Below are 57671 nucleotides of genomic sequence, written 5' to 3'. Positions count from 1 at the left end.
AAACCCTTACTGCGTCAACTATTTCTACTTGCCGATCGCCCGTTAAATCTTGGAATAGAGCTTTTTCGGAAAAATAATATTAACAAATTTTTAGGGAAAGCAGACCCAGAAATAGAATTATTAGTCCCAACATTTTTAGATAACGACCACCGCGCCTTCTGTAGACGCAGGGCTGTTTCATTCTCTTGTAGGGACGGCCCCCCGTGGCTGCCCCAATCCATGAAACGCCTAACAAATCGTGGATGGGTCGGGTCGGCCTTCTTGGCACGACCCGTACAAAAGGCTCGTTTTCCTGAGAATGAAACAGCCCTGACGGTAGAGGCGTTCCGAAAACTATGTCCCAGAAAGTCGAGTCGTCCCTTTAGTCGGTCAAAGTTCCGGCATCACAGATAATAACGAGCACCGAAACCATTCCTCTCCAAACTGAAGTGTTGCACCATCATCAATAAGCCTGTTTTGGGCGCCCTCTCCTGCCCGACCCCGACTCCCCACAAGAAAACTCATTCTTTGTGGAACGGGCCCTGGAGCCGGTTCTTGGTAATGGTGCAACATATAAGTCTAAATGGCGCTGATTGCTGAATCCGAAAGCGAGAATCGACGCACCGAATATGCTGCAAGATTGTCTCCTGAGTTATAGCCCACATTCCGCAGCTTCAAATGTCACCATCGGTTTTTACCTATTTTTACCCAGCAATCAAGCTATCACTTAAACTTTTATACCGTACATTAACGGATCAAAATCTTTTCAAGGGCATAAATTAGAGCTTTGAAACACTTTTATCAGTAATTATGCTGTGTGAAAACCCTGGTAAGGAAGCTGGGTTATAGCTTTTTGAAATAGAGAAAAGTCAGGAATAAAATCCGGGTGGAATCACCCCTATTTTTTGATGCACGCCATAGGAAATAGCTAGCTAGAACTCATCAATTTAGGCGTTTTGCCTCAATCCCATCAGCCTATCCTGAATCTTCATCCAATCTTTATCAAAACTACTTGCATTAACTTGTGTTTCCGTTTAGATTGAATATGTGAAAGAAAAAAACCAGCTTCCACCCTACTTAAAAATAAAGGTATCAACCATGAAATTCCAATTAAACTTAGTCAAATCTATTTTAGCTGTCGCCGGTGTCGCCGCTGTTAGTGCAGTATCTGCAGCACCTGCCTCTGCCTTCAGCTTTGGTAATATCGCTGGTGGCGATACGGTTGGAGATAACTATCTAAGTAGCTTTTCCTTTGACGTAATTGACCAAGGAGCATCAGTTCTTTTTAACATTTCTAACTCGGGAAATGCTGTCGCCTCTAATATGTTTATCGGTAAAGTTCTTTTTGATGATAATGGCTATCTTTCTAATGCCGTGGCTAACGTTGGTAACATTGGTACCGTAGCCTTTAGTGGTGGTGCTAGTAACGATCAGTTGCCTCAAGGTGGTAATGGTTTCACTACAGACTATGCCTTCACCAGGGATAATGGTGGTGGTAATAAATGGGGTGTCCAAGGTGCCGAAACTTTCGGAGTGAGCTTTACTGGAAATTATGCTAACGTAGTTTCCGCTTTGAATACCGGTGCCTTAAAACTAGGTTTGCACGTTCAAGCCTTACCCAATGGTGCAAGCGATTCTTACATCAGCAGCACTAGCAACACTGAAGCTACTCCTGAACCTTTAACAATGCTTGCTGCTGGAGCCGCTGTTGGGTTTGGTACTATGTTCAAAAAGCAACGCGCTCAGGCTCAAAAAGCTGAATAAGCTATCATTTGAACTCGTTTTCGATTCTGGCTTGATGCCACACTGATTATTTTATGTTCGAGCTAAAAACCTGGTTTCACCAAGAAACCAGGTTTCTTATTTTTTTAGTTAAATCAGTAGAAGAGGGCTGTTAGAAGTCTCAGCTTGCTGAAAGCTTTCATCTTAGTCTCGAAAATGTTTTCCCAATCTTCATCCAATCTTTATCAAAACTACTTGCATTAACTTGTGTTTCCGTTTAGATTGAATATGTGAAAGAAAAAAACCAGCTTCCACCCTACTTAAAAATAAAGGTATCAACCATGAAATTCCAATTAAACTTAGTCAAATCTATTTTAGCTGTCGCCGGTGTCGCCGCTGTTAGTGCAGTATCTGCAGCACCTGCCTCTGCCTTCAGCTTTGGTAATATCGCTGGTGGCGATACGGTTGGAGATAACTATCTAAGTAGCTTTTCCTTTGACGTAATTGACCAAGGAGCATCAGTTCTTTTTAACATTTCTAACTCGGGAAATGCTGTCGCCTCTAATATGTTTATCGGTAAAGTTCTTTTTGATGATAATGGCTATCTTTCTAATGCCGTGGCTAACGTTGGTAACATTGGTACCGTAGCCTTTAGTGGTGGTGCTAGTAACGATCAGTTGCCTCAAGGTGGTAATGGTTTCACTACAGACTATGCCTTCACCAGGGATAATGGTGGTGGTAATAAATGGGGTGTCCAAGGTGCCGAAACTTTCGGAGTGAGCTTTACTGGAAATTATGCTAACGTAGTTTCCGCTTTGAATACCGGTGCCTTAAAACTAGGTTTGCACGTTCAAGCCTTACCCAATGGTGCAAGCGATTCTTACATCAGCAGCACTAGCAACACTGAAGCTACTCCTGAACCTTTAACAATGCTTGCTGCTGGAGCCGCTGTTGGGTTTGGTACTATGTTCAAAAAGCAACGCGCTCAGGCTCAAAAAGCTGAATAAGCTATCATTTGAACTCGTTTTCGATTCTGGCTTGATGCCACACTGATTATTTTATGTTCGAGCTAAAAACCTGGTTTCACCAAGAAACCAGGTTTCTTAGTATCTGATACCACGCCACCGTGCAAACCTCCGACTTGACAGCCTATCTCAAGGGAGCATCTCATATTTGTAAAAACACTTCTTCCGGCTCCTTCCTTCTTCCTCTTTCCACTGGCCTTCCAACTCCAATTTCTAGCTTGTCTGCTTTCATTGAGATGCTCCCGTCAAATCGCCCCTAGACCGCACATTTAAGAACTACCGTAAGACCGTTTCTGAAGCATTTCCCATATATAGCAACCCTTGCAGGAGTCGTAAATTTTTTACCCCACCCCAACCCTCCCCGAACCCGCTTGCTCGGAAGTAAGAAATTTACAAATGATGCAAGGATTGCTATAAAGACACTGAGATTCTTTAAAAGGAGATAATCACCATGGAGCATTGCTCAATATCTAACTCGCTCAGCCTTATTTACTCAAACCTCAGTGTCACACCATGCGCTGTGCCAATTGCGTCTACTCTCAAGAAACCCAAGCCTTATTAAGACTACGTATTTTTAATTATTGTTGATTCACTTCCTTGTTAGTCTTTGCTTACAGCGCCTGAATAAGCCAGTGCTAGGTATTCAACCAATCATTTCGAGTAGCCGTCTTTTCCATAAGTGTCCTAATGCTGAGCTATGGGTTGCATCTGAGTTTCACTACCCATCAAATTCCTGAATGTCTACTAACCTCATCTCAAAGATTTACAGCCCTTAAAATCCTCCGAGTCCTTTCCGTAGGAGGGGTTCAAGCTAATGAGTTGTTTACATCCCCTACTATTTTTATGATATGATCTAACAAACAATAGTCTGGACTGTTTTTAGTTCCGAGTCGGAAACCCTGGATTTTTCGTTGGTACTTCGACTGCCGCATCGACTGGAAACCTTTATTCTAGGGTTGACAATCACAAACTGTCCGAAGTATGGCTCTCATCAATCAACTAATAACTAATATCTAAAATGTTCAAGAGAAAACTTTTTTGGCTCATCATTATTGCCACAGCTTTAGTAACTCTGAATATGACACTCCTGTGGAAACTGGACGATATTGCTCATTTTTGGATGAGTATAGTTTTTTGGTGCGCTGTGGGTTCCCTGCTTTGGGACAACCAGGATGTTCTCAAACAGAGTGAGATAAAAAGTGACCTATGGTCGAGAGTAGCAGGGACGCTCTTAATAGCTATTATTTTATTTAAAAGTGCTGTGGTTTCCAGTAAATTCGATCCTTTTTTAAGACTTGCACCTTTTTTGTCTGGTTTAGGTTTGAGCCTACTTGCGGTAGGTTTTCATAACTTAAAACTATATTGGCGTGAATTGGTAATACTATTTTTTCATGGCGTCCCCAGTGTCATTACGTTACCTTTAGTGGATTTTATTACCTCGCTTACTGCTAAATTTGCTTATTATTCTTTGTGGTATATCGGTTTTAATGTAACACGTGATGGTAATTATGTTGCTTTACCTACAGGAAGGGTGTTGGTAAATGGGGGTTGTTCGGGTATAGAGGCCATGAATTATTTATTAGGTTTAGCTGTAGTTTGTTTGGTGATGTTTCCTACTAAACAAAATAAGGCTTTGGTAATAGGTGCCGCTGTTATTTTTGGTTTTATTATTAATGTTTTTAGAGTGGCGGGAATGGCATTGTTAGTTGCATCTAATCGCCTAGATTTGTTTAAATATTGGCATGAGGGTGAAGGTTCTTTAGTTGTGGGAATGATAGCAGTGGTTTTGTTTGGGATATTTTATCAATTTATGTTGAAACGAGATAGTAAACTTAGTCAAAGTTCGGGAAATTAATTAGTTTCAATTTGATGTAGGATATTGGTTTTTATATTTCCACTACCATAGTGAGGAGTCTCGCTCACTCAAATGTCCGGGTGTTGAAATCCCCCAATGTCACTACCTGTCGTTTAAGTGCGCCTATATCTATCATAGAAAGGATGTCAGGAATTATAGGAAACTTGTTATGGCAACTCATGAAAATCAAATAAGTCAAGTTTACGGTTCAGAGGATGCTCAGGGTATTTTACAGCTTGCGATCGCACGCCGCCAAGATGAAGGGGAACTATCCAGAGTCCAGCTTTTCGAGATTGCAGCGGAATTGGGCATTTCCGAACAGGATATTGTAGCGGCGGAACAGCAATGGTTAGCAAATAGAGGAGAAGTTCAAGAAAAACTGGCTTTTAATCGTTACCGTCGCGGCAAATGGCAGAAAAATGTGACCAAGTACGCAATTATCAATACTTTTCTAGTTTTGTTTAATCTAGCTGGCTCGCACGAGCTTTCTTGGTCGCTGTTCATTTTACTAACGTGGGGACTGGGATTGTCGCTAAATGCTTGGAATGTGTATCAAACTGAAGGGGAAGAGTACGAAAAAGCGTTTGGGCGGTGGCGGTTGAAGAAACAAGTCGGAGAGTCTATTGGTACTGCGACGAATAAGTTTATGAAGTGGTTGCAGTCGTGATGTGCTATGGTAAAAAACTCTAAACTGCTACGTATTTAAATTGAATCCAGAGACGGGCAGGATGCCCGTTCCACAATAATTGTAGAAAAATTGACTGTCAAATTGATGCACAACAGCTTCTCGCCCTTTCTTTTACTTCACACTTGTGAAGTAATTCGGCTTTTAACTCGTTACTGGAAAGAGTAATTGTTAAGGTTTTTTCTTGAACCTATCCCCAAGAGTGATCGCCCTTTATTGAGTTACACAATGAAGGACACTGCAACGCCGTGTCCCTACAAATATCCCTCTTTTAGTCCCTCCAGGCAGTCGATCGCATTCTCTCCTCCCGAAAAACCTAACTTTCCTGGGGCAACTTTTCCTTAGCAGCATCTTCAACCACAGGATGAATTAAAGCAGATCGAAAACCTTGCCGAATTTCCGAACTCAAATACCTGCGCTGCAAAATCTGCCATTTTTGCCACGATGCGTAGCGATTTTCAGCCAACAAACCAGCCAACTTCGGCAACTCTTTTTTCAGATCGCGATCGACAAAATCTGTCAGAAACTCGCCTAAAACTTCACTGTCTTGAATATCGCCCAAACATTCCTGAATAGCTTTCACATCTTCGACATAAACTTCGTAAGTCTCGCTGTAAAAATCTCCAAACAGATTCATCAAATAGCGAACTCGCTTAGCTTGCTTCCGCAAATCGTGCAGAATAGTTCCCTCGGCTGCTAACTTCTCTTCGACAGCCTCAGCATTCAAATCATCAACAACTTTAACTTTGCCATCTTCATATTCCGTGCCCAACAGCCAAGCCGGATGCAGGAAAAATTCACTGACTTGAGGTAACAGTAAATCTGGCAAAACCTCAGCAATTGGCAAATGTTCGATCGCCTGAAACTGCGGTTCTTCCAACCAATTCTCGATTGACTGCTTCAGCGATTCGTAGCTTTTGTGCTCTAAAATCGCCCTCACCCCTTTCAAAGCGCGGTGTCGCTGTTTGAGCAAATTCAACAAAGCTTTATCTAAAACTTCCTGTTCTTCAGCCGGCAAATTCTGGTAATAGCGGTTTTGGTGACTTTCGAGCATCACATCCAAATCCCTAAGAGTTCCCAGAATCCGCCCCACCTTACCAATTTTACGTTCCGAAGCCTCTTTTGGCCAATCTAAAACCGGAGCAAAACCAGTCACAGCCGATCGCAAACGTCTCAATCCCACGCGCATTTGATGAAGTTCTTCCGCGTCTTTGTCTTTGATAACTTCAGCCTCGTGCGCTACACTTTTGCGGAAATATTTCTCAATCGCCCCAGATGCAGCGTCTCCGAGAGTTTTAACTTGAGTTTTAACTTTTGCTGATGTTTTTACGTTCATGGCAGGTGTAGATTCCACTTTGCAGATCGACTTTAATCTCGATTTCAAAGTTTTGCTAATAAGGGGTTATATCCTAGCACACACTTTTAATTTAGGAAGCGCAGCCCGAATAAATCTTAATATAAATTGCTTGACAATTTCTACAAAATCAGCTTTTAGCAATCTTCCATCTTCCATCTTCAATCTAAAATCTAAAATAGAATTACCCTCCCTCGCCCTTGAGCTAATAAAAATCGAATTTCTGGCGCGCTTTCCCAAATAGGTTAAGATCGCTTCAAACCGATGTTTATTCGCCAAAGGGTGAGAGAGGGTGCGATCGGGAGGACAAGTTTTAAATTAAATCAAACCCGCCCAGGCTGCCCGACTTCAAAGAGGCAGTTTAGCCTTTCCAGTCTTTCTCAGATTGGGAGAGCACGTAGGTTGCTACATCCTCAATTTGTTCGGGCTTCAACTTGGCGCCGAAAGCAGGCATAGCATTTTTGCCCTTAGTTACCTGAGTGGTAATAGCTTCGAGAGAATTCATACCGTACTTCTCAAGAGCTTCCTTTTTCAAGGTTTTCATGGCCATAACCACGTTGCCGCCACCGATGTGACAAGCAGCACAGTTCGAGCTAAAGATTTTAGCTCCGTTAGCGGCATCTCCTGCCAAAGCAGGGCGGCCAAAGCCGACGGTAAAAATTGCGATCGCTAACAGGGCGATCGATAAGAGTCTTTTCAACACAGTTCTCCTCTAATGGGCACGCAAAGGGTGATTCTTTAGATATTTTACCTGTTAAAACAGGCGCGATCGCGCAGTCGTATCGCCTTCTTCCGAGTAATTTACCACTTTTTGGCAGTGGCAGTTCAACTCTCAAAATTCTCCACGCCCCAGCCCGGAGCTTTCTGAGCAGCCCGGATCACAAAAGCCGCTAAATTTTCAATCTCAGCCTGTGGCATCCAGCTTTCCGGCACTTGGCGGCACCAAAAAGTCTCCTCAGTACCGTCATAAGTCATCGGTTCTCTCAGATATGCCACCAGACTATTGATGTTGTCGCGGGGAGGCGTTGCCCCTTTGAGGTCAGCCAAAGACAGAGATATCGTCGGATCGGGCAAATTAGCTCCTCCGACGTGACAATTCAGGCAATTTTGCTCGAACAATACCTTGCCCGCAGACAAATCCTGAGCCGAAAACAAGCGAGTATGTCCCTCAGAGTCCAACTCCAGAGCCACAGGTTCGCTGGCTTGTAAATACCTATTCACGTAAGAATCGGCAGCAGCCAAAACAGGTTGAGGAGCCAACAGCACGAGCGGCAAAATAATTAACATCCCCAACAGAAAGCAGACAAAAGCACCACGACGCAGCATGAGGGACTACAACCTTTTGCGATAATCAATGAGCCGGAGGTAAATTTTAGATTTCAGATGTTAGAGCGAAAAACGACCAGCCAGCAATTCTTGCCAAACTTCAGCCCTCTCCCAATCCAACATCCAAAATCTAAAATCTAAAATCTAAAATCGATTAGCGAGCGCCTTTGCCACCAGCCCACTGCTTGGAGACAATTTTCGGCTGCAACAGAATGTGACCGGCAATCGCGTACAAATCGTCATCCGAGAGATTTCTCATCTCAGCGAAAATATCCGCACTCTTCATGCTCGGATGCAGTTCCGAAATTTCCTCAAACCCGTCATAAGTGGTGGGATTTTTCATAAAGTCCACCAGCGACTCAATATTATTCCGGGGCGGGTTGGCCAAAGCCAGAGTTTCCGGGCTCAAATTCACGTTCGGGTCAGTTTTTGTCATGCCGGCAGCGTGACATTGAGCGCAAGCCGAATTAAACAGGCGTTTGCCTTGCTGAACTTGTTTGAGGCTCAGCACTACCGGAGCACCCTTGTCATTCAAAGTCACAGTGCGAAGTTCAGGACTCAGTTCGACAGCCATCGCACTGCTGACAAATAACTGAAAGCTCAAGAATACAGCGGTCAGAGCAATGAAATATCTTTTAAGCATGGTTCTCCTTAAAAAAATCCGGCAAATTATTGAACGCTAAGAGATCGTACCTGGCAAACAGATGTGTGTTCAAAATTCCCTGATTCTGCAACAACTGGCGAAAGTTTGTGCAGCTATACCTTTAAAGGTAGAGGAATTTTGCGAGCTAATCTGCAATAAGTTTTGAGTCGCGCCTTTTTTCGAGAGTGGACATAATTGCCTTAACATCCTCCAAAGCCAAACGGGTTTGAGGGTGCTTGTAGGCAATTTCCAACTCATCGCACAAGCGGATCACGTCTTCAACAGGGACGTTGAAGTCCTCTGCTATTTCTGCGATGGACAGGTCTGCAAAACCCATAATTTTTAGGTCGCTGACAGGTCAAAATTGAGTTGACGGCTATTAACTGAAAGCCGGACAATTTTAGAAAGCGCTGTTAGCTTGTTCTGTTAGTTTGTTCTGAGATGTTGTTCGATCTATCGCAAGCTAACTAACCGCTAACTGCGACTAGGTATTTTTGCCCAGCCAAACTTCAGGGCCAATCAACTTCCGATCAATATCATCCCACTGCTGGGTCGTTATTACCAATAGGAAATGCGGGCGCGAGGTTTAAAACCCGGTGTCTGCGTGAACGTCTCGTTACCAAACTAAATATTTTTGGTAGAAGCCTGGTTTTGAGCAATTCCTCAGCAATTTCCCTCAGTGTCCCGCACTCACCAATAGACAATCATCCGGCGCGACAGCTTAGGGAGAAAGTTTGAAAGCGTGAGTTTGCGGGGGCAAAGCGTGGTTGTCGCTGCCATTGAGGGTGGGAAATTCCGAGTCGGCCAAGAAAGGCTGTTGCTGGTGGAGGCTGATGAGCTGACCGAGAGTTTTCTTTAATTGAGTCCGGGGTACAATCAAGTCTACAAAACCGTGGGCGAAGGAGTATTCGGAAGTTTGATAATTTTCCGGCAGCTTTTCGCGCAGAGTTTGCTCGATTACCCGGCCGCCCGTAAATGCCACAGTAGCTTTTGGCTCTGCAATTATAATGTCTCCCAGCATGGCAAAACTGGCGGTCACGCCGCCGGTGGTCGGGTGGGTCAAAATCGGGATGTAAAGCAGTCTCGCTTCCCGGTGGCGTTCCAGAGCCCCGGAAATTTTAGCCATTTGCATCAAGCTGAGCATTCCTTCTTGCATTCTTGCACCACCGGAAGCGCAGACCACGATTACGGGCAAGCGTTCCCGCGTGGCGTGTTCGATGAGGCGAGTTAGCTTTTCTCCCACAACGGATCCCATGCTGCCGCCGATGAACTGAAATTCCATGACTCCGAGGGCGACTGGCAAATTTTCGAGTTTGCCGATGCCTGTTTCTACGGCGTCTAGGTGGCCTGTTTTTTCTTGAAATTCTCGGAGTCGATCGCTATATTTTTTCCGATCGCGAAATTTCAGGGGATCGGTGGCGTGCAGTCCTTCGTTAAGGGGCACCCACGTATTGGGATCGATCAACTGCTCGATGCGATCGTCACTGTAAACTCTGATATGATGCCCGCATTCCAAGCAAACCATTTGATTTGCTCGCAGGTCTTTGGTATAACTCAGGGCACCGCAAGCTTCGCATTTATTCCAAAGTCCGTCCGCAATTTCTCGTTCCGGCCGTTCTTGGGAGTTCGGTACTGATTTTCTTCGATTTGCAAACCAATCAAATAGAGACATTAAAACTTGGTAATTGGTAATTGGTAATTGGTAATTGGGAATTGGTAATTGGTAATTAGTAATTGTTAGTTGTTAGTTGCTAGTTGTCAATTGCTAGTTGTTCAGTGACTAAGGACTAATGACTAATGACTAATCACCAGATTCTGGCTCATCTTCAACTGGACTGATCAGGAGCGATGCTGTTCGCTGGTGTTCTGGAAGAACTTGCAAGGCTGTAGCACTTCCAGCCCCCAAATAAGATGCTATGCCCAAGTCTACGATCCGGGCCGGGATTTGATGAGCAGCCAGGAGCTGCTGCATTAATTCCGCTTCCCAACGAAAGCTAGTAGTTGTAAGTGTAATCCAAGACACGGAACAATTTTACCAATTTTTGAGACAATATTATGTTAGATCGCACCTGACCACCTGCCGATCAGAAACTAAAATTAGGGAAAAACAACTGCAAGTAAGTAGATAAAATGGCTTCCCCCCACAGAGCAGTAATTGCTGCACCGAGAGCCAGAAAGGGACCGAAAGGCATGGGTTGACGCCGATCGAGCAAGCCGAGGGCGATCGCCCCGCCACCGGCAAAAGCCCCGGCTAAACAAGCGATGAATCCCGCTAGCAGCAAGTATTTCCAGCCCAGCCAAGCTCCCATCAAGGCGGCCAATTTGGTATCTCCGGCCCCCATAGCATTCTGCCCTAGTCCGATCGTCCCGGCGAGTCCAATCGCATCAAACAGCCACAACCCGACAACTGCTCCCGCAATCCCATCGAGTACCAGATAGTGTACCGAGTCCATCAAACTAAATGTCGGCCACCAACCTTTCGCGATTTGGAAAACCAATCCGACCACCAAACCCGATCGAGTTAAAGAATTAGGCAAAGTCATTGTATCGCAATCAATCAAAGACAAAGCCAACAACCAGCTAAACAAAGCCCAAAAACCCAGAGTTTGCACTGTTACGCCAAACCGCCAGAAGATTAACAAAAACAGCAAACCCGTAGCTGCTTCCACCAGCGGATAGCGGGCCGAAATCCGACTGTGGCAGTGATTGCAGCGTCCCCGCAGCCACAGCCAACCGAAAACGGGTATATTTTCGTAAGTTCTGAGTTGATTTAAACATTTGGGACAGCGAGAAGGAGGGTTGATCACCGACAAACCCGCAGGCAACCGATAGACTACCACATTTAGAAAACTGCCAATAGCCGATCCGAGAATAAAGACGATCGCCGTGACAAGGCAATTAAAGATAATTTCCATTAATTTGTCTGTTGACTGTTCATTGTTTGCGGTGGTTATGTATCACTTGTTAGTTGTTAGTTTTTTAGAGCGTGTCCGGTCAGTCACCCATCATAAAAGGTGTTAATAGTCAACAATGCAAGTTTTCATAAAATCCTGACAACTTAGGTATGCACTAGAAACCTATTTTATTGCGATCGTAGGAGCGGGCATAATATTAGTTACCAATGATTAATGACCAATTACCAATTAATACATTTGAGATTCAATTTCGTCAAAAGTAACAAAACGTTCACCGGGCAACAAAACGGGCTGCGAAGCAAAAATTACCTGACCTCGATCGCTTCCTTGACTGACAACTACACCGGCAGGACGCTGCATCTGCTCGGAATGCACTTTTAGATACATACCATAGGCGGATCGAGCAGCTCGGATCAAATCGGGAGCTAGCAAACTGTGACTTTCGGAAGTTTCTATCGTCGGTTCTGGGTTTGGTTGGTATGGGTTCACTGGAAACTTATCATAATGGTATTAAGTCGAGCTATTGGTGTTGCCTCTAGAGCGATCGAACTTACCTTATTTTTTAAGAATAAACTTAGGTGGAAATTATTAATAGATTAACCTACAATCCTCCCTTAGCTGCGATCGAACTGCGACTGCGATCGCTCCTTTCCGCTCAACTTTACGCTGCTGCGTGGGTAGATCCGTCCCCCGCAACGCTAATGGGAGTTTTCGATCACCTGCGAACTCTGCGCTACATCCTCCACGACTACGTACCCCGGCCCGTGTCCGAATCTCCGCCCAACCCGGGCGAGGTGCGCTACCAGTGGCAAACAGGCACCTTGCTGTTCACGGATTTGGCAGGGTTTACCTCGCTGTTGGAAGCGAATGCGAGCCAGGGGCGCAAGGGAGCTGAAAGTCTGCTGGGCGTGATTAACGACTATTTTGCCTCGATGATTGAAATTGTCAGCAAATCGGGCGGGGATTTGCTGGAGTTTACCGGAGATGCGATGCTGGTGCAGTTTCTATCAGGGGTTTACCAAGAGGATACAGCCAGGGCGGTGCGGGCGGGTTTGCGGATGCAGCGGGCGATGGCTGAATTTGCCAATATTGAAACGGCGCGGGGTGTTTTGTCTTTGAGGATGCGGGTGGGTATCCACTGCGGCCGCTACATTAGTGCTGACATCGGTACCCCCCTGCGGATGGCTCACGTACTGCTGGGGCATTCAGTCCAGCAAGCCAAGCAAGCTGAGGGATCTGGAACTGTGGGGCGGGTGTGTGTGACTGAAACTGCTAGAGAGTCTTTGGGAGAGCAATTTCGTTTTGAAGTTGGGAAACCGGGTTATTTTCTGGTGGCGGACGATTTCACGGACGATCGACTCGGAGAGTATGATATCACTTTGACTGGGCGGCGGATGCCGAGTTCGGTATTGCTCGATCGCAGCGTTGCGGGCTTGGTAAAAGAAATCGGGGAAGCTGTGAATCGGCTTGAACCCCTTGCTAGTTATATTCCCAAAACTATCCTGAGACTGCTGGTAGAAAATGCTGACAGGCGCAAAATACCGCCGGATTTTCCCGAACCGACGGTGATGTTTGTCAACTTGATTGGTTTACCGGAGTCTGTGGACAAAGCTTCGCTGGAGGAAGAAGTCAATCTGGTAGGGGGTTTTTCTCGGGTGTTTGCGTCGATTGATGCTGTAGTGTCAGCTAAAGGGGGCGTGTTGCAAAAAGTAACGGCGCACTTGAATGGTTCGGATATGCTGATTTATTTTGGCGTGCCCGACGCTCACACGGATGACGCCAGCCGCGCGGCTAGTGCGGCAATTGCGATCCGAGATATGATTGCAGCTTGGCCTGCGGTAATTATCGGGGGTAAAGAAATAAAAGTAAGCTGTCAAATTGGGCTATCCCTGGGGCCGGTGTTTGCTGCTGAGGTTGGGGAACCGCGAGGGCGCAGGGAGTTTAATATCCTCGGCGATACGGTAAATACGGCTGCTCGGTTGATGAGCAAGGCGGGGGAAAACCAAATTTTGATTGCTGAAAGGGTGTGTGAGTCGATCGAGCTAAACTTCATTTGCGAGGCTTTGGGAGCTGTTTCTCTGAAGGGGAAATCTGCTCTGACTCCGATTTTTGCTTTGCAAGGCGCAAAAGGGGACAAGGGAAAAGGGGGCGTTTAAATAACTTTGCTGGGCAATAGTGGCATACTACTGGTCAGTTGAGAGCAGGACAAACCATTACCGCATCATAATGATGCGCGATCATACCCCAAAATCTAAAAATACGCTAATTCTATCGATTTACCGTATTTTTCCTGTAATACCGACAATTCCCCAATATAGCGGTTCTCAAGCGTGGTGAGGTATGCCCTTTGCCTAGGCCCTATGCCCTATGCCTGATAGTACCTCATCTTTCTGAGAAAGGCTATATAGCTGTAAAAAGCAAATTATCCGCGCTCTGCTTAATTATTAACTCCGGTAAATTTATCGACATACAGTGGTATACTGCCAGTAAAGTTACTCTCAATCCCTTTCTTATTGGCATTTATGTTGATTAAGCTCGCAGAAACCGATCTCTTAGGCATTTTGAGCTACTGCCGCCAAATTTTGCTTTCTCGGAGAGTTCGCAGTCTTTCCCTGCTATTTGCAACCGGACTCGGCCTGAGTTTGGTAGTGGCAGCTTGTTCTCCTACCGCCACCACACAGAACACGGTCACTGCGAACACTTACGCACCTCCAAAAAGCATTACAGTTAGCATCGGCTACCAAAAATCTGCTACCGTTCTCAACGCCCTCAAAACCAAAGGTGACTTAGAAAAAGCCTTAGGAGCCTCCCAATCTTCTGTAAAATTTCTAGAATTTCCTGCCGGGACTCCTCTATTAGAAGGAATCAACGCAGGCAGTATTGACTTTGGCTACACAGGAGAAGGACCGCCAGTTTTTGCTCAAGCTGCTGGAACCCCATTAGTTTATGTTGCTTACGAAACTGCAAATCCTAAGTCGGAAGGTATCCTAGTTCCCAAGGATTCACCTATAAAAACAGTTGCCGATCTTAAAGGCAAAAAAGTAGCTTTTGCCAAAGGTTCTAACACACATTACCTCCTAGTTAAAGCCTTAGAAGCGGCTGGACTTCAATATAGCGACATCAACCCAGCTTTCCTCAAACCAGCAGAAGCCCGCGCCGCTTTTGAAGGGGGAAATGTCGATGCTTGGGCAATTTGGGACCCGTACTTAGCCGCAGCAGAAAAATCCGCAGGCGCGAGACTCATAACAGATGCAACAGGAATAGCTGCCAATCGAGGTTACTATCTTGCCCGCAAGGGTTTTGTGGACGAACATCCTGAGATTTTGAAACTCATTTTAGATGAAGTCAAAAAGGTAGATCGATGGGCGGCGGGCAATCCTGTAGAAGTTGCTAAATTTCTGGAGACGCAATTAGGGATAGAAGCCTCCGTGTTAGAAGTGTCTGAAAAGCGACGCAACTATGGCTTTTTTCCCCTCAGCGATGAAGAGATTGCCGGACAGCAGCAAATTGCTGATACCTTCCACAAACTGCAACTTATTCCTAAGCCCGTCCAAATTAAAGAAATCGTTTTGAAAGATGGTAAGTAGGGTCATTAGCCAGGAGAAATTAACGTGAATACTCAATGGATAAAAACTGATGTGCTTGTAATTGGTGGCGGTACGGCTGGCACGATGGCTGGTATCAAAGCTAAACAGGCAAATCCTGACAGCGAAGTGCTGATTTTAGAAAAGGCAAATATTCGCAGAAGTGGCGCGATCGCCATGGGAATGGACGGTGTAAACACTGCCGTCATTCCCGGTCATTCTACACCAGAACAGTACGTTCGCGAAATTACCCTTGCTAATGACGGCATCCTCAACCAAAAAGCCGTTTATCAAACTGGAAAATTAGGCTATGAAGTCATCCAAGAGTTAGAAAGTTGGGGAGTAAAATTTCAGAAAGATGCCCAAGGCAACTACGACTTAAAACAAGTTCATCGCGTCGGCAAATATGTTTTGCCAATGCCCGAAGGCAAAGACCTCAAACAAATTTTAACCAGACAGGTAAAACGCCACAAAGTTAAAGTTACCAATCGAGTGATGGCAACCCGCGTTTTAGTCCAAGCAGGACGCGCTACTGGAGCCGTTGGCTTTGACGTGCGAAATGGCGATTTTGTAGTAATTCAAGCGAAAGCTGTCATTCTTTCTACAGGTGCTTGTGGTCGTTTAGGGCTACCAGATTCCGGCTATCTTTATGGCACCTATGAAAATCCGACTAATGCCGGAGATGGCTATTCAATGGCTTACCACGCTGGAGCAGAACTCACTAACATTGAGTGTTTTCAAGTAAACCCGCTAATTAAAGATTATAACGGCCCTGCTTGCGCTTATGTCGCCGGCCCCTTCGGCGCTCATACTGCTAATGCCGAAGGTCATCGCTTCATTAGTTGCGATTATTGGAGCGGTCAAATGATGCTGGAAATCTGGAATGAATTACACTCTGGTAAAGGCCCAATTCAATTAAAAATGACTCATCTCGATGAAGATACTATCGCTGAAATTGAGTCAATTCTTTGGTCAAATGAGCGGCCGAGTCGAGGTAGATTTCACGAGGGTAGAGGGGAAAATTATCGCGATCACGGCGTTGAAATGCACATTTCTGAAATTGGTCTGTGCAGCGGCCACAGCGCCTCTGGTGTTTGGGTGAATGAAAAGGCAGAAACAACTGTGCCCGGACTCTACGCAGCGGGAGATATGGCAAGCGTTCCTCATAATTATATGATCGGGGCTTTTGTGTTCGGTAGAATAGCAGGAACTAATGCCATTGACTACATCCAAAGTTTAGATTATGTCGATCCTGACGCTGATTTTCTGGAAGCAGAAAAAGCTCGGGTTTATGCACCTTTAAACCTGCCCAACGGAATCCCTCACACGCAAGTAGAATATAAGTTACGGCGCTTAGTGAATGATTATTTACAACCACCCAAAGTAGGAAACAAAATGGAGATTGGGCTGAAAAATTTTGTCCGTTATCAAGAAACTCTACAGGAAATGGGCGCTCGCGATCCTCATGAGTTAATGCGCTGCATGGAGGTTCACTTTATTCGAGACTGTGCGGAAATGGCTGCGAGGGCTTCTTTGTATCGCTGTGAGACTCGTTGGGGGCTTTATCATTATCGGCTAGATTACCCTGATAAAAATAATGAAGAGTGGTTTTGCCATGTTAATTTGAAAAAAGGGGAATCTGGAGAAATGAGCTTGTTTAAGCGTCCAGTTGAACCTTATATTGTGGATGTTGATTTACATAAAGAGGATTATAATGTTGTAGCGCGTTGAGTTATATAGCAATCCTTGCAGGAGTCGTAAATTTTTTACCCCACCCCAACCCTCCCCTTATCAAGGGGAGGGAGTAAGAAATTCACAAATGATTTAGAATGGCTATAGTAATATTAAGTTATTTGTCCCCGTCATTTGGACAAATAAAACTAAGATTACTATACATTCAAGGGGGATGTGAGAGCTTGTCTAGTTAATGGATTTGTAGAGAAGATATTGTAGAGTGCGTCAGTTCTAAATAATTTGTGAGTTCTACCACACTTTGCCTCTAACGCACCAGACCACTATAATCAGTTGCTTAAATGCTATACAGCTTATGGTAGAGGTGAGTTTTCGTCAATATCTTTGATTTCTCACTATCATATCCATAAACCCACTCTCTCCCACTTGACAATCGGATAACTCTATTCACCATTAACCATCGCACCTAACTATGGCTTTAATTACACAACGAGTTGATGTTCCAGTCACTGTAGATGAGTCTAAGTGTTTGGAGAAGTGCCAAGTCTGCATTGATGTTTGTCCTTTGGATGTACTGGCTAAAAATCCCGAAACAGGGAAAGCTTACATGAAATACGATGAATGTTGGTTTTGTTTGCCCTGTGAAAAAGAATGTCCAACCAATGCCATAACGGTTAAAATTCCCTTCTTGTTGCGCTAAGTTTTTTTAGTTTGTATAAAGTGTAAAAATTCATGATTGCTGAGAATGATAGTGAATTAAATCAATGGCTAGAAATGCTGCGATCGCCCGAACTAAGCGATCGCCTTGTTGCCGTTAAAAATTTACAATATTTGGGTGATGAAGAAGCTACAAATGCCCTACTTCTCGCCCTGTCAGATGAAAGTATTGCCGTTCAAAAAATTGCCATATCTGCCCTTTGGGAAATTGGCAATCCTGTGGCTATTCCTGCTTTTATTGAGTGTCTCGGTTCCGACGATGCCGATATTCGCCAAGAAGCATTATCTGCATTAAATGAATTAGTTTCACCAACTGACTTACGACAACTACTAGATGCACTCCACCTCGACAATGTTAATATCCAACTCAACATCTTAACCTTGTTGCGGAAGATTCACGATGCTCAGTCTTTACCCGATATTTTACCATTTTTTGCATCCGATGTTCCTGAATTGAGAGCAACAGCAGTAACCACTCTCAGCTATCTAAATCAGGTGGAAAAATGCCCCCAAGCTTTGGCCTTAATATCTGATGCAGATTTAAATGTTCGCCGTGCTACGGCTTTAAGTTTAGGACATTTAACAGATCCAGAAGTCATCTCAATTTTGTGTCAAGCACTCAAAAGCGATACTGACTGGCAAGTGCGACGAAATGCAGCTAAATCTTTGGCAATCCATGCCGATAGTGCGGCAATTTTGGCCCTGGAAACAGCGGTAAGTGACGAACACTGGCAAGTTCGCAAATTCGCGCTACAAGCGTTGCAAAAAATTCCCGATGAACGAGTCATGCCTGCTTTGATTAGAGCCTTAGCTGATGAATATTCAGATGTGCGGAAAGAAGCTGCGATCGCCCTCGGCAATCTCAGCAATCCTGCCGCGATGCCTGCGCTGCAACAATCTCTGGACGATCCCGATAAAGAGGTTACTATTTTCGCTCAAAAAGGGATTCAGAAAATTCAAGCATTACTGCAAAATTCCCAAAATGGTTAATTCTTCCTCTTTACCAAAAAACCACTCACATCTCCCCTCAGAAAATCCCAATCCTGTGGAAAAATTACGACAGCAAGAAGTTGTCAACTATCTCAAACTAGTCATCGAACCCACACTCAAAAATGATATCATCAGTTTGGGAATGGTGCGAAATTTGCGAATAGTTGAAAATTACATTTATTTACGCCTTTATATTGGCTCGCATCAGCAAGAGTTGCCAAAAATAATTGAATCTGTTTTATCGCCTGTAAGCTGGTGCAAAAAAACTTACATTCAAACTTGTACCATAGCCAACGTGCGAACTACCTTGGCTATTTCTAGCGGCAAAGGTGGGGTGGGAAAATCTACAACGGCTGTGAATTTAGCAACAGCGTTAAAATTACAGGGAGCCAAGGTAGGCTTGCTAGATGCTGATGTTTACGGCCCCAATATTCCTCAAATGTTAGGCTTAGGACAAGCCGATGTAGAGACAATTAATACTGCTAAAGGTGAGAAATTTTTACCCCTGGAAGCACAGGGAATTAAAGTGATGTCAGTGGGTTTATTAGCAGAGCCCGAACGTTCTTTAGCGTGGCGAGGTCCAGTTCTCCACAAAATTATTACGCAGTTTATTCAAGATGTAGAATGGGGCGAATTAGATTATTTACTCATTGATTTACCCCCCGGTACCGGAGATGCTCAAATTACCATTGTGCAAGAAAGTCCTATTTGTGGAGTGATTCTCGTTACTACGCCGCAACAAATATCTATTTCCGATGTCCGTCGCAATATTTATATGTTTCGCCAAGTAGGGGTTCCAGTGCTTGGGATTATTGAAAATATGAGTTATTTAATCGGCTCACCCCATGAAGAACCGATACAAATTTTTGGTAGTGGTGGGGGTAAACAGTTAGCAGAAGAACTTCAAGCACCCCTCCTTGCCCAAATTCCTATAGATCCGCGCATCTGTGCGGGAGGTGATACAGGAAAACCCCTAACAATTGCAGATCCGAACTCGGCAGTATCTCAGGTTTTTATGCAGATAGCAGCAGGGCTAGATGCTACTTTTTCTCCTGCGCGTGCAACTGATACATTACCCCTGAATATTAATCATTTAAGTAACTAGATAAGTCAGACAAGCAAAAATTTACACAATGTGCTTGCATTTTTGAAGTCCTTTGTGGAATAATAGGAGCTTATTAGCATAATCTACGGTTTGTCGGTCGATTTATAGTATCTTGCTCGTCAATAATGATTAGCTCAGCTTTTACATAGCTATTGCGTTTTTTGGTTTTCAACACTTGAAACTTAGGAAGGCACAGTGTTAACCCGATTAAGAGAGAGTCCATTTTTAGCTAAATTGAGGCATTTTGGGAGCCAACTCAAACCTAGTTCAATCAAGACCTTTGCTTTGCTTTTTGCAGTTGGCTTCAGTTTGAGTTTGACCGTTTCTGCCTGTACTCCTACTACTCAGCAAACAAATAGAACTACTGCCCCGACTTCTGCAGCCACATCGGTGGCTAGTTCTAAATCACAAGAGAGCAATGTAATTAGGATCGGCTATCAAAAATATGGAACACTAACTCTCCTAAAATCACGGGGAAGTTTAGAGAAACGTTTGGCTTCCCAAAGCACTTCTGTACAGTGGGTTCAATTTCCCGCTGGTCCTCAATTACTGGAAGCTTTGAATGCAGGCAGTATTGACTTTGGCCATACAGGAGAAGCGCCACCTATTTTCGCACAAGCCGCTGGCGCACCATTGCTATATGTTGCTAACGAACCTCCTAATCCTAAAGGCGAAGCTATCTTAGTAGCGAAAGATTCTCCCATTCAAGATGTGGCTGGGTTGAAAGGCAAAAAAGTTGTATTTAATAAGGGTTCAAATGTGCAATACCTAGTGGTAGAAGCATTAAGAGCAGCCGGATTAAAATATAGCGACATTCAGCCTATTTATCTGCCGCCAGCAGATGGGCGGGCAGCTTTTGAACAAGGTAACGTTGATGCTTGGGCGATTTGGGACCCGTTTTTTACAGTAGCGAAACGAGCTACAGGTGCTCGTATTCTTAAGGATGGAGAAGGGCTTGTAGCTAATCGGGAATTCTATCTAGCTGCAAAACCTTTTAACGAGCAATATCCTGACCGGATTAAGGCAATTTTAGAGGAACTTCAAAAAGTAGATCAATGGGCGGTAACTCAACCAACTGAAGTGGCTAAACTGCTGTCTCCTGAGCTTGGTATTGATGTTCCAACTTTAGAGGAAATCTCGCGGAGACGGCCTTACGGTGTGCAGCAAATTACGGGTGAAGTCGTTACTTACCAGCAAAAAGTTGCTGATACTTTCTTGGATTTGAAGCTGCTTCCCAAACCGATAAAAATTAGCGAAGTGGCTCAGGTAACTAAACAATAAATAGTGATGGAGACTAAGGAAAATGGAATTATTTTGGTTTATCCCAACTCACGGAGACGGACGGTATTTAGCGAGCGGAATTGGAGGGCGATCGGGCAGTTTGTCCTACTTAAAGCAAATCGCCCAAGCCGTTGACCATTTAGGATTTACGGGCGCTCTACTTCCGACGGGGCGCTCTTGCGAAGACGCATGGGTAGTGGCTTCTTCCCTCATGTCTGTAACGGAAAAAATGCGTTTTTTAGTAGCAATTCGTCCGGGATTGATGTCTCCTGGGGTAGCAGCACGGATGGCGGCAACATTTGACAGGTTATCTAACGGGCGCTTGCTGATTAATGTGGTTACGGGCGGCGATCCGGTTGAATTAGCTGGAGATGGAGTGCATTTGAGTCACGACGCACGTTATGAATTGACTGATGAATTCTTGACTGTTTGGAGGGCCATGCTTGAAGGTAGTAACTCGACTAACGTGCGAGAACAAGAAGTCGATTTTAGCGGTGAATATCTTCAAGTTAAGGGCGCGAAAGTTCTATTTCCACCTGTACAAACTCCTTACCCTCCGTTATGGTTTGGCGGTTCTTCGCCGATCGCGCAACAAATTGCCGCTAAACATATTGATGTTTATCTTACTTGGGGAGAACCGCCACAACAAGTAGCCCAAAAAATTGAAGCTGTGAAAAAATTAGCAGCAGAACAGGGTAGAACTGTGCGTTTTGGAATTCGCCTTCATGTTATTGTACGCGAAACTGAAAGCGAAGCTTGGGAGGATGCCAATCGATTGATTAAATATGTCGATGAAGATGCGATCGCAGCCGCCCAAAAAGCTTATGCCCGGATGGATTCTGAAGGGCAGCGGCGCATGACTGAACTGCACACAGGCAGCCGCGAAGCTCTGGAAATTAGCCCCAACTTGTGGGCGGGAATTGGGTTAGTAAGAGGCGGTGCCGGTACTGCTTTAGTGGGAGATCCCGATACGGTTGTCGCGCGAATGTTGGAATATTCCGAGTTGGGAATTGAAACTTTCATTTTTTCTGGTTATCCCCACTTAGAAGAAGCATATCGAGTGGCTGAATTGCTATTCCCCCGCTTGCCGCTGAAAAACCAACCGACTGTACATCAACCGCAAATGTTTAGTCCTTTTGGCGAAATTGTTGCCAACGAAAAGTTTCTCCAACAAAAACAAGTTATTCCTACGAGCGCATCATGAATACAAAATGGCTAAAAAACCCCTATTTTCAGCAGGTAATCCCCTGGATTGTACCAATGCTGCTAATTATTAGCTGGCAATTATTGGTGCAGGTGGGTTGGCTTTCCACAAGAGTTTTACCAGCACCAACAGGTGTTTTAAGTGCAGGAATTAGATTGGCAATTAGCGGAGAACTGTTCCACCATATCGGAATTAGTGCTTGGCGTGCACTGGTTGGTTTCATCATAGGCGGAGGAATTGGTTTGACTCTAGGTTTCCTCAATGGTCTTTTTCCAATCGCCGAAAAGCTGCTAGATACTTCTCTACAAATGATCCGTAATATTCCACACCTCGCCTTAATCCCTCTAGTAATTTTGTGGTTTGGGATTGGCGATCCAGCTCGATTATTTTTGGTAGCTTTGGGTGTGTTTTTTCCCATGTATATCAATACATTTCACGGCATTCGCAGCGTAGATGCCGGATTGATTGAAATGGGAAAAGTTTATGGCTTGAGTCCCACGTCTCTTTTGTGGAAAATTATTTTGCCTGGGGCCTTGCCTTCAATTTTGGTAGGCCTGCGATATTCCTTGGGGATTATGTGGCTGACGCTGATTGTCGCCGAAACAATTGCGGCGGACTCTGGTATTGGTTACATGGCAATGAATGCTCGCGAATTCTTGCAAACTGATGTAGTGGTGGTGAGCATTATCATGTATGCTTTGTTGGGTAAGTTTGCCGATGCGATTGCCAGGAAGTTAGAAGAGAAATGGCTTGCTTGGCATCCCAATTATCAGCCAGCTTAGGTTGAAAAAAGAACCCCTAAGAAAGAAAGATGAGATTGTCCTCTTTTTCTTTCTTAGTTCCTCTAGAAATGCTATCCTTCACGATATGCTCAGTTAGTGTTTTTTACGTATAAAAGCTGGGATTGGGGAGCTGATCGTTGAGTACCCAGTTACCCAAATCGTGAATTTTATAGTCAACAGAATCATGTAGCGTAAACGTTCTCAGATTACGCCAGTAGCGATCGAAACCATATTTACTGGTGGTAGCACGCGCCCCCATCACTTCAAAAATGCGAGTTGTCACATCTAAACCTATTTTTGTGGCAGCAATTTTTGCAGTTGCGATCGCGATCGCGCATTTTCCACGTTCTTCTGTTGTTAAATCTATGCCTTTTTCCCAAGCTGCTTGCAGAATGCCGGCGGCTCGATCCGTCAAACTGCTAACCGCTTGCAGATCGACCCACATTTCTCCGTAGTGTTTCAGAATGTATGGATCTTGCGTCACACTAGGAGCATTGGAAGTCAACCAGGGTCGTCCTTGGGTGCAAGTATAGTCTTTGGCAGCAGTAAATGCTCCTTCCGCAATACCCAGATAAATATGGGCAAGATTTATTTGCGTCAAGCAAGCTCGTAAAGTACGGAAAGGAATATCAGCACGGGTGCGATCGCCAAACACTTCCGAATCATAAACGCGCACTTGGTCGAAACTAATACTACCGCTATCGGTTTGACGTTGCCCCATATTATCCCAATCGTCATGGATTTGTATTCCCTCTCTTTGAGTGGGAATTACAATAATCGTGAGTTCGGAGGTATCTTGACGAACCGCAGTTATGGGTAAGATATCAGAATCTTTAGAGCCAGAGCAAAAGCTTTTTGTACCGTTCAGTAAAAAGCCTGTACCATCAGGAGTTAAAGTCGCACGGCGATCGAGGGGATTGAGAGCATTGCACCAAAACCAATTGTTTGTCACCGTATCTTTGTAGAACTGCGCTTTGCGCTCCTCCGTGCCAAAAAGATGCGGGATAACCACCCCTAAATGGTGATAGGAATAAACATGGGCTAGAGAACTATCAGTCTTTGCCAACTCGCGGGAAATTTGGAGTGCAGTAATCCATGTTTCGCCAATACCGCCATATTCTTTAGGAATAATCAAACCGAGCAAACCGCTAGAGCGAATGCGATCGCGTTCGTACTTTGGCGTACCGCCAAGACGATCTCGTTCGATGGCAGTATCAGCAAATTCTTGAGCAAGTGATTTCGCGATCGCGACATAATCTTGCTTGCTGTCTTGTTGTGTTGTGCTTTTCGAGTCTACAAGGGATATTTTCATATTGATGATACAAAAATTGAGGGAAGTAATCAGGTACAAATGATTTAAGATTCCTATAGGTTGGTCAGTCCTTAAAACCCAAGTAAACAGAAATCGGTACATCTTCAACAAACTGACCTGAAGGTTCTACACTGAGAATTGCTGCTTTAATTTCCGCCTCAAATGCGGAAGTATCGCCATTAAAGTAATCACGACGGCAGTAAGCGGTGGAGTAGAGATAACCAATAAAATTATCAATCGTCCAGTGTTTGTGAAAGTCAATCTTATGGCGCTTAATCCGAACGAATGGCGATCGATCCAAAACTTCTAAATCAGACTTGTAGAGCAAAGGAACGCTGGTCGATCCCACACGCCGCTCTTCTCCTAGCCACCGTTTGATCGTAGATAGCACATTTTGTGCCCAAACAGAGTCATTTGACCAAATATCTTTTTCAGTTTGAATAATCGCTATCCCCGTATTAGCGTTACTCCTGCGATCGAGCACATCGTAGCTACGCTGTAGCACCAATTCTTGATCCATCCAATGAAAAGCACGACCAATGGTGACAAGGGAAAATGTACCCATTGCCGGGGAAATATTTTCTGCTAAATCCCTTACCCAAGCGATATTTGAAGCATGAGCCAGTTTAGCTTCTTGCTTGGCAACTTCGAGCATTTCTGTATCGGGATCGATGCCCAAAACAGATTCAAATCGATCGTGTAAGGCGATCGCTACCAAGCCAATCCCACAGCCGAGATCGAGAAGCTTGCCTTGCCCATCTAATTGAAATTCCTGTGAGATTAAATCGTAAAGAGCATTTGGGTAGCGCGGTCGATATTGCAGGTAATAAGAAATGGCTCCTTGAAAGAGAGTGGGATCGTAGCTTGGGAGTATTTTAGTAGTCATGATTGAAGTCAAGTTTTGCTGAGTTAGGATTTAGGTTTTGAGATAGCTGCTTTGATAATGATGGGTTTTGGCAAGAATTTTATTCACTCTAATATAGAAATTGTTACATTTTTAAATTTATAGAACTTACAAATTAAACATCCTCCTCTTGATTAGATATTAATTGCGATCTCAGCCTGGGATTTAAACCTCTAAGGGAACAGTTTGCGTATTGGATAAATCCAAGGTACTCAATAATTTTTCTTTCCAATATTGCAAATCGCGATCGGTACGCCTGCGGGGACGGGGAAGATCGATATCTAGCTCTAGATGGATGCGTCCAGGGTTGCCACGCATGACGATCGCGCGATCGCTTAAAATCAGTGCTTCTTCAACATCATGGGTGACAAGAATCATCGTCTGGCGATCGGATTGCCAAATTTCTAACAGACGATCCTGTAATTGCATTCTAGTAAAGGAATCGAGAGCACTAAAGGGTTCATCTAGCAATAAAATAGAAGGATTAGTAACAAGGGCACGCGCGATCGCTACCCGTTGAGCCATTCCTCCTGATAGTTGGCGCGGCAGCAAACGAGCAAAATCTTGTAATCCAACCTTAACTAGAGCATCACTTGCCCGTGCCTTGCGTTCATCCTTCGGTAAATGATGCAAACCAAACTGCACATTTTCCCAGACGGTTAACCAAGGCATCAGCCGAGGTTCTTGAAATATTACACCAATTTCTGGATGAGGTTTGTCAATGCGAATATTGTCAATTAGCACATCTCCATAAGTTGGCAAATCTAATCCAGAAATGAGCCGTAAAAGTGTACTTTTGCCGCAACCACTCGTACCAATAAAACTAACAATCTCGCTACGACTAACAGCTAAATCAATATACTCTAACCCGACAAAGCCATTTTGAAATCGTTTATGTAGTCCTTCGATAAGTAGCATATATGTTTCCTCATTGGCGCTTTGAACGAATGCTTTAAACTAATGCTTTGAACTAATGGTTGGAAGCGTAAACATCCTGCCAATGGAGTAGCCAATGCGATGCAAGGCCAATAATTGAGTCAGTAACTTTTCCGAAAATCGCAAACAAGAGAATGCTGGCGAGGGTGATGGCGGGTCGTCCAGTCGCTTGCCCGTCGATCAATAAGAAGCCTAAGCCCTGACTGGCTCCCATCAATTCAGCCGCCACGACAAACATCCAGCCCAAACCCAAGCCACTTCGCAAACCGACAATGTAGGCAGGCAATGTCGCGGGCAAGAACACGCGACTGATAAGCTGCCAATCATTAAGTTTATAGATTTTGCCAACCTCAACCAGTTTGCGATCGACATTGTGAATGCCGCTCATGAGATTTAAGTAAACGGGGAAAAAGACTCCAACGGCGATCAGAGCAATTTTAGAAGGCTCATGAATTCCCATCCACAGGATGAATAGTGGCACCCATGCGAGGGAAGGAATGTTACGGAGTGACTGCAAAAGTGGGTCGAGTAAATCGTGAATTAGGCAAGAATAGCCTGTTAATCCTCCTAGAATAGTGGCCAAAAATGTACCAATCAAGAAGCCAACAAAAACCCGATAGAGTGTAATGCTGATGTGCTGCCATAGTTCCCCTGCTACACCGAGTTTCCAAACTGTTATGACAATAGTTGAGGGAGCAGGTAACAAGTTAGGAGCAACCAAGCCAAACCTAGACAGACTTTCCCACAATATTAAGAGAAAGACTGGCAAGAGCAAGCCTTTTGCTCTGCCCAGACGACTGAATAATTGCCAAATATTACCTGTTTGTGCGCTTGTGATTGCGATTGCAAGTCTTTGTTCCATAACTTAGTATTTGCTGTCCTGCATAGATAGCTTGGGAGCGGAATTAAAATTTAAAAATGCCAAATTAAAAATGCTGAATTTATTCTTAAATTTTTAATTTTTAATTTTTAAATTTCTGATTTGCGTTGGTGAGTTGGTGTATATCCACAGCCGATGTTTTTTACTTATGATTTGGTCACTTTTGCCACATACTGCGGATCGATTAAATTGTTAACTACTGTAATGACATCAACGGAATCCTCGATTACACCGCTTTTTTTCAAGACATCTCCAGCAGCACTAATAACGGCTTTTTGTTCGTCACCAATCGATGAGCTTGATATATCGGTTCGCTCCTCTAATTGTTTAGTTGCTACGGCTTCTGTCAGCTTGGATGCTTTAATCACCACTTGCTTGAGTTCACTAGGATTTGCGATCGCCCATTTCCGTGCCTTCTCATAGGCGGTTAGCACTTGACTAACTTGTTCAGGATATTGTTTGGCAAATGCCTCGCGGACATTCAAAAAGCCTTGACTAATTAGTTTGGGATCGCGGAAGAAGAGTTTCGAGCCTTTTTCTACTTCTGTCTGTGCCATAAATGGATCGAGACCAGCCCAGGCATCGACATCGCCTTTCTCAAGGGCAGCTTTACCGTCAGCGTGGGGCAAAGGCACAATTTCCACATCTTTGGCAGTCAAACCGACTTGATCCAAGGCACGCAACAAGAAAATAAACGGATCTGTTCCGCGCGTTGCTGCAACTTTTTTGCCTTTTAGATCGGCGACTTTTTGAATGGAAGAATTCGCCGTAGTTACTAATGCTGTCCATTCGGGCTTCGAGTAAACGTAAATAGACTTGATGGGATTACCATTGGCTTTTGCAATCAGTGCGGAAGCACCAGAAGTCGAGCCAAAGTCAATGCTGCTGCCATTGAGAAACTCTAATGCCTTGTTACTACCTTGACTGAGCACCCATTCCACTTTGATATTGGTTTTGGCTAAGTCTTCCTCCAGCCAGCCTTTCTCTTTCAGCACGAGACTGACAGGATTGTAGTAGGCATAATCTAAACGTACTACCGTAGGAACTGCCGTAGGAGATGAGCCTGGGGATGCTGCTGTAGTGTTAGTTCCAGGAGAGGAAGAATTACAGGCATTGACTAATAGCGATAGAAACAGCCCAGAAATAAAAAATAGCAGTAACCTACGTCTGGCAATGGCAAACCACTTGCTCATGATTCGTCTCCTCGACTCCTTGGTGAATGTCTCGCTTAATTAGGACTTAAGCCGTTTATACTATAACTCGATTGGTTTACCGTAGTATGACCGAATTTTATCTTACAGCAAGGCACACTCAAGATCAATGGTTAAAAAGACCAACTCGACTGTTGGTGGTGGTATGGGCAACTCCCTTGCCAATATGGCGATCGCGCTCGATCGGCTTGATTAGCAAGGGGCGGTTAGCTGTTTTTAACAGGTGAGTCGTTACTAGAGAACCACTAAAGCCAGCACCGACGATCGCGCGCGATCGTTGTTGGAGTATCAGTATTGTCGGAACCATATCAACATCAAATAGAAGAGTTCGGTTTGTCAGTATTTTTGGTAGTTGAAGTTGTCACAGTCATTAACTGACCGACACTCCAAATCGACGGTGTTTTGCCGATCGCTTGCAGAATATGGTCGTGGGCTGCCATCACTGCCCTCAAGATGGAAAAGATATCTATAGAAACATTTTAATAACGGTAATAGTGGTAAAATACGCTTTACTTACCGAGATACAGTATTTTAATATTGCTTGCAATCATAATTCAACAATTTGGGAAAATTAAAGCATGAGTCAAATTCTGCAAGAAGTGCTGTCTGCTAACCAGGAATATGCTGCGACCTTTGGCAAGAAAGGCAATTTGCCCCTACCTCCTAGTCGTCGCTTTGCTATTCTGACCTGCATGGATGCTCGCCTCGATCCGGCAAAATATGCTGGGCTGGCAGAAGGGGATGCCCATGTCATTCGTAATGCTGGAGGACGGGCAAGCGATGACGCAATTCGATCGCTCGTAATCTCTTACAAGCTATTGGGAACTCGTGAATGGTTCGTCATTCACCATACAGATTGTGGGATGCAACTGTTTACCGACAGCATCATCCGAGAATTATTGACGAACAGCCTGGAAACCGCTGTAATCGACGAAAATGGTTGGCGAGATGTAGGGCAGGGTTCGGGTTCGACAGAAGGTGAATTTGTCGATTGGTTAACGTTCAAAGATTTGGCAGAAAGCGTGTTTGTGGATGTCAAACGAATTCGCAACCATCCCCTTGTGCCACCAACCATTCCGATTTATGGCTTTATCTACGATGTGAAAACAGGGCAATTGATTGAAGTCCCCAGCGCAACTGAAGTCGGTCGAGCAACAGTTCCAGCGATCGCGTCATCGTAAGGGAGGAACGCAAAAATGCAGAAGGCTTTGCGGTTTTCTCAACTATGAATTAGTGCTTTTCACGCTCTCACCATTATTATTGCAACTATGAGCCATTTGATTGAATACGAAGACGCAAATTATGAAGTACGCGCAGTGTATGACGACATTCGTGCGACACGCAAAACCGAGTATATCAACAACTTTTGGAAAGCGATCGCCAACCATCCGCCTACCCTGCAACGTACCTGGCAGAATGTGAAGGAGGTGATGACCGCTCCGGGAGAACTCGATCCCCTGACGCGCGAGTTAATCTACATTGCTGTCAGCGTTACAAATGGTTGCCAATACTGCATTTCATCTCATACAGCCGCAGGGCGAGCCAAGGGAATGAATGATGCCATATTTGGGGAACTGATGGCGATCGTGGCAACCGCAAACGCTACCAATCGACTGGCAAATGGCTATCAAATTCCGGTGGATGAACAATTCAAATTATAAAAGGCGTTCAATCTTAACCACTTATAATCCATCTCTATGGCAACTCAATTAACAGTAGATGTTTCTCAGATTCCCGTTATCGATATTAGTTCGCTGGTATCGGATAATCCCGTAGGTACTGTTGCCAACCAAATCCGACAAGCTTGCCTCGACACGGGTTTTTTTTACATTGTCGAGCATGGTGTAGACAAAGGCTTGCAAAACCGTTTGGAGCAACTGAGCCGTCAGTTTTTTGCTCTAGATTTAGAAACCAAAATGCAAATTCGGATGGCCGTGGGAGGTCGGGCATGGCGCGGCTACTTTCCGGTTGGAGGTGAACTGACGAATGGTAAACCAGATTTGAAAGAAGGAATTTATTTCGGCTCTCAATTGAATCAAACCCATCCGGCTGTTCAAGCAGGCGTTCCCATGCACGGAGCAAACCTGTTTCCAGATATTCCTCTTTTTCGCGAGACAATACTAGAATATCTGGCGGTGATGACTCAACTGGGTCACGCAGTAATGGCTGGAATTGCCCTGAGTTTGAACTTAGAAGCCTCTTACTTCCGCGATCGCTATACGACTGATCCCCTGATTTTATTTCGCATCTTCAACTATCCACCACAAAGCAATCCGCAAGGGCAATCCTGGGGAGTGGGAGAGCATACCGATTATGGTTTGCTCACGATTCTCAAGCAGGATGATTTAGGTGGGTTGCAAGTGAAGACAAAATCAGGCTGGATTGATGCTGTGCCGATCGCCAACTCATTTGTTTGTAACATTGGCGATATGCTCGATCGCCTCACAGGTGGACTTTATCGCTCTACTCCTCATCGAGTCAAGAATGTGTCAGGACGCTCTCGCCTCTCATTTCCATTCTTCTTCGATCCCAATTTCAATGCTGAACTCCACCCGATTGAAATCAAGGGAGGGAGCGTCGATGATAACAAGAACGAACGTTGGGATAAAGCCAGCGTTCACGAGTTTCGCGGCACTTACGGCGATTATGTCCTGAACAAAGTTGCAAAGGTTTTTCCCCAATTGCGCCAGGAAGTTTTGTAAACAGTCACCTGGATTTATTAAACGATCTGAGAGGCTCGGAAGTCTGCATTTTAGGAACCCTCTCAGCATCAAATAGAATAGGAATGTATCTCTTGTTAAGACATCGGAACTAGGGATAGAAATCGCTGCCTCGGTATCCAACATTTACCCACAAGCGGGGATTTCTAATTACCTGGTTTCCAAACTACTTCTTCAACTTTGAGCTGCTTGGGAATTAAGCCGAGTTCAAAAAAAGTATCGGCAATTTCCTGTTGCTCGGCAACCATATCAGCTTGGATCGGTTCAAATCCATAACTCCGCCGTCGAGTCACTACATCTAAGATAGAAACATCAATTTTCAGAAGGGGAGCGAGAATCTTGACTACTTCTGCAGGATTCGCATCCGCCCAAGTCGCTACTGCTTGAGTTTCTTCTCTAATTGCCTCAATGATTTTGACATTCGGCTGAGCAAATGAGCGATTAGCTAAGTAAAAATCTCGGTTAGCTGCTAGTCCTTTGCTATCTTTAACAACACGAACATCTCCTGGCGCTTGAGCTGCTGCATAAAAGGGGTCCCAAATTACCCAAGCATCTACGTTACCTTGTTGGAAGGCAGCTCTGGCATCGGCTGGTGTCAGGTTGGCCGGCTGAATCTCAGTCCATTTTATTCCTGCGGATTTCAGTGCTTTTGCTAACAGGTAATTGGCGCTTGAACCTTTTGTAAAAGCTATTTTCTTACTCCGCAAATCTGCAAGGGTGTGAATTGCCGAATTAGCAGGAACTAAAATACCTGAACTGCGGTCTTTGGGGGCGCTACCGCCAATGTAAAGCAGGGGTGCGTTAGCAGCCTGGGCAAAGACTGGAGGAGCGTCCCCGGTGCGCCCGATGTCGATGCTGCCCGCGTTTAGCGCTTCCAACATCGGGGGGCCTGACTGAAATTCTTTCCACTCAACGGATATACCTAGAGGCTGCAAGCGTTTCTCTAACCCGCCTCTGGCTTTGACTAGCGTGAAGGGGTCTAATTTCTGATGACCGATGCGGACTACCTGAGCTTGAGCTGCTGCGGGGGAAGCGGCGGGGCTTGCAGAGCTGGTAGGGGGAGTATTGTTACAGGCGGCGATCGCCCAATTTAAGCTGATTCCCAATAGAAATAGCGCTGCTAGGGAAAGGTGCGATCGCCATAATTGAGCAAGGAATGAAATCAGTCTTTTGAGCATAAACAATAATATTGTTTGTTGGTAACTTTCCGATCAGAGACTTCCAACTAATTCGGGTTTGCCAGTTTGTAGGGCACCAACAAACTCTTGCAACTGCGATCGCAGTATTTGTTCTGTTTCCTCTTCAAGTTGTACGCTTGTTTCGTCATAACTTTGGATCTGCGTGTCTAAAACATAGACACCAGCCAAGATATGACTAGCGCCCAGCTCGGATAACACTGGTTTGAGGGCGTAGTTAATTGCTAATAAGTGACCCAGCGTACCTCCGGTGGCGATTGGGAGAATAACTTTACCAGCTAAACTCTTCTGCGGTAGCAAATCTAAGTAAGCTTTGAGTACGCCTGTGTAGGCTGCTTTGTAAACAGGTGTGGCGATGATTATGCCCTTGGCTTCTACTACTAAATCATTGACTGCTTTTAAGTCTGGGTTCGCGAATTGTCCGTAAATTAATACCTCTGGCGGGAGATCGCGGACGTTGATAGAGGCCGTACTCAGTCCCTCTTTCTCGACAGCACGGCGGGCGTATTCCAGCACGGCAAAGGAGCGGGATGGATGAGACGGGCTACCTGCGATCGCAACAACATTAGGCATTTAATAGTCCTCCTATTTTTGACTCATTTAAAAATGAACGATTTACGGTATCGCCAGCAAATACGGTAAATTGGTAGGTTTACCGTATTTTATAGATAGTAAGCTAGCACGGTCAATTTTAAAAAGCAAGTAAGTTGAGATGTAAAGTTTGATAACTCTTATACAAATTTTGTGCGCTCGCGAATCTCGGCGGGAATCAACTGTCAAGTTTTTTCTCCCAGATACAGCATAATCTCACCGGACTCAAAAACAGAGCCTTTACAGGAAGCGGGTTTGCTTGTTCTTAACAATTATTTATCAAAGCCCCAGAAGTTGGACGAAAAATTATCTTGCTTTTTGTAGGTACCTATGCAATAATCTTGTTTAATCACAAACTACTGTAATTTGACTGACTTACCGTAGATTTAATTTATAAATGCTAATCTGCTATTCACCAGCACCGGTGAGTAGGAGACGAATTGGCATTTGCTCAACAGCCACCTTTGACAGCGAAAAAGGTTTTGAACCTGTGGCATAGATAGCGATATGGAGGTTTTTTAGAATGGAATCACCACTCTCAGGAATAGGTCTAGAATTAGTAAAACTCCAGAAGTCATTTGGAAATATTAAAATTTTGCGGGATATCAACATAGAAATAAATCCCGGAGAATTTGTAGCAATTGTAGGTCGCAGCGGGTGTGGCAAAAGTACCTTACTGCGCTTAATCGCCGGACTAGAAGTTCCCACTCAAGGCACTGTCTTCCTAGATGGAAAGCCGTCCCGCCAACTCAACTCTAAAGTGACAATGATGTTTCAGGATGCACGGCTACTACCTTGGCAAAAAGTGGTAGCAAATGTGAAATTAGGGCTAGTCACGGCCAAAGAAAACACGCACTGCAAAGCGATGCAAGTCCTTCACGCGGTAGGGCTTGGCGATCGCGCCAACGATTGGCCGGCGGTACTCTCCGGCGGTCAAAAGCAGAGAGTTTCTTTAGCAAGAGCCCTTGCCTGCGAACCTCATTTACTGCTGCTTGATGAACCCCTCGGCGCGTTGGATGCTTTGACTCGCATTGAGATGCAGCAATTGTTAGAAAATTTATGGCAAGAAAAAGGCTTTACCGCACTACTGATCACTCATGACGTAGAAGAAGCAGTGGTGCTAGCTGACCGAGTTATTTTAATAGAAAATGGTCAGATTGCCATGGACTGTTCGATTGATATGCCGCGACCGAGGCAGAGAGGAAATGCTCTATTTGCTGCGAAAGTAGAGGCGATTTTGCAGCGCGTTATGGGTCAAAAAGAAAGTAGCAAAGAGGCAGAGAAATTTGCAATAGGTAGGTACACAAAACCCAACTATGTAAAGATAAGTAAATACGGATAACGGATCTACCAAGGTAACTCAGATATGGGCGCTCGTTTAAGAATATTTCTGACTCGCGAGCTCTTCCTCAGCGAATCCGATGCACCCGGATTTGATATCACTCGCAGATCCTAAACTCCGATCGATACTTCACCGTTCCGCTGCAATCCTCCAAAGCTCCACTTTCTAACTCCAAAACCATAAAAGCTTCATCGGGCACATCATATTCACATTTCAAGCTCTTTTTGCTAGCAGGAATAAACCCAAAACGCGGATAAAAATCTGGATGACCAAGCACAACCACTGCGTGAAATCCCGATCGCCCGCACTCTTTTAAACCTTCCCGAATCAGCAGTGTTCCTATACCTTGCCGCTGATAGTGGGGTAGAACAGCGACTGGCGCCAACCCCTGAATCGACAAATTCCTAGAACATTTTCCTTCGACGACAACCGGACTGAAGAAAATGTGTCCGACAACGCGATCGGATTGTACCGCAACGAAGGAAAATGTAGATGCAATTCCCCGCAATCGCTCGACTAAGTTAGCCTCATTTTCTCGCCCGAATGCCTCAATATTAATGTTGCGAACAGCTTCTACATCTTCGGGATTTTCTGTACGGATATCCATAGCTTAGATTAATGATTTTTTGCCCCTCTGGCAGACGAATTACTACAGAAACTCTTTCTATCTTTCGCGCCCCATATTAATCAAATTATAGCGCCCCTGAAGCCTTTTTCCTCTTTTTTAGTTATATATTTTTGGCAACCAATTACACAACTACTGGCAGATGATTGCCAAATCGTCGGCAAAGTCGATCGCTTCCAATAGACAAGATTGATTCAATCGCTTTCACTTGCTTCAATTATCTGCGTTTAGTGTGTTTCTCTGCCTTAAATCTGCGGTTGCTCTATCGACGAAGACTTATGCAATGCAAGTCTAATCTTCATCCGATACCCCGAACGGCTTAACTGTCATTATTGGGGTACAAGCTGACCGGAAGACAACCGCTTAATACCCTCCATCGCTTTAGTTTCTCCGGCTTTATCACCGCCCTCGCGGGCAATTTTTAAAGCTCCCTCGTAGGATTCGAGAGCTTGAGGATATTGACCGAGACTTTCATGAATTGCGCCCATATTGTTGAGCAAGCGTCCGATACTTGTCTTGTCACCAATTGCTTCTAACATCGGTATTGCTTGCTGAAAATAGATCAGCGCTTGAGTATCTTTGCCGAGTTTGCGAGAGGTAAGTGCCATGTTGTTGAGGAGGCGGCCGACGCCAGCCCTGTCTCCGATTTCCCGGCGAATTGCTAAGGCTTGGTGATAAAATTCCATCGCCCTATTAAAGTCGCCGATGTTGTAGTAGACGCCGCCCATGTTATTGAGGGTACGGCCTAAATCGCGCCGATCGCCCGATGCCGTGCGAATCGTCCGCGCTTGCTGGTAAAATTCGATCGCCTTGGCGTAATCTGCCTGTTCTGCGTACACGGCCGCGATGTTGTGGAGGGATTCTCCAATTTCAATTTTGTCGTCATTAGTTTTGGCAAGTTCCAAAGCTTCTTGGTGCAGTTTCATCGCTTCGGAAAAATTGTCCCCAATCCGGTTAACGAAACCGATGAGATTGAGAGTGCGCGCGATACGACGCCCTCCGCTGATTTCTCGGTGAATCACTAAAGCTTGCTGCAGAACTTCCAAAGCTTTGGGCCTCAAACCCATTTCGCCATAAACTTCCCCCATATTATTGAGGGTTTCTCCGATTCCGGCTTGGTCGCCGAGTTGCTTGCGGATTGCCAAAACTTGCTCAAAAGTCTCGATTGCTTCTCGAAACAAACCCTCGCGGTGCTGTTTTACTCCTGTTTCAAAGAGTGCGTCTGCTTGCGTTTTGGGGTCAGTTGCCTGAGCGTGATCGCTCGCTTGGGCGCGCCTCGCATTTATAATTGGGCCATAAGCCCGGGCGTCTGAAATTGCCAGCAAGCTGAGTGCGGGCGATAAGACAAGACTTATAGCTGCGATATAGCTAAAGTGGTAAGAGCGGCTGTTCACCGATCGAGTCCTCCAAGAGCCAAGTTATACCTATTAAGATAGAGCTCTTTGGGGTGTTCCTGCCGATTTTTTTTTCAGCCGCTAGGTTCCGATACCACTTTCAAAAAAGAATGCAACTGTATGCCCGCGCTTCAAACCCATACACAGTCAGTCATTCCCTATTCTTCAATCCAAAATCTCAAATCTCAAATCTCACATCGCATGGCTTGGTTTTTGTCTTGCCAGACTGCCAGAATCAGCGGCATATTGTTGAGAGCGGATATGATAGCAAAGTTTTTGCTAGGTGGAAGCGATGCTTTTTCAGAGCTTTGCAAGATGATGTCCTGTTGGTCAAGTGTGATCCAAGCAATTCCTGACAAAACTTGAATTTCTCGATGAGTTTGAGGCAATCTGTATACCTCGTTTTCCATCAGAATAATGCGATCCTCTTCGAGGGCTCCGCTAACGGGCGCTGCACATTTGGAAGATATTTGAAGCATAGCATCTCCTACTTGGTAATTGGTAATTGCTAATTGCTAATTGCTAATGGACGACTGTATTTCACTGCTTTTCCACGCAACCCACACACTACTATTGGCAATAACGCCGATCTATCCAAGCGCGCATTTCATCATCCGTTGCCACGCAGGTAGAACGACCCGTCGCCCGATCGCAACCGTGCCACCAAGTGTTACCATAGCGATCGCACGTCTGCCAAATTCTCAGTTCCTCCTCACTAGAAATGAGGTAGAGCAAAAACTGCCCAATTTTATTTATAGGTGAAAAGAGAGATAGCCCTTTCTGTTGTGCGGATATTTTAGCTCTATCTGTTATCGGAAAAAACATCATTATTCGGGGGTTTATCAGACTTTTGTAAGTAGACATAGCCAACACCTTAAAGTGATTTTTTCTACAAAAACTGCACTAATAAAATTACAAAAAATAGCTTGTAACTGCAATAAAATTTTCGCAATTAAAGCACAATATGGTTGTCGTGCAAGTCCTGTAAAAGTCTATCTGTTACCTGATAAATTAACCTTAACTCTGGGGCAATTGACAATCAAAGCATTGCTTGCATAGGTTGTATGAATAAAATTGATATATCGAAGCCCTTGTGACAATTTGGGTACTACTGGCACAAACGCTATGAACGAAATCAATACGCGGCGGATGAAACTCTCTCAGATTCAAGCTTTGATAGCTGTAGCAGACTGTGAAAACTTTAGCGAGGCGGCTTTGCAATTGGAACTGTCCCAATCCGCCGTCAGCCACGCCATCGCCTCTTTAGAAACAGAATTGGGAGTGCAATTGTTCCACCGGGGGCGACACGGTGCTCAACTGACGCCAGTGGGGGAAAGGGTAGTGAGTCATGGGCGTCAAATAGCCTGCGCCTTAGAAATGATGGTCAAAGAAGCGGATTTAGAAAAAGGTTTGCAGGGAGGCCAGGTACGGATAGTTACTTTTCGGAGTGTCGCAACTCATATCCTACCGGGTATTATTGCTAAATTTCGCAGTTGCTTTCCCAAAATTACGGTTAGCATTACCGAAGTTTATTATACCCAAGCTGTGGAAGAGGCTTTGCGATCGGGCAAAGCAGACATCGGCTTTGTATCTCTTCCCATCTCCGATGAATTTGAAACTAGAGAAATTTTGCGGGATAAATATGTTGTGTTGCTGCCGCCAACTGCCAAATTGTCAAGTGATAAGATTACCTGGGAAGAATTAGCAGCTTATCCGTTGATTTTGCAGCCGGCGGAAAATCCTTGTTCGATACCGCTGCGAAAATATTTGACAACTTCGGGGTTTCCCTTAAATATCGCTTACGAACTCAGCGAAGATTCAACTATTGTCAGTATGGTGATGCAAGGTTTGGGTACAGCAATTCTTCCGCGTTTGGCTGCGGAACCGATACCTACGTCGGTGAAAGTTTGCAGTTTGCCTGCGGATTTTGAAAGGGTAATTGGGGTGTCTGTTTTGAGGGATGGGTTATTGATTCCGGCCGTGTTTGCGTTTTTGGATTTAGTTAAAAGTGCCCCAGAGGTTGATAGTGAGGGGGATTTTCCGATTAATCCTTCATGAGAAATCTAAGTCAGTTGTTATTGGTTATTGGTTAGATTGGGTTTTTTTTACTGCAGATATCAACAGATGAACGCGGATGGGAGTGTATATGCGTTCATCTGCGGTAAAAAAAAATCGCATAAAATAGTACGATCGCTGATTGCCTATTTCATGCGTTTTGCAACAAGACTAGAACTGTCGCCTTGGTGGAATTTGATTCGACCATCTACCGAGTTTTTATCCTTTAATTTGAGCCAACCGCTACCAGATGCAGGATCGTTCTCATCATTACCGTCCCATGTAAACTCAAATCGCTGATCCTTTCCATCTTTTACGACTTCGCCGTCAATTTCACCTGATACTAAACCGAATTGAAATTCTCCTGAACCTGTTTCATCAATCTCGATATAGGCTTCAACTTCCATGTCCAAATAATCACTATCCCACATTGCCATCTCTGTGATCCGCCATGTACCGCTATATTCCATTGCTTTCATCCTCCACTTGTGTTATTAATATTCGCCATCTCTCTCACCCAGTTGCGGAAATTCACCTCCGCTTCTACTTCATCTACCTGCGCTGCTGCCAAGAATTCGTAAAGCTTTTCCTTGGGGACGATGGGAAAAGTGGGGCTGACAGATACTTCCAAATACTCATCGTTCTCTAGCTTATAAATTCGCCATTCTCTACCATTGTACCGCCAAAACTCCGGTACTCCCATACTGGCATAGAGAGCAAGCTTGTTAATATCGGTATGGGTGATATCTATTTCCACTACTAAATCGGGTGCTGGATCTGTGGCTATATCTACTGTACGACCGGCTACGAGGGGCTGATTTTGTATGTAATAGGCATTATCTGGTTCTGCACCGCGCTCTAAGTCCGATCGATCGAGGGTTGTTGAACCCATTGTTTTGATTTTTAAACCTAGCTCTACTACCAAAATCCGAATCAAAAGTTCGATTAAGCGTGCTGAAAATTCGTGTTCTTCTAATGGCATGGTTATTTCTACAATCCCTCGATCGAATATCAATTTAGCTGCTCGTTTATCGCCCAGAATTTTGAGCAGTTGTTGATAACCCTGCCAAGTAATATTTCTAAACACCACTCGCTGTTCGCCTATGGGTAACGGTGGTGCGATCGGCGCAACAGAAATCATATTTTTTACTTCCAGCTATGAGATTTCTAAGATAACATAAGGAACAGGCATCTTGCCTGTTCCACAACTAACAAATTATTGATTGTGGAACGGGCATCTTGCCCGTTATTAAAAAGACTCAACACATTTTATTTGCTCTTATCAGTTCTCTGGCGCAAAATAAATTCAGCTAGTGCTAAATCAACCGGTGTTGTGACTTTCAAATTCGTCTCTTCTCCCTCCACAATTTGCACTGGTAAACCGCATTTTTCAAACAAAGCCGCATCGTCTGTCACTTCCCAACCTTTTTGTCGTCCTTCTTCGTGACACTGCTTTAACAATTTCACTTCAAATCCTTGAGGAGTCTGGGCCGCCCACAAATTGCTTCTGTCTGGGGTGTCTCGCACGATCCGACGGTCATCTACGACCTTAATCGTATCCTTGACCGGGACGGCGACAATCAAGCCCGGACAGGTCAAGAGAACCTCGGCAGATCGATCGAACAATTCAGCAGTTGCCAAACACCTGGCGCCGTCGTGAATCAACACTCGATCGGCATTTGGTGGTAAAGCCTGCAAACCGTTGTAAACTGACTCTTGCCTGGTGGCGCCTCCTTTAATCAGTTCCACGGGCTTGACCAAAGATAAATCGCTCAGAATTGCTTTAAAATCCGGAAAATCGTCTGGCTGGCCCATGATGCCAATCCAGCTAATGTGCTGCGAAGCTTCAGCAGCAGCCAAAGTCCAACTCAGCAAAGGTTTTCCCAGCAAAGTCAGCAGCAGTTTGTTCCGCTGACTCCCCATCCGTCGCCCCGAACCTGCTGCAGGAATTAATAAGTGCATTAAGTAACCCTTCTTCACCCAACTAGGTATATATTAAGAGCGTCCTGTACTTTTGGGTCAGTTGTTTAGCTGTCAGCCAGTAGCTTTTAAAGTCTAGAATTACTATAAGCTGATAGCTGAAGACCGATCGCTGAGAGCTACCTCGATAGATAATAGCCCGATCGTTTATGATGCGAATACTAGCACTTGTCCCTGGCGGGATTGGCGACCAAATTTTATTTTTCCCCACCCTTGATGACCTCAAGCAGTCTTATCCAGAGGCGCAAATTGATGTCATCGTGGAACCGAGGGCAAAGGGCGCTTACCGAGTCTGCAAGTCCGTCAAAGAAGTTTTGACGTACAATTTCAAAGACCGCAACGCTATGGCAGATTGGGGCAATTTACTGGGCGTAATTCGCGATCGCGAATACGAAGCAGTTATTTCCCTCGGCCAGCGGTGGACTGTAGGGCTGCTGCTGTGGCTGACCGGCATTCCGCAGAGAGTTGGGTATTCGGGAACCAACGGTGCTCGATTTCTCACTGCTGCGGTACCGCTGAAAACTGAACAGTACGCGGCTTCAATGTACCACGATTTGCTGCAAGGATTTAACATTACAAATCCTTGTCCGGCGATCGCAATTAATGTACCTAAACAGGACATTCAGTGGGCGGAAGCCGAACAGCAGCGGTTGGGAATCAAAGAAAGCGGTTACATTCTAATTCACGGCGGTTCGAGTCAATTAGCTGTGTCTAAAGGTATTGACAAAATTTACCCTACAGACAACTGGAAGCAAATAATTGAAGATTGTCAGCAGCGGCAGCCGAATTTGCCCGTTGTTGTTGTGAAAGGGCCCGAAGATGCAGACTTCGTGACAAAGTTAGTCGAGTCATGTCCGAATGTAAAAGTTATCTCGCCGGATGATGTCGGCAAGTTGGCTGCCACCATTGCTGCTGCTAATTTGATGATATGTACTGACAGTGCGCCGATGCACTTAGCTGTGGCGGTTCAAACTTATACAATAGCTTTGTTTGGCCCGACTGAACCGGCGAAATTGTTGCCAAAGAGCGATCGATTTTTGGGCATTAAATCTCCTACTGGCAAAATGGCAGACATCTCTCCTCAAGATGTTTTGAAGAAGGTTTGGGGCGGCTAAAAACTAGGATATCTAAGTCAGGACACGGCACGGCCGTGTCCCTACAATTTAGCTGGTTTCCAGGCAGAGCCTGGGAACCCATATCTAGAGGCTCTGCCTCGCTTATCGGGGCTTCACAGGAAGCAGAGCCTGGGGACGAGGAATCATTTTCCGTGATTCCTCTTTCGCTCTTCGTTTTTCAACAAGCTCCATCATCTGCTGTAATTCCTTCTTCTTTTGGTTTGCAAACCGAGTGGCGGCAACAGTTGTCACTCCTCCCGCAGCAGTAGTGATAGCACCTTCCTGAACTTTATTAGCATAAACAAGTCCCACACCTACGAAAGCAAAAATTGCCGATGTACCGATGACGGTAAGGGCGACATTGTAGCTTTGGCGAACTTGTCGCAGCCATTCTTCCAGTATTTCTTCTGCAATGTCGCTATAATCTTCGTCAGGGTGCGATTTGCTGGATAAGTGACATTTCATTTAACAGACCTCTTTGGTTTATCAATAATTGTTTTGTGTCCTGATAAAATCATGGCATCAATTTAATTCAGTAAAGTTGACTAAAGGTATAAACTTAGGTCTATTAGAGGTAGGTATAATCAAAGTATACTCAAGGTCTAATTAAACGATAAAAGGCATTGCCCCGATTTGGTATAAGTCTTGATTTTGAGAGTTTGATTTACGGATAGGTTTACTTAGTTTATCAGGTAAAATTAAATTTTGGGTTAACTTAAATGGATTGGCAAGAATTTCTTAAAGGCGAATCTGGGAGACATCGGTTATCTACGGAACAAACAGAAACATTATTAGCAGCGCTCTTCTCTCCTGAAAAACCACCCCTAAATCAGACAGAGCTGGCAGTAAAATTCAACATAGCAGAAGCTACTGTAAAACAGCGGATGGGAGAGATTTACAAGAAGTTTGGGAATAGTTTTGGTCAACTTGTTGACCAAAAAGGTGCAGGAAAATTGGAAATCTTGTATAACAACTTAAAACAAAAGTATTATCAAAAACCCGAACCAGTATTTGTTACCCCAGTTTCTAACTTATCTCCCTACCCTGAAGAATTTAGATCGTTAATAGAAGAAAAGATTCGGACTTTTTGCGGCCGCCAATTTGTTTTTAAGGCTTTTCAGGACTTTCTCAAGGAAAAGCCTCACGGTTATTTTACAATTATCGGGGATGCGGGAATGGGCAAAAGTTCGATCGTTGCCAAATACGTCTCCGAACATAAATCTCCCTGCTATTTCAATATTCTCGTCGAAGGCCGCAACAGACCAGAATTGTTTTTGAAGAGCATTCGCCAGCAATTAATTGACCGCTATCAATTGCCAAATTTAGAAAATGCCGATTTACCAACTTTACTGGCAAACGTGGCGAGACAACTCACTTTGGGCGAACGTTTGGTAATTGCAGTTGATGCACTGGATGAAGTCGAACAAGAACCGGGAGAAAATCTTTTACATTTACCGACAACTCTGCCAGATAAGGTTTATTTTCTGCTGACTAGGCGACCTTATCACCTCGGTAAAAAGCGACTGTCTGTATCTCCGGGAGTTCCGGTCAAAGAATTAGATTTGAGAGATGACCAGTATGTCAATTTTAATCAAGATGATATCAAAGAGTATATTCTATTTGTTCTAAATGCAGAGTCTGACTATAAGGATGGATTGAGAAAGTGGATTCAAGAGCGGGGCATTCTCGATGCAATTTTTGTCGAACAGTTAGCCAAAAAAAGCGAAAATAATTTTATGTATTTGCGGTATGTTTTGCCAGCAATTGCTAAGGGCGATTACAATGACTTGGATTTAAAGCAATTACCAGACGGGCTGCAAGAGTATTATCAAAACCACTGGGTGCGGATGGGGCTGGAAGATAAGCCCGGGCAATTGATGGAGATTGTCTTGTATATTTTGTTAGAGATTGGCACGCCGATTGACTGCGAGATGATTGCTGGAATTGCTAAGGAAGATAAATGCGACGTAGAAGCGGTTTTAGATGAGTGGGTGGAGTATTTGAAAAAGCAGAAGGTAGACGGAGAATTCTGCTACGGCATCTATCATGCTAGTTTCCTTGACTTTCTGAAAGCAAAACGGGAGATGGATTCAAAGCGGAAGCTCTTTCGGGAAGTAAATCAACGGATTGCTGAATATTTAGAACAGGGGATGGCGTGAGATGAGAGAATTTGCGGACAAATTAGCGGCCAAACCACTTTCCTATCAACGTGCTTATCTGGGCAGCTTACTGCCAAATTATGTCAAGTCTGGAAATTTAGGAAAATATTATCAAACGCTGACAGATTTTAACTTCCTGATGGCAAAAATTCAGCATCCTGACTTTGGGGTGCAGGCACTTATTGATGATTTCGCTTTGGTTGACGATTCAGAAGCATTAACTCATCCAGAGTACAACTCAGAAAAAGTTGAAGCCGTGAACTTGATTCAAGCGGCACTGTGGATTTCAGCCGATATTGTGACTCTAGATAAGACGCAACTCGCAGGGCAATTGTTAGGGCGCTTGCTGCACTTTAACATTCCGGCAATTCAGGGAATGGCAGAGGTAGCTAAGCAGTGGAAAGCAGCACCTTGGTTGCGTCCTTTGACATCTTGTTTAACTCCCCCTGGCAGGGGACTGATTCGCACACTTAAAGGTCACACCGGCTCGGTAAATGCAGTCGCCGTCACTGCTGATGGCAAGCGGGCAATTTCTGGTTCATCTGACAACACCCTCAAAGTTTGGGATTTAACAACTGGAGAAAAACAGTTTACTCTTACTGGTCACAGCAACTCGGTAAATGCAGTCGCCGTCACTGCTGATGGCAAGCGGGCAATTTCTGGTTCATCTGACAAGACCCTCAAAGTTTGGGATTTAACAACTGGAGAGGAACAGTTTACTCTTACTGGTCACAGCAGCTCGGTAAATGCAGTCGCCGTCACTGCTGATGGCAAAATCGTAATTTCCGCTTCAGATGACAAAACCCTAAAAGTTTGGGATTTAACAACTCGAAAGGAAAAGTTTACTCTTACTGGTCACAGGCGATCGGTAAATTCAGTAGCCGTCACTCCTGATGGCAAAATGGTAATTTTCAGTTCAGATCACAAAACCCTCAAAGCCTGGGATTTAGAAAGTCGAAAAGAACTGTTTACTCTCGAAGGTCACAGCAAGTCAGTAAATGCAGTAACCCTGACTGCTGATGGGAAGCGGGCGATTTCCGTTTCAGATGACGAAACTCTCAAAGTTTGGGATTTAGAAACTCGAAAAGAACTGTTTACTCTCATAGCTCACTGGAACTGGGTAAATGCAGTAACCGTGACTGCTGATGGCAAGCGGGCGATTTCTAGTTCACGGGACGGCACCCTCAAAGTTTGGGATTTAACAACTCGAAAGGAACTGTTTACGCTCACAGGTCACAGCGGCGGGGTAAAAGCAGTCGCCGTCACCGCTGATGGGAAGCGGGCGATTTCTGGTTCATCGGACAACACCCTAAAAGTCTGGAATTTAGAACCTGGAGAGGAACGGTTCACCCTCAAAAGTCACAGCTACCTGACAGAGGCAGTCGCCTTCACCGCTGATGGGAAGCGGGCGATTTCTGGTTCAGGGGACGGCACCGTCAAAGTTTGGGATTTAACAACTCGAAAGGAACTGTTTACGCTCACAGGTCACAGCGACTCGGTAAATGCAGTCGCCGTCACCGCTGATGGGAAGCGGGCAATTTCTGGTTCACGGGACGACACCCTCAAAGTTTGGGATTTAACAACTGGAAAGGAACTGTTTACGCTCACAGGTCACAGCGACTCGGTAAATGCGGTCGCCGTCACCACTGATGGGAAGTGGGCAATTTCTGGTTCACGGGACGGCACCGTCAAAGTTTGGGATTTAACAACTGGAAAGGAACTGTTTACGCTCACAGGTCACAGCAAGTCGGTAATAGCAGTCGCTGTCACTGCTGATGGTAAGCGCGTGATTTCTGGTTCAAGAGACAACACCCTCAAAGTCTGGGATTTAGAAATAAGGAGGGGATTGTTAGCTTTTATTTGGAGAAATCCAATAGCTTCAAAGCAAATATTTACTCTCACGGGTCACAGCAAGTCGATAACAGAAGTCGCTATTACTACTGATGGCAAGTGGGCGATTTCCCGTTCAGATGACCAAACCCTTAAATTTTGGAATTTAGTAACTCGAAAGGCACAGTTCATTCTCAAAGATCACAGTGATTCGCTAAATACATTCGCCATCACTCCCGACGGCAAACGGGTGATTTGCGGTTCAGATGACACTCTCAAAGTCTGGGATTTGTCGAGTGGAAATGTCATTGCTAGTTTCACGGGTGAAAGTTCGATCGCCTCTTGCGCCATTGCACCCGATGGAGTCACAATTGTGGCAGGCGACGCATCCGGCTGCGTATATTTCCTGCGGCTAGAAGGGGTGGAGGAACTAACATGAATTCCTCACCTCTGCCAACTCCCATCTCTACCGATTCTTACCCAAAAGAATTTCAGCAACTCCTGCGAGAAAAAACCGAGAATTTTGCAGGCCGCAAGTTTGTTTTTTCTGCCATATCCGACTTTCTAAACTCCCACAGCCGCGGTTATTTCACAATTGTCGGCACTCCCGGCTGCGGCAAAAGTTCCATCCTCGCCCAATATGTCAGCGCCCATCCTCGCAGTATCTATTACAACGCTGCAGTTGAGGGCAAAAATCGAGCTGAAGATTTTCTCGCTTCTGTCTGCACTCAACTGATTGACAAATACCTTGCCGCCAATGGGGAAACATCGGAAATTGTCAGGCTAAGATCTCAACTTCAAAATCTCGAATCCGATGATGGGAGTTGGTTTCTGTCTTTGTTGCTTCAGCAAATTAGCGATAAATTAAACGATCGCCAAAAGTTGATAATTGTCATTGATTCTGTAGACGCGATCGCCCGCACGAGTCAGCCTCCCAGCACAAATCTGTTTTATCTGCCGAGATATTTGGGCGATCGTACTTATTTTATCCTCGCCCGCCGCCCGTTTTTGAGAGAGAAATCAGGTTTGTTAATTGAAACCCCATCTCAAACTCTCGATTTAAGAGATTATCCCGCCCAAAATCGGGAGGATGCCCTGAACTACATTCAGCAATACCTATCAACCGCACCGGATTTAACTCAACCCGAATTCGGCCAACAACTGGCAACTCTCAGCGAAAACAATTTCATGTATCTGAGTCAGATGTTACCTGCCATTAACGAGAATCCCCACCCCGATGCTACTCTGGGGGAGTCCTCACTTGTCTCTGAACTTCCTCCCGGTTTAGCAGCGTATTATCAAAACCACTGGCTGCGGATGAGAGGTGATGCTTTATCGGCGATCGAGTTGTCTGTGCTGAATGTTTTGGTACAATCAACAGCAAGTTTATCTGTAAGTGCGATCGCCAATATAATCGATCAGGATGAATACGATGTAGAAAAAACGTTAGACAATTGGATCGAGTTCTTAAATAAGCAGGAAATCGGAGGAGAAATTTGCTATAGTTTGTATCATGATAGTTTCCGCGAATGGCTGGGAAAACAATCTATTTTAGAATGATGAGTTTACCTAGATTTGCATTTCTTATCTTCAGTCCGCGCAGGCGGACTTTGTTTGTGTAGACGCGATTTCAATCGCCGAATTATATCAAAAACAATACAACAATGAAACGAGCAGTATTTCTTGACAGAGATGGCGTTCTCAATATCGAAGCGGGCTACATCCACAAAATTGAAGATTTGCATTTAATCCCCGGAGTCGCCCAAGCTGTACGCCGTTTAAATGACAAAGAAATATTTTGCTGTTTGGTTTCCAATCAATCCGGCCCAGCGAGGGGTTATTATCCGGTTAGCCACGTCGAAGCTTTGCACAAACGCCTTTGTCAGTTATTAGAAAATGAAGCCGGAGCCAAGTTAGATGCTCTTTATTACTGTCCTTATTTAAGCGCAGCCGAAGGCGGAACAAACCCAGAATTCACGCGGTATACAACGTGGCGAAAACCGAATACAGGGATGTTGGTAGCGGCGGCTTGGGAACAGGATTTAGATTTGCGAAATAGTTTTATGGTCGGGGATAAAGCCACTGATGTTGATATGGCTCACAATGCCGGCTGTACAGGTATTTTGGTGCAGACTGGTTACGGAGAAAGTGTGTTGAGTGGGGAGTATCAGCACCATACTAAACCGGATTTTATTGCAGCAAATTTAGCCGCGGCGGTGGAGTGGATTTTGCAAAACTTTGATTAGTGTTGGTAGTGGTATTTAAGTTGTTTCTCGTTGAGTCTTACAGGAAAGTGCTACGTAAGGAAGCGCGACTGTGAAGGTTGTACCCACGCCCATTTTGCTTTCGCAGGCGATCGCGCCTCCTTGCAATTCCACAGCTTTTTTAACAATGGTTAATCCCAAACCGTTACCTTTAATCTTTCCAGTATTCTTGCAGCGGTAAAACATTTCAAATATTTTCCCTACTTCGGTTTCCGGGATACCGATCCCTTCGTCTCGGATGCGGATAATTAGTAAGGGAGAGTTAATATTGGTAAAGTATGAATTAGAAAAGAAAGAGTGAGGAGATAAGCAGAAAATAGCTTCTTTGTCTCCTTCGCTTGCTGGACGGCATTCCAATTCCAAGGTTACTTGCCCGCCGTTGGGAGAATATTTGATAGCGTTGACGATTAAGTTAGAAATAATGCCGTGCAGCAATTGTTGATCTAATATTGCACTGGTAACATCTGACGGGATTAATGTTAGTTTGTGCCTTGCTTCATTTCCTAACTGCAATTGAGCGAGCAAGTCTTGACAAAATTCGACTAAATTTATCGGTAATGGATTGCATTTGAGTTGGCCTGATTCTGCTCTGCCCATCAACAGCATATCGTCGATTAGCTGGTTCATCTTTTGTGTAGCTGAGTGCACCAGCCGCAGGGTTCTAACTTGGGATTCGTCACTGCTGCGGTTTCGATCGAGCTTTAACAGTTCCGCAGAGATTAAAATCGCGTTGAGCGGGTTCCGCAATTCGTGAGCTGCCATTGAAATATACTGGTTTTGGCGGTGCGATTTTTCTTCCATCGACTCTCTGGCTGCTTCCGAGGCTTTGAGAGATTCTCGCATCTTGGTGTCGATTTCGTGTCTGTGCAGGGCAATCTCGATCGCCACCCGCAAATCATTTTGTTGAAATGGTTTGATAATATAACCGAATGGGTCTGTAAGTTTCGCTCTTTGCAGCGTTTGATCGTCGGTATACGCTGTTAAAAATACGGTCGGCACATTCCTATTAGTTCGGATTTTCTCGGCTGCTGTTACCCCGTCCATGTCACCTTTAAGCACGATATCCATCAACACTAAATCGGGCGGGTTTTCTATCGCTTTTTGAATTGCTTCTTCTCCTGAAGAAACTGTAGCTGTTACTGCATATCCCAGTTTTTTTAATCGACCTGCTATGTCTTGGGCTACAATAACTTCGTCTTCTACAACCAAAATTTGTATAGGGTTCATTTTTCGTTAAATACGCTGCCGATAATTTAACTCTTGGAAAATCAGAGTGTAGCAGATTCCACCCTGACTGTCAATGGCAATACTCGCCTCTAATTGGTAAGCCAACATTCTCACTAATCGCAATCCTAATGTTTCAGTATTTTCCACGTCAAAATCCGCGGGAAATCCGCGACCGTTATCTTGAATAGTTAAATAAAATTGGCGGTCATTTATCCTATAAAAATTAATACCTATTTCACCATTTAAACTTGAAACAAAGGCATATTTTAAAGAGTTAGAAACCAGTTCGTTAATAATTAAGCCACACGGAATTGCTGTTTCTATGTTTAAATAAATGGGGTCAACTTTGAGATTAAATTGGATGGCAGTGTTGCCACAACCAAAAGATTGATACAAATTAGCAACCAAATTTTCGACGTAGAGGGGAAGGTCGATGCGATCGAGATGTTCGGATTGATACAGTTGCTCGTGAATCAGAGCCATTGAATGGATGCGAGTCTGGCTTTCTTCAAATAAAGCTAGCGTCGCTTCGTCTTCAATATATTGAGCTTGAAGTTGCAGCAAGCTAGAAATTACCTGCATATTATTTTTGACTCGGTGGTGAATTTCTTTGAGCAATACTTCTTTTTCGCGGAGTGCTGCTTGGATGCGGGCCTCGGTAAATTTGCGATCGCTGATATCTTCGGCAATACCCGCGATGCGGTAAATTTTGCCCGATTCGTCGTAAATGGGAAAAGCTCGATCGCACAGCCAGCGAATTGTGCCGTCTGGCAGAAAAATCCGATATTCGTTACTGGTGGACTCGCCCTGCAACACACGCCCCATTGCCTCTTCCAACAGGAGTTTATCTTCTGGATGCACCCACTCCATCATTTTTAATGGAGCGGCATACAATTCTTCGCGACTGCGCCCCCAGATTTGTTCGTAAGCTGGACTCAGATACAATAAATCGGTGAATTCCGCAGACATTAGCCAGACAGAATCTTGGATATTTTCTGCTAGCTGGCGGAAGCGTTCTTCACTTTCGCGGATGGTTTTTTCTGCCTGTTTGCGTGCGGTAATATCTACTGCAAGACCCACAATGCGGTAAACTTTACCAGATTGATTTCTAATCGGAAAAGCCCGATCGCGAATCCAGCGGATTTTGCCGTCCGGCCTAACAATTCGATATTCTATCTCGTCTTCATACTCAATTTGTCTAGTTAAATTAGCAATAACGCGCTCGCGATCTTCTGGATGGAGGGAATCTGCAAAAAAGCGCCCGTAAGCATATAAATCAGCGCAGCTTCTGCCCCAAATCTTTTCGTAACCCGGACTGATATAAATAATTTCCTGGGGTTGAACGTTTACCATCCAAAACACGCTTTCAATGTTTTCTGCTAGCTGTCGGAACCTTTCTTCGCTTTCTTTCAGCGCTGCTTCTGTTTTTTTGCGATCGCTAATATCTTCGGTCACTACTACATTGTAAATTGCCCCGCTCAGCGGTTCTTGGATGAGCGATACTGTAATATTTACCCAAACTACACTGCCGTCTTTGTGCAGCAAGCGTTTTTCCATTCTAAAACTGTCAATTTCCCCGGCAAATAATTTCTTGTTTTGTTCTAAATCTACATCTATATCTTCTGGGTAAGTAACGTCCATCCAAGTTCGCGACAGCAGTTCAGTCGCAGTATATCCGACTATATCGCAGAATTTTTGATTGACTCGCAAATAGCGGCCTGTTTCGTCAGGGTGGGTAATGCCGACTGCCGCTTGTTCGACGGTTGCCCGAAAGCGTTCTTCGCTATCTCTGAGGGTTGCTTCTGCTTTTTTGCGATCGCTAATATCGCGCTGCACGCCAAAATAGCCCACGATTCTGCCGTGGGAATCGTAAATGCAAATATAGTCGCCTTCTACCCAAAATGGAACCCCGTCAAACTTGCGATTCTCATTTTCGATGTGAATTCGGCCAGCATCAAAAAATTCCCTCATTATCTCTCTGCCACCAGTCAAGTTGTGCGATAAGAAAGAGTAAAGCGTCCGACCAATAAACTCTTCCCTAGAATCCCCGTATTGAGCTATCAAAGCATCATTTGCCTTCGTTACCCGCCCGTTAGCAAATATGTAATCCAAGACTTCTTCTTTGTCAACTGTATCGTCCCACTGCACGGGTTCGTCCAGCATCATAAATAAAAAACCATCTAAAGATTGAGAGAAAAACAATTCTAGCTGTTCCTTGCTTTCCCGCAGAGCTTCTTCGGCGCGCCAGCGAGAGAGAATTTCTTCCCGCAATTGATTGTTGGCTTTTTTCAAGTCTTCAGTGCGCTTTTGATATTTAATTTGTAGCTGATTTTTGATTTCTTCCAGCGCTATTTCTGCCTGTTTTTTTTCGGTAATATCTTGAGTAACGACCATTCCTGCAAAAATTTCTTCCCGGTCGTTTTTGACGGGAGCAATTGTTGTTGAATAAACGCGATTGCCGTATTTATATTCAAAAGTATTCTCTTTTCCTGCCAAAGCAGCGCGATATGTAGTCTCAAAAAGGCGCAAATCTTCAGGTGGGGATACTTCCCACAATGTTTTGCCTTCCAACAGTTCTTTGGACAAACCAACTGCTGCCAAACCTTGGCCGTCAACCAGAGTATAGCGCAAATCGCGATCGAACAAAAACACCGAGCCATTCGGATAATGTTTGATGAGAGTTCGGTACATTTCCTGGCTTTTTTCCAGAGATGCGATTAACTGAATGCGATCGTCCTCGGTGATATCAAATTCAGTTGCCGAACCAGCAAAGCCAGCATTCTCGACGGCTTTGAGTTGTGCTTCTAATTTCTGGCACAATTCTCTCTGCTGCTGCAAATCCTCTTCTAGTTGCCGAATTTTTGCTTTTTGCTCTGCTACTAATGCTTCGCAGGTTTCCAGAGGTCGATCGCTCTTGGTAGGATCAATACACATAAGCGCTCTTTGTTTGGCAGTTGCGGACTTGAGCTTTGTCAAGTTAATACTAACAAAGCTCAAGCCTTCACTGCTAACTTAATTAATCAATCTTTCTTGACTTCTGCCCAAAGCCTTCTACTTTTCCTTTATTTAGGAACTCCCGCCGTCAAGACTTCATGACTTTCCAATGTCACCAAAACATCATCTTCAATTCTCACGCCAATACCGCGCCATTTTTCAGGAACCTCCGGCTGTCCTTCAACGGGTTTAATATAAGGAGAAATATAAATCCCCGGTTCCACCGTCAGCACTTGTCCTGCCTGCAAAACTTGCGGATTTTCGCCGTACTGATAAACGCCGACATCGTGCACGTCCAATCCCAGCCAATGACCAGTGCGGTGCATATAAAACGGCTTGTATTTCTCTTCTTTAATTATCTCTTCAATGTCCCCCACCAAAAGTTTTAAATCCATTAAACCTTCCACCAAAACGCGCACCGCTGTTTCGTGAATTTTGCTGTAAGGATTTCCGGGATATACTTGATTAATTGCCTGCAATTGTGCTTGCAAAACTAAGTCATAAATTATCTGTTGTTCCGCTGTAAATTTGCCGCTAACAGGAAAGGTGCGAGTAATATCGGCGTTGTAGTAGTCGCAAGCACAACCGGCATCTATTAGCAACAAATCGTTTTCCTGCATTTGGCGGTTGTTTTCGATGTAGTGGAGGACGCAGGAATTGTAACCGGATGCAACAATTGAAGGGTAAGCCGGAGTGCAGCCATTTAAGCCAAAAGTATGTTCTATTTCAGCTTGAATTTCATATTCGTACCTGCCCGGTTTGGCGAATTCTTGGGCGCGGTTGTGGGCTGCAACTGAGATATTAGCCGCTTTTCGCATTAATGCTAATTCTGTTTCGCTTTTCACCAGCCGCATCGGGTGTAAAATGATGTTGGAATCTTCGATTGCTGTCGGGCCTGTGCCGCGTTTCGGGTAGGTTGCCATCAACCGCTGCCAGTGATTGAGGACTGTTTGGTTGAAAGTACGATCGCGCCCGAAGTGATAGTATATGCGATCGGCTTTTTCTAAATATTTCGGCAATTTTTCCGCAAGTTCGGCGATGGGGAAAGCTTCATCCGCGCCGTACAATTCCTTAGCGCCTTCTACTCCGGCGCGATAACCGTGCCAAGTTTCTTTTTCCAAGTCTTTTGGCTGCACAAACAAAACAAATTTGTGTTCTTCGTGGTGCGGCGCGAGCACTGCTACCGCCGCAGCTTCGTTGAAACCGGTTAAGTAGAAAAAATCGCTATCTTGTCGGTAGGCGTATTCTACATCGTTGTGCATGACGGCTGCGGGCGCGCTGCGAAATATCGCCGTCCCGCTGCCAATTTTTGCCATTAACTGTTCGCGTCTTTGCCGGTATTCGGTGGGGTTGGTCATCCGATTTTAGATTTTAGATTTTAGATTTTAGATTGAGTGTAATATTAACACTCGGCGGTTTCAAGCGCTGCTTGTCAGACTTGCACCCCCAAGCCCAGGGTTGAAGATATAGGCAATCTGTTTCTTTCTGGGTATACTTATTTATTCTATTGTTCTGCGATCGCCAATGGACAAAGATGAGTTGCGATCGACTAAAGTCCATCTCGGATCGAAATTCGACCAATTTTCTCCATCTTCGCTAACTCTGACGGTTTTCAACTGTCGCTGCTGGCAGTTAACTTCCATGTGCGCCAACAATTTCTGGTTACTAAACTGTTGAGTTCCTAGAAGAATGCCGACTGGATCAGAGGGAACACCGGGAATATCCGATTTACTCTATTCAACGCTGCTGGGGTCGATGCAAATATCTACAAAACATCTTAATTTTTCGGCGCGGGCGCTCAAAGTATTGACACAAACAAAAATAAAAGTTGCTATTAAAAAAAATGACGAATTATTAGTATGTATGGCAAATGTAGTATTCATCTGCGTTAATTGGCGTTTAGGGGCGGTTTAATATTATTATTGACAGTTTAATAAAAAAGTAGGGTCGTGGCAATAGTGCTGCGTCCCTACTTTTTAAAGACACGGCATTGCCGTGTCCCTAATTTTTAAACAAGTCTTAAAGCTGAGGAACGTATTGTTCTTTTTCAGGAACAAAAGTGTATTCAGAGACGATTAGGCGCAACTCTTCGCCGTCGATGGTTTCTTTTTCAATCAACAAATCGACTAAGCGATCGATCACGGTGCGATTTTCGCGAATAATTCGGCGCGCCTCGTCGTAGCAGTGATCGACAATTGCTCGAACTTGTCCGTCAATCCGAGAGGCTATTTCTTCGGAATATTCCGATCGCGCTGTGTAGTCGCGGCCGAGGAAAATTTCGCTTTGCTGGGCTTCAAGGGCGATCGGGCCCAAGGTAGACATCCCGTAGCGAGTCACCATTTGGCGCGCCATACCGCTTACTTGCTGCAAGTCGTTGCCGGCACCGGTAGTTACTTCGGCATCGCCGAAAACTACTTCTTCGGCTGCGCGGCCACCTAAAGCACCGCTAATCCGGGCTAAAATTTGCGATCGAGAAATCAAACCTTGGTCTTCGCTGGGCATGAACCAAGTCAAGCCGCGGGCCTGTCCGCGAGGAACTAAGGTAACTTTTTGAACTGGATCGTGGGCTTGAATGATTGTACCGACGATCGCGTGGCCGATTTCGTGGTAAGCAATCAAGCGCTTGCTCTTGCTGTCCACCAAAGGAGTGCCTTCCATACCTGCTACCACGCGATCGACTGCATCGTCAATTTCGAGCATCGTAATCGCCTCTTTGCGGCGGCGGGCGGTTAAAATAGCAGCTTCGTTGAGCAAGTTAGCCAAATCAGCGCCAGTAAAGCCTGGAGTGCGGCGGGCGATGGCGTCCAAAGAAATTTCCGCAGACAGCTTCTTGTTGCGCGCGTGAACTTCCAAAATTTCCAACCGGCCTTTGATATCCGGCGTATCTACCGTAACTTGGCGATCGAAGCGACCCGGACGCAGCAGCGCTGAGTCGAGCACGTCGGGGCGGTTCGTGGCAGCAATGATGATAATGCCAGTATTGCCCTCAAAACCGTCCATTTCGGTCAGCAACTGGTTCAGGGTTTGTTCCCGTTCGTCGTTACCGCCACCGATACCGGCGCCGCGCTGCCTTCCTACGGCATCGATTTCATCGATGAAGATGATGCAAGGAGCATTTTCTTTAGCTTTCTTGAACAAGTCGCGGACGCGGGAAGCGCCGACACCGACGAACATTTCGACAAATTCTGAACCGGAGATGCTGAAGAAAGGCACGCCGGCTTCGCCTGCGATCGCTTTTGCCAGCAAGGTTTTACCGGTTCCGGGAGGGCCAACTAGCAGCACGCCTTTGGGAATCTTCGCCCCGACTGCGGTGAAGCGTTCGGGTTTTTTGAGGAATGTCACCACTTCTTGAAGTTCTTCTTTGGCTTCCTCAACGCCTGCTACGTCGTCGAACAGTACGCCTGTTTTAGCTTCCATTTGAAAGCGAGCTTTGGATTTGCCAAAGTTCATGGCTTGGCCCGGGCCGCCGGGAACGTTGCCACCGCGGCGGAAGAGGAAAAACAGGCCTCCTACTAACAAGAGGGGAAATACTAGATTGCCTAAAAGTCCCCAGACAGCACCGTCATTGCGTAGTGGGTGAGTGTCGAAGCTGATTTTTGAGTCTCTGAGTCTAGAAACCAGTTCCGGGGCATTTGAGGGCAAGTCTACCCGCCACCGCTGCTCGTGATTGTCCAGTTCGGGATCGACTGCTAGGACAATAGCCGTCCGACCTCCGTCGTAAAGGTCAACGCTGGTCACTCGACCGGCGTTTAAGTAATCTAAGAATCGACCGTAGCTCAGGCGGGTGCTGGCGGTGTTCTTGCTCATTTCTGCGGGGGATGGGGCAAAGGCCCCCTGCCACAAGAAAAAGCCGATGACTAAGGCAGGTAAAGTCCAAAGTAGTATAGTTCGCCAAGAAATTTTCATAAATGCGGATGCCTTGAATTGGGGACAGATCGGGTAAGATCGCGGTGTCGGAGAAGTGCGACAAAAGTTTACACTCAGAATCTTAACTAAATTTAACTTAACAATGCACTCTCAGGCAACAGAGCTTTGAGGACGATGGCTCCAGAAAAAGTTAGGTTAGTTAGGGTAAGGGCGATCGTCCCGAATATAATGTTTGGTGCTGATTTCGATACCGATCTAGGTAGAGTTAGAAGAATCGTCGCTTTCACCCACTGTCTTTAAGCGTGGCAGTGTCAAGGGATAAGGCATGATAATGGTGAGGCTCAGTGAGGTAACACATTTCAATGACAACTAGACAGCTTGTTCCTAATTCGGCTATGCTGACCCAGCAGACTAAAGTCGCTTCTAACAAATCGATTATTAGTGCTGATTTGGGTCGGACGGCAACTAAAGCTTGCGTGAGTCGCAACCCGAGTAGCGTTGTTTTCATCCCTGCCAACGTGGCTACTATGCCCGTGGAAAAGGTGCGGGGTGGCAGCTTTGAGTCCAAAGCAACAGATCCTCTGTTGGATATGTGGCTGGAGTACCAGGGCAAGGGTTACGCTATAGGCCAACTAGCGGCAGATTTTGGCGCTAATCTCGGTGGCGCTGACCAGTCGAAAGTAGTAGATGCTTTGGTTAAGGTCTTTTCCTGTGCTGGATATTTCCAGATGAAGGGCGAAATAGCAGTTGTGCTGGGTTTGCCGTTTTATTCGCAGGATCAGTTTGAGAAAGAAAAGGAAGAGATTATCAGCCAACTGCGCTCTCCCCACGTTGTGGTGTACCGGGGCGAGCGTGTGGATATTAATATCAGTCACGTTTGGGTGATGCCGGAAGGGTTCGGCAGCCTGATTTGGTGCGAGGCTCAAGATAACAAGGAGTTTACGCCGGAGTTGCCCGAACTGTCGGTGGCGGTTGTTGATATTGGACACCAAACTACCGATTTGTTAATGGTCGATCGTTTCCGGTTCGCCCGGGCGGCTTCTAAGAGCGATTCCTTCGCAATGAACAAGTTCTACGAACAAGTTGCCTCAAAGATTCCGGGAGCAGACCCTCAATCTCTGTCTTTACTGGAAGCGGTGAATAAACCGGAAGGCCAGCGTTTCTACCGTCCGAGAGGAGCGACTAAGCCGACTAATTTAGATCCGATTATTAAGGATTTGCGAGAGGCTTTCGCTAACGAACTGTCCGAACGTTTGGTGCAGTGGCTGCCGGAACGTGTGACGGATGTGGTTCTGACTGGCGGGGGCGGCGAGTTTTTCTGGGAGGTGTTGCAACCTTTGCTTAAAGACGCCAATCTTAAGGCTCACTTGGCTCAGCCTTCCCGGAAAGCTAATGCTTTGGGACAGTTTATTTATGCTGAGGCTCAGCTAGCCACGATTAAGTAACGCATTAAGGCTTGAACCCTATGGCACTGTGGGCAAAAAATAAGGCGAATTTCTCGGTGGCGTTTACGGAAGATGCTGCGGATCAAACTTTGCTGGCCGCTATTGAAAAAGAGTTGGCTTTCACGAAGTATCAGACTTTCAGCAATCTCTGCAAGCAGGCTTTGTGGCAGTTTTTGTCTGTATCTGAGTCTACTAGCTCTACACAGAGCTTTCAGCGGTTGGAACAGCGTATTGCTGAACTTGTGGTCAAATTTGCTGAGTTTGAGCACAATGTTTCGGCAGAGGAATTAAGCCGTTTGGAGGGACTGGAACATCACCTGACTCAACTCAGCGCGCAGTTGGATCAATTGCAGGGGAGTGTTAACAGTAAGTTTGCTCAAGTTTCTTTTGCCCCAGTTTCAAAAGTAGTAGAGCCTGACCCCATTGAGTCTGAGTCTGTGGCGGATGATAATGTAGTGTCTGACGCTGAGGTTGCTCCTCGTCGGGAATCCGATCCTTTGCTGGAGCGTTTAAGTTCTTTGTTACCGCAAGATTTCTAAAATGAGGTAGACCTAGGCTACAAAGCCTTGAGATGTAATGTTAGTGGCCCGCTGTTGGCAGCCGGTACTGAAGAAACAAAGCGATCGCTCTTTTGAAAAAAAAGGGCGATCGCTTTGTTATTGACGATTTTAGATTTTAGATTTTAGATCCCACATTCCGCAGATGTGGGTGGAATTTTTTTATCAGTTGTGAAAAGTTGGAACCCCAAAGTTTTTCCGTTTAACT

At 45.1% G+C, this 57671-nt stretch carries 57 protein-coding genes; 25 read left to right on the top strand and 32 right to left on the bottom strand.

Features of this window, described 5'->3' with window-relative positions; genetic code table 11:
• Window positions 1-1026 precede the first annotated feature (1026 nt).
• From QUA53_RS06055 to QUA53_RS06040, 4 genes are all read left to right on the top strand, one after another.
• The gene (locus QUA53_RS06055) at window positions 1027-1743 is read left to right on the top strand and encodes a PEP-CTERM sorting domain-containing protein (protein ID WP_333095630.1); all 717 of its coding nucleotides are present in this window, start codon (window positions 1027-1029) and stop codon (window positions 1741-1743) included.
• A gap of 248 nt (window positions 1744-1991) precedes the next feature.
• Entirely contained in the window at window positions 1992-2708 is a 717-nt protein-coding gene (locus QUA53_RS06050) for a PEP-CTERM sorting domain-containing protein (protein WP_333095630.1), read from the top strand.
• A 1036-nt stretch (window positions 2709-3744) separates the two neighbouring features.
• Complete coding sequence (gene crtA / locus QUA53_RS06045; protein WP_333095628.1) at window positions 3745-4581, top strand: cyanoexosortase A; 837 nt, start codon at window positions 3745-3747, stop codon at window positions 4579-4581.
• 169 nt (window positions 4582-4750) lie between these two features.
• Window positions 4751-5248, top strand: a complete 498-nt coding sequence (locus tag QUA53_RS06040; protein ID WP_333095626.1) for a 2TM domain-containing protein — start codon at window positions 4751-4753, stop codon at window positions 5246-5248.
• A 334-nt stretch (window positions 5249-5582) separates the two neighbouring features.
• Here QUA53_RS06040 and QUA53_RS06035 read toward each other — a convergent pair whose 3' ends face one another.
• The 9 genes from QUA53_RS06035 to QUA53_RS05995 all read right to left on the bottom strand — a co-directional run bounded on the left by QUA53_RS06035 (window position 5583) and on the right by QUA53_RS05995 (window position 11993).
• Window positions 5583-6602, bottom strand: a complete 1020-nt coding sequence (locus QUA53_RS06035; RefSeq protein ID WP_333095625.1) for a CHAD domain-containing protein — start codon at window positions 6600-6602, stop codon at window positions 5583-5585.
• A 379-nt stretch (window positions 6603-6981) separates the two neighbouring features.
• The gene (gene petJ / locus QUA53_RS06030; RefSeq protein WP_333068405.1) at window positions 6982-7320 is read right to left on the bottom strand and encodes a cytochrome c6 PetJ; all 339 of its coding nucleotides are present in this window, start codon (window positions 7318-7320) and stop codon (window positions 6982-6984) included.
• Window positions 7321-7445: 125 nt separating this feature from the next.
• Window positions 7446-7946, bottom strand: a complete 501-nt coding sequence (gene psbV2, locus QUA53_RS06025; protein ID WP_333095624.1) for a photosystem II cytochrome PsbV2 — start codon at window positions 7944-7946, stop codon at window positions 7446-7448.
• Window positions 7947-8100: 154 nt separating this feature from the next.
• Complete coding sequence (psbV, locus tag QUA53_RS06020) at window positions 8101-8589, bottom strand: photosystem II cytochrome c-550 (protein WP_333035576.1); 489 nt, start codon at window positions 8587-8589, stop codon at window positions 8101-8103.
• A gap of 145 nt (window positions 8590-8734) precedes the next feature.
• Window positions 8735-8926 carry a translation initiation factor IF-2 gene (locus QUA53_RS06015; protein WP_333068403.1) on the bottom strand — a complete coding sequence of 64 codons (192 nt, stop codon included), beginning with the start codon at window positions 8924-8926 and terminating at the stop codon, window positions 8735-8737.
• Between the two features lie 384 nt (window positions 8927-9310).
• Window positions 9311-10261: an acetyl-CoA carboxylase, carboxyltransferase subunit beta gene (gene accD / locus QUA53_RS06010; RefSeq protein WP_333095623.1), complete on the bottom strand. Its 951-nt coding sequence runs from the start codon at window positions 10259-10261 to the stop codon at window positions 9311-9313.
• 129 nt (window positions 10262-10390) lie between these two features.
• Window positions 10391-10612, bottom strand: coding sequence for a hypothetical protein (locus QUA53_RS06005; RefSeq protein ID WP_333068401.1), 222 nt, complete (start codon window positions 10610-10612; stop codon window positions 10391-10393).
• Window positions 10613-10673: 61 nt separating this feature from the next.
• Window positions 10674-11504: a prepilin peptidase gene (locus QUA53_RS06000; protein WP_333095621.1), complete on the bottom strand. Its 831-nt coding sequence runs from the start codon at window positions 11502-11504 to the stop codon at window positions 10674-10676.
• Window positions 11505-11732: 228 nt separating this feature from the next.
• The gene (locus QUA53_RS05995) at window positions 11733-11993 is read right to left on the bottom strand and encodes a hypothetical protein (protein ID WP_006633439.1); all 261 of its coding nucleotides are present in this window, start codon (window positions 11991-11993) and stop codon (window positions 11733-11735) included.
• Window positions 11994-12082: 89 nt separating this feature from the next.
• Between QUA53_RS05995 and QUA53_RS05990 the strand changes: the two genes are divergently transcribed.
• The 9 genes from QUA53_RS05990 (at window position 12083) to ssuC (ending at window position 22859) form a co-directional block, all read left to right on the top strand.
• A complete protein-coding gene (locus QUA53_RS05990) occupies window positions 12083-13660 on the top strand; it encodes an adenylate/guanylate cyclase domain-containing protein (RefSeq protein ID WP_333095619.1) in 1578 nt (525 codons plus the stop codon).
• A 366-nt stretch (window positions 13661-14026) separates the two neighbouring features.
• Window positions 14027-15091 (top strand): sulfonate ABC transporter substrate-binding protein, encoded by a 1065-nt coding sequence (locus QUA53_RS05985; protein ID WP_333095617.1) that lies wholly within the window; start codon window positions 14027-14029, stop codon window positions 15089-15091.
• A 24-nt stretch (window positions 15092-15115) separates the two neighbouring features.
• Window positions 15116-16819 carry a fumarate reductase/succinate dehydrogenase flavoprotein subunit gene (locus tag QUA53_RS05980; RefSeq protein WP_333095614.1) on the top strand — a complete coding sequence of 568 codons (1704 nt, stop codon included), beginning with the start codon at window positions 15116-15118 and terminating at the stop codon, window positions 16817-16819.
• Window positions 16820-17252: 433 nt separating this feature from the next.
• Window positions 17253-17480, top strand: coding sequence for a 4Fe-4S dicluster domain-containing protein (locus QUA53_RS05975; protein WP_332959817.1), 228 nt, complete (start codon window positions 17253-17255; stop codon window positions 17478-17480).
• A 32-nt stretch (window positions 17481-17512) separates the two neighbouring features.
• The gene (locus QUA53_RS05970; protein WP_333095613.1) at window positions 17513-18487 is read left to right on the top strand and encodes a HEAT repeat domain-containing protein; all 975 of its coding nucleotides are present in this window, start codon (window positions 17513-17515) and stop codon (window positions 18485-18487) included.
• On the top strand, window positions 18480-19592 hold the full coding sequence (locus tag QUA53_RS05965) for an Mrp/NBP35 family ATP-binding protein (RefSeq protein ID WP_333095612.1): 1113 nt from the start codon (window positions 18480-18482) through the stop codon (window positions 19590-19592). The genes QUA53_RS05970 and QUA53_RS05965 overlap by 8 nt, the downstream gene beginning before the upstream one ends.
• 195 nt (window positions 19593-19787) lie before the next feature.
• Window positions 19788-20873: a sulfonate ABC transporter substrate-binding protein gene (locus QUA53_RS05960; protein ID WP_333095611.1), complete on the top strand. Its 1086-nt coding sequence runs from the start codon at window positions 19788-19790 to the stop codon at window positions 20871-20873.
• A 22-nt stretch (window positions 20874-20895) separates the two neighbouring features.
• A complete protein-coding gene (gene ssuD / locus QUA53_RS05955; RefSeq protein WP_333095610.1) occupies window positions 20896-22077 on the top strand; it encodes an FMNH2-dependent alkanesulfonate monooxygenase in 1182 nt (393 codons plus the stop codon).
• The gene (gene ssuC / locus QUA53_RS05950; protein ID WP_333095609.1) at window positions 22074-22859 is read left to right on the top strand and encodes an aliphatic sulfonate ABC transporter permease SsuC; all 786 of its coding nucleotides are present in this window, start codon (window positions 22074-22076) and stop codon (window positions 22857-22859) included. Before ssuD ends, ssuC begins: the two co-directional genes overlap by 4 nt.
• A gap of 103 nt (window positions 22860-22962) precedes the next feature.
• On the opposite strand, the gene QUA53_RS05945 is transcribed toward ssuC, so the two are convergent.
• The 7 genes from QUA53_RS05945 to QUA53_RS05915 form a co-directional block, all read right to left on the bottom strand.
• A complete protein-coding gene (locus QUA53_RS05945; RefSeq protein ID WP_333095608.1) occupies window positions 22963-24171 on the bottom strand; it encodes an acyl-CoA dehydrogenase family protein in 1209 nt (402 codons plus the stop codon).
• 64 nt (window positions 24172-24235) lie between these two features.
• Window positions 24236-25057 carry a class I SAM-dependent methyltransferase gene (locus QUA53_RS05940; RefSeq protein ID WP_333095607.1) on the bottom strand — a complete coding sequence of 274 codons (822 nt, stop codon included), beginning with the start codon at window positions 25055-25057 and terminating at the stop codon, window positions 24236-24238.
• Window positions 25058-25240: 183 nt separating this feature from the next.
• Window positions 25241-25993 (bottom strand): ABC transporter ATP-binding protein, encoded by a 753-nt coding sequence (locus QUA53_RS05935; RefSeq protein WP_333095606.1) that lies wholly within the window; start codon window positions 25991-25993, stop codon window positions 25241-25243.
• A gap of 52 nt (window positions 25994-26045) precedes the next feature.
• On the bottom strand, window positions 26046-26873 hold the full coding sequence (locus QUA53_RS05930; protein ID WP_333095605.1) for an ABC transporter permease: 828 nt from the start codon (window positions 26871-26873) through the stop codon (window positions 26046-26048).
• A 164-nt stretch (window positions 26874-27037) separates the two neighbouring features.
• The gene (locus tag QUA53_RS05925) at window positions 27038-28084 is read right to left on the bottom strand and encodes an aliphatic sulfonate ABC transporter substrate-binding protein (RefSeq protein WP_333095604.1); all 1047 of its coding nucleotides are present in this window, start codon (window positions 28082-28084) and stop codon (window positions 27038-27040) included.
• Window positions 28085-28208: 124 nt separating this feature from the next.
• Entirely contained in the window at window positions 28209-28409 is a 201-nt protein-coding gene (locus QUA53_RS05920) for an FAD/NAD(P)-binding protein (RefSeq protein WP_333095603.1), read from the bottom strand.
• A gap of 7 nt (window positions 28410-28416) precedes the next feature.
• Window positions 28417-28542 (bottom strand): hypothetical protein, encoded by a 126-nt coding sequence (locus QUA53_RS05915; RefSeq protein WP_333095602.1) that lies wholly within the window; start codon window positions 28540-28542, stop codon window positions 28417-28419.
• Window positions 28543-28680: 138 nt separating this feature from the next.
• On the opposite strand from QUA53_RS05915, the gene QUA53_RS05910 reads away from it, so the two are divergent.
• From QUA53_RS05910 to QUA53_RS05900, 3 genes are all read left to right on the top strand, one after another.
• Window positions 28681-29283 (top strand): carbonic anhydrase, encoded by a 603-nt coding sequence (locus QUA53_RS05910; RefSeq protein ID WP_333095601.1) that lies wholly within the window; start codon window positions 28681-28683, stop codon window positions 29281-29283.
• 87 nt (window positions 29284-29370) lie between these two features.
• A complete protein-coding gene (locus tag QUA53_RS05905) occupies window positions 29371-29763 on the top strand; it encodes a carboxymuconolactone decarboxylase family protein (protein WP_333095600.1) in 393 nt (130 codons plus the stop codon).
• Window positions 29764-29799: 36 nt separating this feature from the next.
• On the top strand, window positions 29800-30804 hold the full coding sequence (locus tag QUA53_RS05900; RefSeq protein ID WP_333095599.1) for a 2-oxoglutarate and iron-dependent oxygenase domain-containing protein: 1005 nt from the start codon (window positions 29800-29802) through the stop codon (window positions 30802-30804).
• 164 nt (window positions 30805-30968) lie between these two features.
• Here the strand turns inward: QUA53_RS05900 and QUA53_RS05895 are convergent, their stop codons facing one another.
• Window positions 30969-32000: a sulfonate ABC transporter substrate-binding protein gene (locus QUA53_RS05895; protein WP_333095598.1), complete on the bottom strand. Its 1032-nt coding sequence runs from the start codon at window positions 31998-32000 to the stop codon at window positions 30969-30971.
• Between the two features lie 33 nt (window positions 32001-32033).
• On the bottom strand, window positions 32034-32591 hold the full coding sequence (gene ssuE / locus QUA53_RS05890) for an NADPH-dependent FMN reductase (RefSeq protein WP_333095597.1): 558 nt from the start codon (window positions 32589-32591) through the stop codon (window positions 32034-32036).
• Between the two features lie 541 nt (window positions 32592-33132).
• Here ssuE and QUA53_RS05885 point away from each other — a divergent pair.
• The gene (locus tag QUA53_RS05885; protein WP_333095595.1) at window positions 33133-33951 is read left to right on the top strand and encodes an ATP-binding cassette domain-containing protein; all 819 of its coding nucleotides are present in this window, start codon (window positions 33133-33135) and stop codon (window positions 33949-33951) included.
• A gap of 97 nt (window positions 33952-34048) precedes the next feature.
• On the opposite strand, the gene QUA53_RS05880 is transcribed toward QUA53_RS05885, so the two are convergent.
• From QUA53_RS05880 to QUA53_RS05865, 4 genes are all read right to left on the bottom strand, one after another.
• Window positions 34049-34558 (bottom strand): N-acetyltransferase, encoded by a 510-nt coding sequence (locus tag QUA53_RS05880; RefSeq protein ID WP_333095594.1) that lies wholly within the window; start codon window positions 34556-34558, stop codon window positions 34049-34051.
• 347 nt (window positions 34559-34905) lie between these two features.
• Window positions 34906-35970 carry a tetratricopeptide repeat protein gene (locus QUA53_RS05875; protein ID WP_333095593.1) on the bottom strand — a complete coding sequence of 355 codons (1065 nt, stop codon included), beginning with the start codon at window positions 35968-35970 and terminating at the stop codon, window positions 34906-34908.
• Between the two features lie 185 nt (window positions 35971-36155).
• Window positions 36156-36449, bottom strand: coding sequence for a hypothetical protein (locus tag QUA53_RS05870; RefSeq protein WP_333095592.1), 294 nt, complete (start codon window positions 36447-36449; stop codon window positions 36156-36158).
• Between the two features lie 91 nt (window positions 36450-36540).
• A complete protein-coding gene (locus QUA53_RS05865; RefSeq protein WP_333095590.1) occupies window positions 36541-36705 on the bottom strand; it encodes a hypothetical protein in 165 nt (54 codons plus the stop codon).
• A 390-nt stretch (window positions 36706-37095) separates the two neighbouring features.
• Here QUA53_RS05865 and QUA53_RS05860 point away from each other — a divergent pair, with 390 nt between their 5' ends.
• The gene (locus tag QUA53_RS05860; RefSeq protein WP_333095588.1) at window positions 37096-38028 is read left to right on the top strand and encodes a LysR family transcriptional regulator; all 933 of its coding nucleotides are present in this window, start codon (window positions 37096-37098) and stop codon (window positions 38026-38028) included.
• Window positions 38029-38171: 143 nt separating this feature from the next.
• Here the strand turns inward: QUA53_RS05860 and QUA53_RS05855 are convergent, their stop codons facing one another.
• The 3 genes from QUA53_RS05855 to ispD form a co-directional block, all read right to left on the bottom strand.
• Window positions 38172-38504, bottom strand: coding sequence for a hypothetical protein (locus tag QUA53_RS05855; RefSeq protein ID WP_333149882.1), 333 nt, complete (start codon window positions 38502-38504; stop codon window positions 38172-38174).
• Entirely contained in the window at window positions 38501-39166 is a 666-nt protein-coding gene (locus tag QUA53_RS05850; protein WP_333095586.1) for a Uma2 family endonuclease, read from the bottom strand. Before QUA53_RS05850 ends, QUA53_RS05855 begins: the two co-directional genes overlap by 4 nt.
• Before the next feature lie 128 nt (window positions 39167-39294).
• Complete coding sequence (ispD, locus tag QUA53_RS05845; RefSeq protein ID WP_333095585.1) at window positions 39295-39987, bottom strand: 2-C-methyl-D-erythritol 4-phosphate cytidylyltransferase; 693 nt, start codon at window positions 39985-39987, stop codon at window positions 39295-39297.
• Window positions 39988-40157: 170 nt separating this feature from the next.
• Between ispD and QUA53_RS05840 the strand changes: the two genes are divergently transcribed.
• Entirely contained in the window at window positions 40158-41120 is a 963-nt protein-coding gene (locus QUA53_RS05840; protein WP_333095753.1) for a glycosyltransferase family 9 protein, read from the top strand.
• 102 nt (window positions 41121-41222) lie between these two features.
• Here QUA53_RS05840 and QUA53_RS05835 read toward each other — a convergent pair whose 3' ends face one another.
• The gene (locus QUA53_RS05835) at window positions 41223-41585 is read right to left on the bottom strand and encodes a TRADD-N-associated membrane domain-containing protein (protein ID WP_333095584.1); all 363 of its coding nucleotides are present in this window, start codon (window positions 41583-41585) and stop codon (window positions 41223-41225) included.
• Window positions 41586-41839: 254 nt separating this feature from the next.
• Here QUA53_RS05835 and QUA53_RS05830 point away from each other — a divergent pair, with 254 nt between their 5' ends.
• The 4 genes from QUA53_RS05830 (at window position 41840) to QUA53_RS05815 (ending at window position 47355) form a co-directional block, all read left to right on the top strand.
• Window positions 41840-43279 (top strand): ATP-binding protein, encoded by a 1440-nt coding sequence (locus QUA53_RS05830; protein ID WP_333095583.1) that lies wholly within the window; start codon window positions 41840-41842, stop codon window positions 43277-43279.
• A 1-nt stretch (window position 43280) separates the two neighbouring features.
• Window positions 43281-45548, top strand: a complete 2268-nt coding sequence (locus tag QUA53_RS05825; protein WP_333095581.1) for a WD40 repeat domain-containing protein — start codon at window positions 43281-43283, stop codon at window positions 45546-45548.
• The gene (locus QUA53_RS05820) at window positions 45545-46669 is read left to right on the top strand and encodes an ATP-binding protein (RefSeq protein ID WP_333095580.1); all 1125 of its coding nucleotides are present in this window, start codon (window positions 45545-45547) and stop codon (window positions 46667-46669) included. The genes QUA53_RS05825 and QUA53_RS05820 overlap by 4 nt, the downstream gene beginning before the upstream one ends.
• A gap of 104 nt (window positions 46670-46773) precedes the next feature.
• The gene (locus QUA53_RS05815) at window positions 46774-47355 is read left to right on the top strand and encodes an HAD family hydrolase (protein WP_333095578.1); all 582 of its coding nucleotides are present in this window, start codon (window positions 46774-46776) and stop codon (window positions 47353-47355) included.
• A gap of 15 nt (window positions 47356-47370) precedes the next feature.
• On the opposite strand, the gene QUA53_RS05810 is transcribed toward QUA53_RS05815, so the two are convergent.
• The 6 genes from QUA53_RS05810 to ftsH2 all read right to left on the bottom strand — a co-directional run bounded on the left by QUA53_RS05810 (window position 47371) and on the right by ftsH2 (window position 55500).
• Window positions 47371-48600, bottom strand: a complete 1230-nt coding sequence (locus QUA53_RS05810) for an ATP-binding protein (RefSeq protein ID WP_333095577.1) — start codon at window positions 48598-48600, stop codon at window positions 47371-47373.
• Between the two features lie 6 nt (window positions 48601-48606).
• Window positions 48607-51534 (bottom strand): PAS domain S-box protein, encoded by a 2928-nt coding sequence (locus QUA53_RS05805; RefSeq protein WP_333095576.1) that lies wholly within the window; start codon window positions 51532-51534, stop codon window positions 48607-48609.
• A 128-nt stretch (window positions 51535-51662) separates the two neighbouring features.
• Entirely contained in the window at window positions 51663-52952 is a 1290-nt protein-coding gene (locus tag QUA53_RS05800) for an aminopeptidase P N-terminal domain-containing protein (protein WP_333095575.1), read from the bottom strand.
• A gap of 141 nt (window positions 52953-53093) precedes the next feature.
• Complete coding sequence (locus QUA53_RS05795) at window positions 53094-53237, bottom strand: hypothetical protein (protein WP_333095574.1); 144 nt, start codon at window positions 53235-53237, stop codon at window positions 53094-53096.
• Between the two features lie 90 nt (window positions 53238-53327).
• Entirely contained in the window at window positions 53328-53477 is a 150-nt protein-coding gene (locus QUA53_RS05790) for a hypothetical protein (RefSeq protein ID WP_333095572.1), read from the bottom strand.
• Window positions 53478-53613: 136 nt separating this feature from the next.
• Complete coding sequence (gene ftsH2, locus QUA53_RS05785; protein WP_333095570.1) at window positions 53614-55500, bottom strand: ATP-dependent zinc metalloprotease FtsH2; 1887 nt, start codon at window positions 55498-55500, stop codon at window positions 53614-53616.
• Between the two features lie 323 nt (window positions 55501-55823).
• Between ftsH2 and QUA53_RS05780 the strand changes: the two genes are divergently transcribed.
• Both QUA53_RS05780 and QUA53_RS05775 read left to right on the top strand, forming a co-directional pair.
• Complete coding sequence (locus QUA53_RS05780; RefSeq protein ID WP_333041971.1) at window positions 55824-56906, top strand: ParM/StbA family protein; 1083 nt, start codon at window positions 55824-55826, stop codon at window positions 56904-56906.
• Window positions 56907-56926: 20 nt separating this feature from the next.
• The gene (locus QUA53_RS05775) at window positions 56927-57445 is read left to right on the top strand and encodes a hypothetical protein (RefSeq protein WP_333068371.1); all 519 of its coding nucleotides are present in this window, start codon (window positions 56927-56929) and stop codon (window positions 57443-57445) included.
• Window positions 57446-57671 lie beyond the last annotated feature (226 nt).

Origin of the sequence: Microcoleus sp. Pol12B3 (assembly GCF_036701355.1) — a bacterium.
In the GTDB taxonomy this organism is placed as follows: Bacteria; Cyanobacteriota; Cyanobacteriia; order Cyanobacteriales; family Microcoleaceae; genus Microcoleus.
The sequence above is the reverse complement of the archived record's forward strand: the minus strand, read 5'-3'. Positions and strand labels throughout refer to the sequence as shown.

Bases quoted from the DNA above. Each gene is read 5' to 3' on its own strand.
- QUA53_RS05935 (WP_333095606.1), bottom strand. From the start codon at position 25,993: ATGCTACTTATCGAAGGACTACATAAACGATTTCAAAATGGCTTTGTC.
- crtA (WP_333095628.1), top strand. From the start codon at position 3,745: ATGTTCAAGAGAAAACTTTTTTGGCTCATCATTATTGCCACAGCTTTA.
- QUA53_RS05915 (WP_333095602.1), bottom strand. From the start codon at position 28,542: ATGGCAGCCCACGACCATATTCTGCAAGCGATCGGCAAAACACCGTCG.
- QUA53_RS05985 (WP_333095617.1), top strand. From the start codon at position 14,027: ATGTTGATTAAGCTCGCAGAAACCGATCTCTTAGGCATTTTGAGCTAC.
- QUA53_RS05775 (WP_333068371.1), top strand. From the start codon at position 56,927: ATGGCACTGTGGGCAAAAAATAAGGCGAATTTCTCGGTGGCGTTTACG.
- QUA53_RS05790 (WP_333095572.1), bottom strand. From the start codon at position 53,477: ATGAATACTACATTTGCCATACATACTAATAATTCGTCATTTTTTTTA.
- QUA53_RS05880 (WP_333095594.1), bottom strand. From the start codon at position 34,558: ATGGATATCCGTACAGAAAATCCCGAAGATGTAGAAGCTGTTCGCAAC.
- QUA53_RS05920 (WP_333095603.1), bottom strand. From the start codon at position 28,409: ATGGTTCCGACAATACTGATACTCCAACAACGATCGCGCGCGATCGTC.
- QUA53_RS05815 (WP_333095578.1), top strand. From the start codon at position 46,774: ATGAAACGAGCAGTATTTCTTGACAGAGATGGCGTTCTCAATATCGAA.
- QUA53_RS05940 (WP_333095607.1), bottom strand. From the start codon at position 25,057: ATGACTACTAAAATACTCCCAAGCTACGATCCCACTCTCTTTCAAGGA.
- QUA53_RS05830 (WP_333095583.1), top strand. From the start codon at position 41,840: ATGGATTGGCAAGAATTTCTTAAAGGCGAATCTGGGAGACATCGGTTA.
- QUA53_RS05885 (WP_333095595.1), top strand. From the start codon at position 33,133: ATGGAATCACCACTCTCAGGAATAGGTCTAGAATTAGTAAAACTCCAG.
- QUA53_RS06000 (WP_333095621.1), bottom strand. From the start codon at position 11,504: ATGGAAATTATCTTTAATTGCCTTGTCACGGCGATCGTCTTTATTCTC.
- QUA53_RS05975 (WP_332959817.1), top strand. From the start codon at position 17,253: ATGGCTTTAATTACACAACGAGTTGATGTTCCAGTCACTGTAGATGAG.
- QUA53_RS05800 (WP_333095575.1), bottom strand. From the start codon at position 52,952: ATGACCAACCCCACCGAATACCGGCAAAGACGCGAACAGTTAATGGCA.
- accD (WP_333095623.1), bottom strand. From the start codon at position 10,261: ATGTCTCTATTTGATTGGTTTGCAAATCGAAGAAAATCAGTACCGAAC.
- ssuE (WP_333095597.1), bottom strand. From the start codon at position 32,591: ATGCCTAATGTTGTTGCGATCGCAGGTAGCCCGTCTCATCCATCCCGC.
- QUA53_RS05820 (WP_333095580.1), top strand. From the start codon at position 45,545: ATGAATTCCTCACCTCTGCCAACTCCCATCTCTACCGATTCTTACCCA.
- QUA53_RS05835 (WP_333095584.1), bottom strand. From the start codon at position 41,585: ATGAAATGTCACTTATCCAGCAAATCGCACCCTGACGAAGATTATAGC.
- ftsH2 (WP_333095570.1), bottom strand. From the start codon at position 55,500: ATGAAAATTTCTTGGCGAACTATACTACTTTGGACTTTACCTGCCTTA.
- QUA53_RS05905 (WP_333095600.1), top strand. From the start codon at position 29,371: ATGAGCCATTTGATTGAATACGAAGACGCAAATTATGAAGTACGCGCA.
- QUA53_RS05895 (WP_333095598.1), bottom strand. From the start codon at position 32,000: ATGCTCAAAAGACTGATTTCATTCCTTGCTCAATTATGGCGATCGCAC.
- QUA53_RS06015 (WP_333068403.1), bottom strand. From the start codon at position 8,926: ATGGGTTTTGCAGACCTGTCCATCGCAGAAATAGCAGAGGACTTCAAC.
- QUA53_RS06040 (WP_333095626.1), top strand. From the start codon at position 4,751: ATGGCAACTCATGAAAATCAAATAAGTCAAGTTTACGGTTCAGAGGAT.
- ssuD (WP_333095610.1), top strand. From the start codon at position 20,896: ATGGAATTATTTTGGTTTATCCCAACTCACGGAGACGGACGGTATTTA.
- QUA53_RS05850 (WP_333095586.1), bottom strand. From the start codon at position 39,166: ATGATTTCTGTTGCGCCGATCGCACCACCGTTACCCATAGGCGAACAG.
- QUA53_RS05870 (WP_333095592.1), bottom strand. From the start codon at position 36,449: ATGCTTCAAATATCTTCCAAATGTGCAGCGCCCGTTAGCGGAGCCCTC.
- QUA53_RS05855 (WP_333149882.1), bottom strand. From the start codon at position 38,504: ATGAAAGCAATGGAATATAGCGGTACATGGCGGATCACAGAGATGGCA.
- QUA53_RS05795 (WP_333095574.1), bottom strand. From the start codon at position 53,237: ATGGAAGTTAACTGCCAGCAGCGACAGTTGAAAACCGTCAGAGTTAGC.
- psbV2 (WP_333095624.1), bottom strand. From the start codon at position 7,946: ATGCTGCGTCGTGGTGCTTTTGTCTGCTTTCTGTTGGGGATGTTAATT.
- QUA53_RS05900 (WP_333095599.1), top strand. From the start codon at position 29,800: ATGGCAACTCAATTAACAGTAGATGTTTCTCAGATTCCCGTTATCGAT.
- QUA53_RS05930 (WP_333095605.1), bottom strand. From the start codon at position 26,873: ATGGAACAAAGACTTGCAATCGCAATCACAAGCGCACAAACAGGTAAT.
- QUA53_RS05910 (WP_333095601.1), top strand. From the start codon at position 28,681: ATGAGTCAAATTCTGCAAGAAGTGCTGTCTGCTAACCAGGAATATGCT.
- QUA53_RS05810 (WP_333095577.1), bottom strand. From the start codon at position 48,600: ATGAACCCTATACAAATTTTGGTTGTAGAAGACGAAGTTATTGTAGCC.
- QUA53_RS05780 (WP_333041971.1), top strand. From the start codon at position 55,824: ATGACAACTAGACAGCTTGTTCCTAATTCGGCTATGCTGACCCAGCAG.
- QUA53_RS05860 (WP_333095588.1), top strand. From the start codon at position 37,096: ATGAACGAAATCAATACGCGGCGGATGAAACTCTCTCAGATTCAAGCT.
- psbV (WP_333035576.1), bottom strand. From the start codon at position 8,589: ATGCTTAAAAGATATTTCATTGCTCTGACCGCTGTATTCTTGAGCTTT.
- QUA53_RS06035 (WP_333095625.1), bottom strand. From the start codon at position 6,602: ATGAACGTAAAAACATCAGCAAAAGTTAAAACTCAAGTTAAAACTCTC.
- QUA53_RS05825 (WP_333095581.1), top strand. From the start codon at position 43,281: ATGAGAGAATTTGCGGACAAATTAGCGGCCAAACCACTTTCCTATCAA.
- ssuC (WP_333095609.1), top strand. From the start codon at position 22,074: ATGAATACAAAATGGCTAAAAAACCCCTATTTTCAGCAGGTAATCCCC.
- QUA53_RS05945 (WP_333095608.1), bottom strand. From the start codon at position 24,171: ATGAAAATATCCCTTGTAGACTCGAAAAGCACAACACAACAAGACAGC.
- QUA53_RS05805 (WP_333095576.1), bottom strand. From the start codon at position 51,534: ATGTGTATTGATCCTACCAAGAGCGATCGACCTCTGGAAACCTGCGAA.
- QUA53_RS05970 (WP_333095613.1), top strand. From the start codon at position 17,513: ATGATTGCTGAGAATGATAGTGAATTAAATCAATGGCTAGAAATGCTG.
- ispD (WP_333095585.1), bottom strand. From the start codon at position 39,987: ATGCACTTATTAATTCCTGCAGCAGGTTCGGGGCGACGGATGGGGAGT.
- QUA53_RS05925 (WP_333095604.1), bottom strand. From the start codon at position 28,084: ATGAGCAAGTGGTTTGCCATTGCCAGACGTAGGTTACTGCTATTTTTT.
- QUA53_RS05840 (WP_333095753.1), top strand. From the start codon at position 40,158: ATGCGAATACTAGCACTTGTCCCTGGCGGGATTGGCGACCAAATTTTA.
- QUA53_RS05965 (WP_333095612.1), top strand. From the start codon at position 18,480: ATGGTTAATTCTTCCTCTTTACCAAAAAACCACTCACATCTCCCCTCA.